The sequence below is a fragment of the Nonomuraea sp. NPDC050663 genome, from assembly GCF_044456985.1.
Taxonomy (GTDB): Bacteria; Actinomycetota; Actinomycetes; order Streptosporangiales; family Streptosporangiaceae; genus Nonomuraea.
This window is the reverse complement of record NZ_JBITGL010000020.1, coordinates 55,810-111,383: the sequence shown is the minus strand read 5'-3', so window position 1 is coordinate 111,383 and position 55,574 is coordinate 55,810. Positions and strand designations below refer to the sequence as shown.

The window sequence follows — 55,574 nt, the reverse complement described above, 5'->3', positions numbered from 1 at the left end:
TCATGAGCGTGCCTCACTTATGGATAGTGGATAGTACTACTTGCCACTATCTATAGCTAAGCTATCCGGGGAGCGCAAGAGGAGAGTGAAAGCTGTGCGGATGGCCGAGCTGAGCGCGGCGACCGGGGTGCCCGTTCCGACGATCAAGTACTACGTCCGTGAAGGCCTCGTGCCCGCGGGCCGCCCCACGGGCCGCAACCAGGCCGACTACGACGACGGGCACGTGCGCAGGCTCAGGCTCGTGCGCTCGCTGACCGACTACGGCGGGCTGTCGATCGCGGTGATGCGCGACCTGATGCAACGGCTCGACAACCCGGAGGAACACGACTTCGACCTGCTCGGCGCCGCCCAGAAGACCATCACCGAGCACCGCGAGCCGTCACCGGGGACCGACAGGGACCGGGCCGAGCAGGAGCTCGCCGAGCTCGTCACCCGGCGCGGCTGGCGCTGGGAGCCCCACCACCCGGCCACCCGCACCGCCATCGGCATCCTGGCCAGCCTCCACGAGGTGGGGCGCGACGACATGGTCGACGTGCTCGACTCGTACGCGGCGGCGGCGGAGCTGATCGCCGAGACCGACATCCGGCTGCTCGGCGACGACCTGACGGACCGGGAGCGGGCGGTGGAGATCGTGGTGATCGGGACCGCGGTGGGCGACACGCTCATCGCCGCGCTGCGCCGCATCGCCCAGGCCACCGTCGCCCGCCGCACCTACCCGGCGGCCGGGGCCGGCGATGACCAGGACCGTGGTGACGCCGGGCCGACCGCGCGGCTCACCCACGGGCGATCTTGATCACTCCGAACTCCCCGTCGAACCCCGGCTCCCGGGTGACCTGCCCCCGCCGCATCCGGACGACCGCCTCCGCCAGGTCGGGCGACTGCGCGGCCAGGGCCTGGCCCGGTAAGTCCCGCAGGATCGTCAGCTCCGCCCCCAGCGCCGCGACGAGCCGGTCGGCCTCGGTGGCCACCTTCTTGCTCTTGGCCCCCACCCCCAGGATCCCGCCGAGCACCTCGGCCAGCGGGACGAGGTTCACGAATCCGGCCGCGCCGCGCGGGCGGCGGCCGGCGGGGCGGTCGGCGAGGTCCTCGACGCGGCTCAGCACGCCGACCGTGAGCTTCTTCCCGCAGGCCGGGCAGCGCCCGCCCAGCCGCCGCGTCTCCTCCGGTTCCAGCCGGACGCCGCACGCTCGGTGCCCGTCGACGTGGTACTTGCCGTGCTCGGGGAAGAACTCGACGGTGCCCTCCAGGCCCTTGCCGGTGCGCATCGCCTCCAGGACGGCGAAGTAGTCGAGGTCGGTGTCGAAGAGGGTGCTCTCGCGGCCGACGATGGGCGGCGAGTGCGCGTCGGAGTAGCTGACCAGCCGGTAGCGGTCGAGCCCCGACACCCGCCAGTTCATGGCCGGGTCGCTCGACAGGCCCGTCTCCAGCGCGAAGATGTGCTCGCTCAGGTCGCCGAAGCACTCCTCGACGCTGTCGAAGCCGGACTTGGAGCCGAGGATGCCGAACCACGGCGTCCAGGCGTGGGCGGGGACCAGGCAGGCGCCGGGCCCGCAGGCGAGGGTGATCTCCAGCAGGTCGCGCGAGCTCAGCCCGACCGTGGGGCGGCCGTCGACGCTCAGGTCGGCGACCTTGGCCAGCTCCCGGTTGAAGCGCTCGACCTGGTCGAATCCGGCCAGGTGCACCAGGTGGTGGATCTTGCGAGAGCGCCCGCCCTGACGGTAGACGGCCGAGACCTCGACCGACAGCAGGTAGCGCACGGGCGCGCCGGCGACCGAGGCGGGCAGCGGCGCCGACGCCTCGCGGTCGATCTCGTCGCGCAGCTTGAACAGGCCGGGCTCGGCCGGTTCGAGCGAGGCCCGCAGCTGCTCCAGCCAGGCCGGGTGGGTGAAATCGCCGGTGCCCATCAGGGTGACGCCCTTGCGGCGCGCCGACCTGGTCAGGTTGACCAGGTCGCTGTGGCGGCTGCAGGCGTAGGCGTACCTGGAGTGCATGTGCAGGTCTGCGTGGAAGCGCACGGGCACCCCCTGACCCGCTCAGAGCATCCGAAACTCCGGGATCACAGGCCGATCGCCGCGTTGCGCAGCCGGGTGACGGCGTCGTCGTCGCCGACGTACTCGACCCTGGCGTGTTTCTGGCGGCCGAAGCAGAACAGGATCAGCTCGCCCGCCGGCCCGCGCACCTCGACCTTCGGGCCCTCCGACGGCCCGGCCAGCGCGACCTGGCCGTCGTGACGCAGCACGACCCCCACGGGGGCCTTGCGCAGCATGAGCTTGGCGCCCATGCTGACCCGCTTCCACATCAGCCGTTCGAGGTCGGCGGGCAGCTCGCGGGGCTCCCACTCGGGCTGGGCGCGGCGCACGTCCTCGTGGTGGACGAACATCTCCAGCGTGTTGACCTGGGCGTCGAGGAAGGACAGCAGGCCGTACAGCCCGCCGGGGCTGCGGGCCATGGAGACGAGCTCGGGGAAGGGGTGCTTGGCCTTGAGCCCGCGCTGCACGGATTCGGTGTAGCCGGCCAGCGGCTTGATCGCGATGCCGCCGGCGGCGTCGAGCCGCCGCTCGCGCAGCACGAGGTGGGCGGCCAGGTCGTAGGCGGTCCAGCCCTCGCACAGGGTCGGTGCGTCGGGGCCGACCCGGTCGAGCAGGTCGCACAGGGCGGTACGTTCGGCGCGGGCATGTGTCACCTTCCCACCCTAGCCGCCCGCCTGATCCACTCCTCGTCCACCTCGATGCCGAGGCCGGGGCCCGTGGGCACGTGCGCGACGGGACCCTCGACGGCCAGGCCGCTCGCGTACGGGCTGGACAGGAACTGGCGGCCGTTGAGATCGACGGGCGTGCCGATCCCGAACGCGGCGAACAGGTGCAGGGAGGCGGCCAGCCCGATGTCGGACTCGGTCAGGCCCGACCCCCAGACGGCCAGCCCGCACGCCTCGGCCAGGTGCAGCTGGCGCAGCGCCAGGGTGAGGCCGCCGACGCGCTGCACCTTGGCCACGACGACGTCGACCGCGTTCATGCTGACGAACGTCGCCAGGTCGGTGGGGTGGCGCAGGCTCTCGTCGACGGCGATCGTGACCGGGCTCGCCTCGCGCAGGCGCCTGAGCCCGGCCAGGTCGTTGGCGGGCACGGGCTGCTCGAACACGGCGACGTCGAGCTCCGCCAGGCGGCGTGCCAGGCGCAGGGCCGCGTCGGCGGTGAAGGCCTGGTTGGCGTCGACCCAGACGACCGCCCCGGGAGCCGCCTGCCGTACGGCACGCACGGTCGTGAACGGGTCCTGGCCCGGCAGCCCGACCTTGACCTTGAAGTGGCGGTATCCGGCGGCCAGGCCCTCCTCCACCGAGCCGGGACCGGTGACGATCCAGGCCAGCTCGATGGTGTCGCGGCGGCGCTGCCCCCACAGCCCGCCCAGCGACACCCCGCGCGAGCGGGCGAGCGCGTCGTGGCAGGCGACGTCGATCGCCGCCCTGGCCAGGGGCATGCCGATGGAGTAGCCGCGGTTGAGCGTGCGGTCGAACAGGCGGACCAGGCCATCGAGGTCCCACAGCGGATGGCCGAGGGCGGCGGGGGCGAAGTAGCCCTCGATCGAGGAGACGATCGACTCGGTGGTCTCGTAGGTCCAGGCCGGGATGGGCGTGGCCTCGCCCCAGCCGCACGAGCCGTCGTCGGCGGTGACCTTGACCAGGACCCGCACCGGGTCGACCCGGCCGCCGGAGATCGAGAAGGGCCGCAGGGCGGGCAGGGGGACGGTGAAGGTCTCGATGCGGGCGATCAGTGCCATCGGTCCTTGTCCACCACGTTCATGAGGGGCAGGCCGGCGGCGAACCGCCGGCAGTTCTCCAGGAGTACGGCGAGGCGGCGCTCGTCGGCGTGCGGCCCTGCCCCTGCCACGTGCGGCGTGATCAGCGCCCTGGACCACAGAGGGTGGCCGTCGGGGAGCGGCTCGGTCTCGAAGACGTCGAGGGCGGCGGCCCTGAGCCTGCCGGAGTCCAGGGCGTCGACAAGCGCGTCGAGCCGGACCGTGGGGCCGCGGCCGACGTTGACGAACAGCGCGCCCGCCCTCATGAGGGCGAAGCGCCGCGCGTCGAACAGGCCCTCGGTGGCGGGGGTGTGGGGCACGGTGACGATCACCAGGTCGGCGTGGGGGAGCAGGTCGTCGAGCTCCTCCGGTGGGCCGAGGCGGGCGAATCCGGCGGGAGGGTCGCCGGTGCGTCGTGCGTCGACGCCCGTCACGCGGGTGCCGAAGGCGGCGAGCAGGCGGCCGATCTCGGTGCCGAGCGCGCCGACGCCGACCACCAGCGCGGTGCGCTCGCCCAGCGGCACCACCGACGAGGGATCCCAGTCGGGCTGCCAGCTCGTCGCCCTGGCGTAGCGGGGGATCTCCCGGCACAACGCCAGGATTAGGGCCATCGTGTGGGTGGCCACGTGATCGGTGTAGGTGTCGCGCATGTTGGTGACGACCACCGGGTGCTCGATGAGCGCCCGGTGGTAGAAGCCCGGCGGCGGTCCCGCCTGGGGCGCCTGCAGCCAGCGCAGCCGCGTGGCCACGGCCAGCTCGTCCTCGCTCAGCCCGCCGTACACCGCCTCGGCCTCGGCCAGCTCGCCGGTGAGCCGCGCCCCGGCCGCCTCCAGCCGCGCGGGCCAGTCGCCGGGATGCGAGGCCAGCAACGCCAGCGAGAACGCCGTGCTCACGCCAGCAGCTCCAGCCGCTTCTCGGTGATCTCGTGCAGCAGCGGCTCGCCCGCCACGTACCTCTCCAGCTCCTCGGCCATCATCCGCCCCTGCCGGCGCCGCTCGGTGCCGAGGCTGCCCGCCAGGTGCGGCGTGAGGACCACGTTCGGCAGCGTGTACAGCGGCGATCCTGGCACCGGGGGCTCCGGGTCGGTGACGTCCAGGACGGCGAACAGGTCGGGGCGCTCCCGCAGCACCTCGATCAGCCCCGCCTCGTCGACCAGCCCGCCGCGCGCGGTGTTGACCAGCGTGGCGTACGGCCTCATCGAGGCGATCAGCTCCCGGGTGATCATGCCGCGCGTCTGCTCCAGCAGCGGGGCGTGCAGGCTGACCACGTCGGAGGTGGCGAACAGCTCCTCGAGGGAGACCGGCCGCACCCCGTCGATCGTGGTGAACGGGTCGTAGGCCTGCACCACCACGTCATGGCAGGCCAGCCGCTCCGCCGTACCCCTGCCGGTCGCCCCGAGCGAGACCAGGCCGACGACCGAGCCGTTGGCGCCCGCCTCGTTCGCGCGGCGCGGCAGGGAGCCCTCGGAGCGGGCGTGCAGCAGGTGCCGCCAGACCTGCTTGAGCGACATCAGGATCTGCGCGAGCGCGAACTCGGTCACCGGGATCGCGTTGGCCGCGGCGGCCGAGACGATGCGCACGCCGCGCGCCCACGACTCCGGCGTCACCACCGGCCGGACCGATCCCGCGCCGTAGAGCACCAGCCGGAGCCGGGGGGCCGCCGCCAGGAAGGCGGCGTCCATGCGCGGTCCGCCCCACGAGGTGACCAGAACCTCGACCTCGGCCAGCAGCTCGGGCGTGAGCTGCTCGGCCTCCATGGGCGGGGCGGCGATGCGCAGGTGTCGTTCGAGCGCCTGCCGTTCGAGAGGTCCGTAGACGTCGTCGAACCGGTGGAGGTGCATGACGTAAAGGCCGTTGAGTGTCATCCCTTGGTCGCTCCCGCGAGGCCGCGTACGAAGTACTTCTGAAAGAACAGGAAGATGATGAGCATCGGTGCGAAAGAGATCGTCATCCCTGCGGCGAATCCGGTCCAGTCCGTGACGTGCTCGCCCTGGAACGACAGCATGCCCACCGCGAGGTTCTGCAGCTCGGGCTGGCCGAGCGTGAAGACCAGCGGGATGTTGAACTCGTTCCAGTTGGCGATGAACTGGAAGATCACTACCACCGCGATGACCGGCTTGGCCAGCGGCAGGATGAGCGAGAAGGTGCGCAGGAAGCCCGCGCCGTCCATCTTGGCGGCCTCGAACAGCTCGTCGGGCACGCTGGAGAAGAAGCCGATGAACAGCAGCACGTAGAGCGCACCTGCGGCGCCCGACATGGCCAGGATCACCCCGGCGCGGGTGTTGAGCAGGCCGAGCTGCTCGATGAGCACGAACTGCGGCACGATGATCGACGCCACGGGCACGAACAGCGTCGCGATGATCATCTTGTGCAGGAAGCCGCGCCCGGGGAACCGGTAGCGGGCGATCACGTAGCCGCACAACGCCGACTTGACCAGCTCGATGAGGGTGGAGCTGACCGTGTAGAGCACGGTGTTGGCGAAGAACTGGGAGAAGCCCGCGTTCACCCAGGCCCGTTCGAAGTTCTCGAAGCTCCACAGGTCGGGCATCAGACTTGCGCCGCCGGTGAACATGCCCTGCTGCGTCTTGAAGGCGGCCGAGATCGTCCACAGGAACGGATAGGCCCACACGGCCCCGACGACGAGCATCACCACGATGACGGCCCAGCGACGCGCGGTCATACGCCGTACTCCTTCCGCAGCTCCTGCGCTCGCTTGACGATCAGGCCCTGGCCGCTGACCAGGATGAAGGCGAGGAAGGAGAAGAGCAGCGCGGCCGCCGAGGCGTAGCCGTACTGGAACGGGATCGAGCCGAAGGCCTCCTGGTAGATGAAGTAGGAGACCACGTAGGTGCTGGTGCCGGGACCGCCGCCGGTGAGCGTGACCACCAGACCGAACACGTGCATGGCGTTGACCAGCGCGAGCAGCAGGATGATGACGGCGACCGGCTTGATGAGCGGCAGCGTGATGCGGGTGAGCTTGGTCCACTCGCTCGCGCCGTCGAGGTCGGCGGCCTCGTAGACCTCCTCGGGCACGTTCTGCAGGGCGGCCATCCAGTAGAGCATGTACTGCCCGAAGATCTGCCAGATCGACACCAGCACCAGCGCCAGCATGGCGCTCCAGCGGTTGGCGAAGACGTCGAACGACTTCTCGATGATCCCCAGGTCGCGCAGGATCGAGTTGAGCGCCCCGTTGGAGGGGTTGAGCAGGTAGGTGAAGACCATGCCCGCCATGGCCACCGGGATGACCAGGGGAGCGAAGAACATCGTGCGGAACACGCGCTTGAGCCGTACCCACCGGCGGGTCATGAAGATCGCGGCGACCAGCGAGAGCGGGAGCTTGATGGCGGTGTTCACCACGGCGAACAGCACCGTGTTGCCCACCGCGAGCCAGAACAGCTCGTCCTGGACGATCGAGGTGTAGTTGCCCGTCCCGACGAAGGTCTCGATCGGCCCCATGCCCGACCAGTCGAAGAACGAGTAGTAGACGGTCGCGACCAGCGGCCACAGCGTGAAGCCGAGGAACAGGACCAGGAACGGGGCCAGGAAGGCCGCGATCCACAGCCGGTCGAGACCCTTCGCCGGGGTCCGCATCAGTATCTGTCCAGTCCGTAGTCGGTGACGTGGTCGAAGTCGGGGAAGGTGTAGCAGTCCATCGAGACCTTCAGCCCGCTCGCGGCCTCGGCCTTCAGCCCCTCCTCCAGGGCCGTCTGCCGGGCGGTGACCAGCTCCTTGGCGGCGGCGTCGAGGGTGCCGCCGTTGTTGAGGGTCTCGGTGATGATCTCGGCGGCCCAGTCGGGGCGCTTGGAGATGGCGCTCTGGTAGGCCTTGGACTTGGCCAGGTCGGGGCACTTCAGCAGCGGGACGGGGATGTTCACCCGGAAGCCGGGCGTCTCGGCGATCTCCATGATCTTCCTGAGCGCCGGGTCGGTGACCATCTTCTTGTTGTCGGCGTAGCTCAGGGTGCCGAAGCCGCCCTTGTAGTACTCCTGCACGAAGAAGCCGTCGGGCTTGGTCATCCAGTCGAGGAAGGTCCAGGCCGCGTCGTGGTTCTTGGTCTGGGAGCTGACGAAGTACTTCTCCAGGTTCGGCTCGCGTCCCGGCGCTCCGGTACGGCCGGCGTCCGGCAGGGGCTGGGCGGCGACGGAGTACTTGTCGCTGGCGAAGCCCTGGCTGGTCCACACGCTCGGCATCCAGGTGCCGTCGAAGTAGATGGCGGCCTGCCCGGCGGCGAACTGCTGGCGGGAGAAGTTCTTGTCGTTGGTTCCCGGGGCTATGTACCCTGCTTTATTCAACTCCTGAATAAAGTTGAACGTCGAAAGGATCCTGGGATCGTCCAGGCTGAACCGCCCGCTCTTGAGGTCGAACCCGCTGCCGTTCATCACGACGCCGGCGAAGGAGTCGAACAGGCGCATCACGTCGGCGCCCTTGTTCGGCGAGGTGATGCACTCGGCCTTGGTCGCCGACCTGATCTTCGCGCAGGCGGCCTTGAGCTCGCTGAACGTTCTGGGCGGGCTGGCGGGGTCGAGGCCGGCCTGCTTGAACACGTCGTTGTGCATGAACATGTAGCCCCCTCCCCAGTACAGGTTGTCGGTGAAGGGGAAGCCGTGGGCCTTGCCGTCGATGAGGTTGACGCCCTCGATGAACGAGCCCTGCGGCCAGCGCTTGATGAACTCGTCGGGGGCGGTGCCGCTGGGGTGCAGCGGCTTGATCCAGCCGTTGTTCAGCAGGATCCGGGAGTTGAGCGGTCCGTTCTCGCTCCAGTAGAAGATGTCGGGCGACTGGCGGCTCTGGAAGGCCAGGGGCAGCGTGGTCTTGTACTCGGCCTGGGCGATCGAGCGCCATTCGACCTTGATGTTCGGATGTTCCTTGGTGAACTGGTCGGTCACCTTCTTGTGGAACTCGACCTGCTCCATGGAGAAGTCCCAGATCTTCAGGGTGATCTGGCCTCCGGTGGAGTTCTGGCTGGATCCGCTCGTGCCGCAGGCGGCTGCGGTCAGGAGCAGGAGGGCGAGGCCGGTGGCGGCGGCTGGCTTCATGGGGTCTCCCTGGAAAGCGCTTGCCGCGAGAGTAGCCACGACGGGGGCCGGAAACAAGCCTGCTGTGAATGCGTTTTCACGTCTACATTACTTTGAGACATGCGGCGTTAACCGCCTATGCAAACGCTTTCAGGAGGAGGACGAACGTGCGGCTGCTGGTCTTCACCAAGCCCTTCGGCGCTGCTCAGCCGGGCCGGCTCGCCGAGATGGTGGCCGCCACGGGAGCCGACGGCGCCGACCTCGTCGTGCGCGACGGGCAGAGCGTCACCCCAGGTACGGCGGCACTGCTACCGGTTGCGGCCCGCGAGCTCGCGGCGGCGGGGGTGCCGCTCGAACTGGTGACGACCGACTTCCTCACCGCCCCGCCGACCGCCCCGCGACCCGCCGCCCGAGGTGCCGCGGGCCTGGTCGGGCCAGCCGGCGTTGGGCCACGCGGCGTCGGGCCGCGATCCGCCGACGGGGCCGCTTCCCCCACCGCTTCGGCGACCGCCCCGCCGTACGTCCCGCCGTATGCCTCGCCGTCCGCCCCGTCCGAGGTCGAGCGGGTCTTCGGGGCCTGCGCCGAGGCCGGTGTCACCCTGGTGCGCGTCGGCTTCTACCCCTACGACCCCGCCCGCGGCTACCGGGCCTGCCTTGACGACGCCCGCCGCGGCCTGGCCTCGCTCGCCGACCTCGCGGCCCGTTTCGGCCTGCGCCCGCTGCTCCAGCTCCACCACCAGACCATCCACCCCTCCGCCGCCCTGGCCTTGCGCCTGGTCGACGGCCTGGACGTCGGCGTCTACGCCGATCCCGGCAACCAGACCAAGGAGGGCGCGGAGGACTGGCGCATGTCCCTCGACCTGCTGGGCGACCGCCTGGCCGCCATGGGCGTGAAGAACTCCGCCTGGAACGGCTCGCGCGTCGACTGGCAGCCGTTCGCCGACGGCGGCATCGTGCCCTGGCCGGAGATCACGAGAGGCTTGCGTGAACGCGCTTTCAGCGGCCCGCTCTCCCTGCACGTGCACTACCCTTCTGATGACCCGGTGGCCGCCGTGTCCAGGGATCTGGCCCACCTGCGCGGCCTGGTCGTGGAGGTCTAGGTGCGCGGTCGTCGGGCGACGATCAACGATGTGGGGCAGGCGGCCGGGGTGTCTCCCGCCACCGTGTCCCGGGTGCTCAACGGCTCGGCCCCGGTGGACCCCGCGCTGGCCGAGCGCGTGCTCGAGGCGGTGCGCGCCCTCGGCTACCGCCCCAACGCCGCCGCGCAGGGCCTGGCCAGGGGCGAGTGGGGCACGCTCGGCGTGCTCGTGCCCGATCTGGGCAACCCGTACTTCCCCGACGTGCTCAAGGCGATCTCGGCCGCGGTGCAGGCCAGCGGGCGCCGGGTCATGGTGATGGAGTCCGACGAGCGGCCCGAGCGCGAGCGCGAGCTGGCCGAAGACCTGATGCGCTGCTGCGACGGCGTGCTGCTGTGCTCGCCGAGAATGGACCGCTCCGACGTGGTCGACCTGGCCGCGCGCAGGCATCCCATGGTCCTGGTCAACCGCATCGTCCAGGGGCTCGACGTGCCCGCGGTGTCGGTCGACTTCTTCGGGGCGATGACCCTGGTCTGCGGCCACCTGACCAAGCTGGGCCACCGCCGCGTGGCCTACCTCAGCGGCCCGCCGACCGCCTGGGCCAACACCGAGCGCATCAGGGCCTTCGAGGCGGCCAGGGCCTTCGGCCTCGACACGGCGATCATCCCGTGCGGCGCCACCAGCCAGCTCGGCTACGACGCGCTCCCGGCGGCGCTCGGCACGGGAGCCACGGCGGTGGTCACGTATAACGATCTGGTTGCTTACGGGGCTTTCACCCGCCTGCAGGAGATGGGCGTGGAGGTGCCCGACGAGGTGTCGCTGATCGGTTTCGACGATCTGGCGCGCGAGCATCTGGCCGGATTCCAGGTGACCACGGTCTCCGTCAGCCGCCGCAGTCTCGGCACCGTGGCCGCTCAACTGCTGGTCGACCTGCTCGCCGGACGCCACGACAGCGAGCCTCGTCACCTGCCCGTCGAGCTCCAGATCCGCGAGACGTGCGCCCAGGCGCGGGTGTGACCCACGGGAATAACCAATAGACCTGCCGTGATAGTCACTTATGGAGAATTATCCCCCGCTTGGAAGGATCCCCCCGAGTGACGAACAAGGTCACCTCCGCCGTCATGCGCGACGGCCTGCGCGTGCTCGGGGTGGCGATCCGGGCGGAGAAACTGGTGTTCACCGCCGCGGTGCTGGCCAGCGGACTGTACGGCGGCATGACGGTCGCCTCGGCCTGGGCGCTGGGCTGGGCCACCGAGAACGTGGTCCTGCCCTCCTTCGAGTCCGGTGACGTGACCACGGCGGCGTTGTGGACCGGCGTGCTCTTCATCGTCGGCACCGCCGTCCTCAAGGCGATCGGCGTCGCCGGACGGCGCATCTGGGCCGGAACGATGCAATACAACATGCAGGCCCGCTCGCGCCGCGACGTGACCAAGCAGTACCTGCGCCTTCCCCTGTCGTGGCACCACCGTCACCCCACCGGCCAGCTGCTGTCGAACGCCAGCTCCGACGCCGAGGCGGCGTGGGCGCCGCTGGCGCCGCTGCCCATGGCGGTCGGCGTCATCGTCATGCTGGTCACCGCCGCCGTCGCCATGGTGATCACCGACCCGGTGCTCGCCCTCGTCGGCTTCCTGATCTTCCCGGCGATCGCCGTGCTGAACCTGGTCTACCAGCGCAGGCTCAGCCCGCTGGCCACCCACGCGCAGCAGTTGCGCGCCGAGGTCAGCGAGATCGCGCACGAGAGCTTCGACGGTGCCCTGGTCGTCAAGACCCTGGGCCGCGAGGAGCTCGAGACCGAGCGGTTCCAGAGCCGGGCCCACCGCCTGCGCGACGCCAACATCGCCGTGGGCCGGGTGCGTGGCCTGTTCGACCCGCTGCTGGAGGCCCTGCCGACGCTCGGTGTGCTGGCCGTCCTGGCGGTCGGCGGGCTGCGCCTGTCGTCGAACGCGATCACCTCGGGCGAGCTGGTCCAGGTCGCCTACCTCTTCACGCTGCTCGCCTTCCCGATCAGGGCGCTGGGCTGGGTGCTGGGCGAGCTGCCCCGCGCCGTGGTCGGCTTCCGCCGGGTGCAGGACGTGCTGGAGGCCAGCGGCTCGATGCAGTACGGCGAGGCGGAGCTCAAGGGCTCGCAGCCGGCCACCCTGGAGGTCGACGGCCTGACCTACACCTACGAGTCGGACCGCGAGGTTCTGCACGGGGTGAGCTTCACCGTCGAGGCCGGCCGTACCGTCGCCCTGGTCGGGCCCACGGGTTCGGGCAAGTCGACCCTGATCCAGACCCTCGTACGGCTCGTCGACCCGCACGAGGGCGTGGTGCGCCTCGACGGCGTCGACCTGGCGGAAATCGCTTACGGCGGCATCGCCGACACGGTCGCGCTGGTCCCGCAGCAGACCTTCCTGTTCGACGACACGGTGCGCGGCAACATCACCCTCGGCCTGCCGATCGACGACCAGGACGTCTGGGCGGCGCTGCGGCTGGCCCAGGCCGACGGCTTCGTGAGCAGGCTCAGGGACGGGCTCAACACGCGCGTCGGGGAGCGCGGCACGACCCTGTCGGGAGGCCAGCGCCAGCGCCTGGCCCTGGCGCGCGCGGTGGTGCGCCGCCCCAGGCTGCTCGTGCTCGACGACGCGACCTCCAGCGTCGACCCCCAGGTGGAGGCGCGCATCCTGACCGGGCTGCGCGACGCCTCGGCGACCGTCGTCGTGGTCGCCTACCGCATGGCCACGATCGCGCTGGCCGACGAGGTCGTCTACCTGGAGCACGGCCGGGTCGTGGACCGCGGGCCCCACGACGAGCTGCTGGCCAGGTGCGGCGGTTACCGCAACCTGGTGACGGCCTACGAGCGGGAAGAGGCCGAGCGCGCGGCCATCGAGGCGGACGAGGAAGAGGAGATCAGCGCGTGAGCACGAGCATCGTCAAGGACAACGAGCGCTCGGCGCTGGCCACCATCCGCCGTGGCCTGTCGCTGACGCCCGAGTTCCGCAAGGGCCTGGCGGTGACGCTGATGCTGGCCGTCGTGGCGACGGTCGGCAAGATCATCGTGCCGATCGCCGTGCAGCAGACCATCGACTCCGGCATCAAGAACGGCACCCCCGACGTCGGCTACATCGTCCGGGCCGTGTCGTGGTGCGCGCTCGCCGTGGTGCTGACCGCGCTGGCCGGCTACCTGATGAACGTGCGGCTCTACCGGGCCACCGAGTCGTCGCTGGCCACGCTGCGCATCCGCGGCTTCCGCCACGTGCACGACCTGTCGGTGCTCACCCAGAACACCGAGCGCCGCGGCGCGCTGGTCTCCCGCGTCACCAACGACGTGGACCAGATCAGCACGTTCATGCAGTGGGGCGGCCTGATGATCATCGTGGCGTTCGGCCAATTGCTGGTCGCCACGGTGCTGATGTTCGTCTACTCCTGGCAGCTCACCCTGCTCGTGTGGGCCTGCTTCATCCCGCTGATGATCACGCTGCCGAAGTTCCAGCGGTGGTTGTCGTCGGCCTACACCATCGTGCGCGAGCGCACCGGCGACATGCTCTCGGCCGTCAGCGAGTCGGTCGTGGGCGCGGCCGTGATCCGCTCGCACAGCTCCGAGCAGCGCACCGCCGAGCGCATCGACGCGGCCGTCGAGGGCAACCGCCGCGCGCAGCTGCGCGCGCAGAAGATCGTCGCGTTCGTCTTCCCGCTCACCGAGATCGTCGCCGCCCTGGCCATCGCCGGGATCGTCCTGCTGGGCGTCCGGCTGGGCCTGTCGGGCGACATCACCCAGGGCCAGCTGATCGGCTTCCTCTTCCTCGTCACGCTGTTCGTCTCGCCGCTGCAGATCGCGACCGAGGTGCTCAACGAGGCGCAGAACGCCGTCGCCGGATGGCGGCGCATCCTCGGCGTGCTCGACACCCCGCCCGACGTGGCCGACCCCGGCGACGAGGGCGTCGCGCTGCCGCGCGGGCCGATCTCGGTCGCTTTCGAGGACGTGCACTTCGCCTACCCGGGCGGCAACCCGGTGCTGCGCGAGGTCACGCTGGAGATCCCGCCGCGCACCCGCATCGCCGTCGTCGGCGAGACGGGGTCGGGCAAGACGACCTTCGCCAAGCTGCTCACCCGCCTGATGGACCCGGTCGCGGGCCGCGTCACCGTCGACGGCGCCGACCTGCGCGAGGTGCGCTTCTCCTCCCTGCGCGAGCGCATCGTCATGGTGCCGCAGGACGGCTTCCTGTTCGACGGCTCGCTGGCGGAGAACATCAGGTACGGCAGGCCGGACGCGACCGACGCCGAGATCACCCTGGCGCTGACCGAGCTGGGGCTGGCCGACTGGCTCGACGGCCTGCCCAGCGGCCTGGCCACCCCGGTCGGGCAGCGCGGCGAGTCGTTGTCGGCGGGCGAGCGCCAGCTGGTCGCGCTGGCCCGCGCCTACCTGGCCGACCCCGACCTGCTCCTGCTCGACGAGGCCACCTCAGCCGTCGACCCGGCCACGGAGGTACGGCTGGCCAGGGCGCTGGAGGGTGTCACCCGCGGCCGGACGGCGATCTCCATCGCCCACCGCCTCTCGACCGCCGAGAACGCCGACGAGGTGCTGGTCTTCGACTCCGGACGCCTGGTGCAGCGCGGCCCGCACGCTTCGCTGGTGGAGGAGGACGGCGTCTACGCCGACCTGCACGCCTCCTGGATCTCGGCCGCCCGCAGCTAGGGCCTGCTCGCCAGGAGCGGCAGCAGCACCTCGTCGACGATGGCGACGATGGTCTCGTCGGGGATCGGGGTGCCGTGGAAGAGGAACTCCTGGCGGAGCATGGCCTGGGCGACGTCGAGCCGCCGGGGGGTGAGCGCCCGGGGGTCGACCTCGCCTCGCCCTGCTGCCCGGCGGCAGATCTCCTGCATGCCGCGGCGGCCGCCGCCGCGTGACAGGTCGCGAAGCTCCTTGGTGCGGCCGCGGTCGCTCAGCACGTCGCTGAGCAGGCCGCGCAGCGCCTCCCCGGCCGGGCCCGCCAGGACCTCGGCGTTGCCGCGCAGCATCGCCAGCAGGTCGCCGCGCAGGCTGCCGGTGTCGGGGGGCGAGGTGGGATCGGGCAGTGAGTGGTAGACGGCCTCGACGACCAGCTCCATCCGGCTGGGCCAGCGCCGGTAGAGCGAGGCCTTGCCGGTCCTGGCCCGCTCGGCCACCCCTTCCATGGTCAGCCTGGCGTAGCCGACCTCGGCCAGCTCCTCCAGGGCGGCCTGGAGGATGGCGGCGTTGAGCTCCTCGCCCCGGCGACGGGGGAGGCTGCGGTGGTCGGCTGCCATGGCGGCGATCCTACGCATCCGCGCCGCGGCGAGTGGCGGCCCGCGTGCCGGACTCCGCGGTTGGTCCCGCGGTTGGTCCCTCGGTTGGTCCCGCGGTGGGCCCCGGGGCGGGCTCTGAAGCGGGCTCTGAAGCGGGCTCTGAAGCGGGCTCTGAAGCGGGCTCTGAAGCGGGCTCCGGGACAGGTGCGGCGGTGACGTGTCCCGTGTCGCCGTCGACGGTCACCAGCTGGCCGTCGTGCAGGACGGTCGTGCCGTCGGCGCTGCCCATGATCGCGGGGATGCCGTACTCCCGCGCCACGATCGCCGCGTGCGAGGCCATCGAGCCCGCGTCCACCACGACGGCGGCCGCCCGCTGGAACAGCGGCGTCCACGACGGATTGGTGTACGGGCACACCAGCACGTCTCCGGGCTCCAGCTTGCCGAACTCCGACGGCTCCCTGATGACCTTGACCGGTCCGGTGGCCAGGCCGTTGCCGCCGGGCGTGCCCGACACGAGCGCGTCGCCGTGCTCGCGCGGCGGGAAGACGGAACGCGGGTCGATCAGCCGCACCCCGGCCAGCTCCTGACGCCTGGCCCGGCGGGCGACCATCGTCTCGCGCAGCCCGTCGCCGCCGCTCTCCAGCTCCTCCAGGCGCAGGTGGAAGACGTCGTCCGGCTCGTCGAGCACACCCTGCTGCGCCAGCCGCCGCCCGATCTCCAGCAGCGACCCGCGCAGCACGGGCAGGGGCAGGGTGAAGAAGAAGTGGCTGTCCTCGCGGAAGGCCACCCCCGCCTGCGCCGCCCTGACGAGCTTGGACGCCGCGGGCGCGTGGCGCTCGGGCCTGGGCGGCGAGGAGGCCAGCATCCGGACCGTGTCGAGGACCGTCTGCGGCTGCTCTCCCATCGTGGGCGGGGTGACCAGGATCGGGGAGGCGGTCTCGCGGTGGCCGTACTCCGCCAGGAACGCCCCGAAGGACGCGGCGAATTCCGGGAAGGCCGCGATGCTGTCGGGGGTGAGCGCGCCGGCGAGTCCGGGCGTCGCCCGCACCTGCTCGGCGAGGCGTTCGAGGGCCTCGTTGGCGTCGGTGGTGCGGGTGCGCGCGCCCGCGATCAGGTCGCCCAGCCGCCGCCTGCGACCGGTCAGGGTCAGGACGGCCAGCAGCCGGAGCAGCGCCAGCCCGGTGCCGGGCAGGTAGTCGATGCGCAGGCGGGTGACCGAGCCGACCAGGTCGAGCGCCTGGCGGGGGACCCGGATCAGCTCCTCCCAGGACATGGCCGCCAGGTCCTCGGCGGCCAGCGCCTCGCACGCCGCCGTGAACGCGGTGAAGCGCGGGTCCTGGCGCCAGCGGGCCGGATCGTGACGGCGGGCCTGGGCCACCAGCCGGAACGGCAGCGCCAGCATCCTGGGCGTGGGCCGCGGCGCGCGGGGGACGAGCCGGTCGACCACGCCGTCGACCTCGGGAAGGATGCCGGCGAAGACGCCCTTGAGCCCGTAGTGTTCGCCGATCTTCGACATCATGCCGACGGGGCCGTGGGGGATCCAGGTCGACATGTCGATGGGGTAGGGCCTGATCGGCAGGTAGTCGAGGAGGATCGAGCCCATCTTCCGCTCGACGGCGTTGAGCTTCAGGGGAGGCGGGGGCAGAGCGGTCATGGGGCGGGCCTGGACCAGGAAGACCGTGCCGTCGTGGTCGACGGCCCACTCAATGTCCTGCGGCCGGCCGTAGTGGGCGGCCACCGCGCGGCCCAGCCGTAGCAGCTCGGCGAGCTGCCCTTCGCCCAGCCGTACGGGCGTGCCGGCGGCGGTGTCGTGGACGACGCCGCCACCGGCGACGGCCCTGATGACCACTTCACGCCGGCCCGGCGTGAAGTCGACGACGCGGCCGCCGGGGTCGAGCACGTAGTGGTCGGGCGTGACCAGCCCGGAGACGACCGCCTCGCCCAGCCCGGCGCTGGAGTCGACGACCATGCGGTCGCGCGCCCCGGTCACCGGGTCGGCGGTGAACATCACCCCCGCGAGCTCCGCCTCGACCATCACCTGCACGACCACCGCGATGCGCACCTCGCCCTCCAGGCCGAGCTTGGCCCGGTAGGCGACGGCGCGGTCGGTCCAGAGCGATCCCCAGCAGCGTCGCACCGCGTCGACCACCGCGTCCTCGCCGGTCACGTTGAGGTAGGTGTCCTGCTGCCCGGCGAAGGCCGCGCCCGGCAAATCCTCCGCGGTGGCGCTCGACCTCACGGCCACGGGTCCCGCGCCCAGGTCACGGTAGGCGCCGGCAATGAGCTCGCGCAGCGGCGCGGGCACCTCGGCCCGCTCGAAGGCGGCGCGGATCGCCCCGGGCCCGGCCGTCAGGTCGACCGTCTGGGCGACCTGAGCGTAGGCGTCAGTCGTGACGACGAAACCGCCGGGCACGGGGAAGCCGTGGGACACCAGCTCGCCGAGGTTGGCGCCCTTTCCTCCCGCCCGGTCCAGGTCGTGCTTGCCGAAGGCGCTCAGGGGCGCGACGGGACTCATACCGTCTCCTTGACGTGGGCGGTCGTGCGCAACGGGCGCACGGGCAGGGCGAACGAGAGCAGGAAGGCGACGACGAGCAGCGGAGCCATGATCGCGAACACGCGCGGCACGGTCGTGGCCAGGTCGCCGCCGGTGACCACGGCTCCGGCGACGGCCACCCCCGCCGAGGCGCCGATCTGGCGCAGGAACGTCACCGAGGCGGTGGCCACGCCCAGGTCGTCGCGGGAGGCGCCGTTCTGCGTGATCAGCACCATGACCTGCATGACCAGGCCGACGCCGAGCCCGATGACCGGCATCGCCAGCACGAGTGCCACGGGTCCCGGGTCCAGGACGGCCAGCGCCGCAAGGCCCGCGGCGGCCAGGGCCGTCCCGGCGATGGGGTAGGGGCGGTAGCGTCCGGTCTTCGTGATCAGCCGCCCCGACAACACCGTGGTGACCAGCACCCCGGCCATCAGGGCGGTCACGATCAGCCCGCCTCCCGTCGCCGAGGCGCCCTCGGCGATCTGCAGGTAGGCGGGCAGGTAGGTCAGGGTGCCGAACAGGGCGAAGCCGATGAGGAAGCTGATGGCCACCGGCACGGCGAAGCCCCGGTCGCGGAACAGCCGCGGCGGCAGCACCGGGTCCTGCGCCCTGAGCGCGGTGACCGTCCAGAGGGCCGCGCCGGCCACGGCGACGGCGAGCCAGACCGGCTCGCGGGTCTGGCCGAGCATGACCACGCCGACGACCGCGACGGCCAGCGCGGCGGCTCCCGCGTAGTCGATGCGGGCGTGGTGCGACGGCCGGGGCAGGCGCAGCGTGAGCGCCAGCAGGACGAAGGCGGCCAGGCCCAGGGGCGGGTGGATGGCGAAGATCCACCGCCAGCTCGCCCGGTCGACGACCAGGCCGCCGATCAGGGGGCCCGCCACGATCGCGACCGCGTAGGCGGCGCCGATGAGGCCCAGGTAACGTCCGCGCTCGCGGGGGCTGACCAGCTCACCGATGATCGCCTGCGATCCGACCATCAGGCCGCCGCCGCCCAGGCCCTGGATCACGCGGAAGGCGATCAGCTGGGGCATGGTGGCGGCCAGGGCGCACAAGACGGCGCCGGTGACGAACAGGGCGATCGCCGCGAGCATGACCGGCTTGCGGCCGAGGGCGTCGCCCAGCTTGCCGTACAGGGGCATGGCCACCGTGGCGGTCACCAGGTAGGCCGTGACGACCGCGGGCATCTGCTCCAGGCCGCCCAGGTCGCGGGCGACGGCGGGGAGCGCGGGGGTCATCAGGGTCTGGTCGAGCGCGGCCAGCAGCATCGCGAGCAGGAGTCCGGGAAGGACCCGCGAGATCGACATGGCCGCCCCTTAGAGAACGCATCGTCTTCTAAGGAAGGTACTCGTTCACTGTTGGAAACGCAACGTTCACTATCTCCTCGCGAAATCGGGAGCGTGCTCCGGTCGCGGGCCGAAGGCGATGAGCCTGGGAAGGATGCCGCGCAGCGCCGGGAAGCGGCGCACCAGGAAGAACACCGCGGCGGGCGGGCCGGAGCGCCTGCCCTCGAAGGCGGCCTCGAAGATCACCCGGTGCAGCACCCTCTGCGCCCGCTGGATCACCGTCATCGGCCACCAGCGCCGCCGCTGGACCCGCGCCAGGTCCGCGACCGTCACCCGGCCGGACCTGAGCGGACCGGCCAGCAACCTGGCCGCCGCGGCCGCGTCCTGGACGGCCAGGTTGATGCCCATCCCTCCCGCGGGCGACATGGCGTGGGCGGCGTCGCCGATGCACAGCAGGCCGTCGCGGTACCAGCGCGGCAGTCGGTTGAGCCGGACGTCCAGCAGGTGCAGGTCGTCCATGTCGCGGATGTGGCCGACCCGGTCGGCCCACTGGGGCGCCAGGCCCGCCACGCGCTCGCGGAACCGTTCCACGCCCTCGGCCCGCAACCGCGCGTCGGAGCCCTTCCTGGTGAAGTAGGCGACCTGGTAGTAGGTCTCGCGGACCAGGCCCAGCAGGACCTCGTCGCCCCTGATGCGCGGGATCAGCCGGGCGATCTCCTCCTGCTCGTGCGCGTGGCGGGGGAGCCTGAACCACCAGGTGTCGAAAGGCACCGGATACTCCTTCGGCACCAGCGACGCGGCCCGGCGCAGCGTGGAGTGCCGGCCGTCGCAGGCCACCGTCAGCGTGGCGCGGATCTCGCCCTCCTCGCCGGCCGCCGTGCGGAAGGTCGCCCCGGCCACCCGGTCGCCCTCCCTGATCAGGCCGGTGACCTCGGTGTCGTGCCGGAGCGTGAAGCCCGGCTCCTTGCCCGCCGCGGTGGCCAGGAAGTCGAGCAGGTCCCACTGTGGCACCATCGCGATGTAGTCGTACGGCGGGCGCAGGGTCGCGAAGTCGCCCAGCACCACCGTGCCGCCGTCGGGCGCGGGGAGCTCGAAGTTGCCCAGGCGGCTCTGCGGCATGGCGCGGAAGCCCTCGCCCAGGCCCAGCTCGTCCATTAACCGGATGGTCGAGGCGTGCACGGTGTCGCCGCGGAAGTCGCGGTTGAAGTCGGCGTGCTTCTCCAGCACGGTCACCTCGACGCCGGCGCGGGCCAGCAGCAGGCCGAGCATCATCCCTGCGGGGCCGCCTCCGGCGATCAGCGTTGTCGTCGTCGTTGTCTCCATGAAACTGAGTAGACGTGGCATCTGGAACGATGTCAAGTATGTAGTAATGTCACTGTCATGGACGATCTCGTGACAGCGGCCCTCGCGGCCGCGCGGGAACGCGGGCAGGACGTGTCGCAGGTGCCGCTGACCGCCGTCGCCGCGGCGGCGGGCATCTCGCGCAGCACCCTGCTGCGCCGGCTGGGCGGCACCCGCACCGCCCTCGACGCGGCCCTGCGGGCGGCCGGGCACGACGCCGGAGCACGACTCCCGGTGCGCGAGCGCGCCGTCGAGGCGGCCGGGCGCCTGCTCGCCGAGCGAGGGCTCGGCGGGTTCACCCTGGAGGCGGTCGCCGCCGAGGCGGGGTGCTCGCTGCCCAGCCTGCACACCGTCTTCCAGGGACGCGACGGCCTGCTGGCCGCCCTGTTCGAGCGCTACAGCCCGCTGCCGGAGGTGGAAGCGCTGGCCGCCGACCCTCCGGCCACGCTGGAGGAGAAGATCAGGGGGCTCTACCGGGCGCTGCTGGCCGCCTTCGGCCGGGAGGTGCCGCTCATGCGCGCCCTCATGGCCGACCTGCTCGCCCGGCCCGACGGGCCCGCCGTCCGCGTCTTCGAGCTGGTGGCGCCGCGCATGCTGGCCGGAGTCGGCGCGCTCCTCGAGCCCGAGATCGCCGCCGGGCGCCTGCGGGCGATGCCGCTGCCGCTGCTCGTGCAGCAGCTGATCGGGCCCCTGCTGATGCACCTGCTGATGAGTCCGGCGCTGGCCAGGCCGGAGAGCGAGGTCAGGCGGGGGAGCGGGGCCAGGCCGGGGAGCGAGGTCAGGCGGGGGAGCGGGGCCAGGCCGGGGAGCGAGGCCAGGCCGCGCTGGACGTCGTCTCCGGACGGGATCGAGGAGACGTGCGAGATCTTCGCCGAGTCGTTCCTGCGGGCCACCAGGCCGTGAAGGTCACCCGCGTGTCCGAATGCGGCGATGAGACGATTTGCGCCTCCCCCAGGGGGAGCGGGCAGGGTGGTCGGCATGTACACCATCGGTGAGCTGGCCGGACGCACCGGGCTGACGGTCAAGGCCATCCGCTTCTACGCCGACCGCGGCATCGTCCCCGAGACCGGGCGCAACACGGCGGGACACCGCGTCTACGACGGCGACGCCGTGGCGCGGCTCGAACTCGTGCGCACGCTGCGGGCGCTGGGCGTCGACCTGGCGACGGTGCGCAAGGTCGTGGAGCGGGAGAGCACGCTCGCCGAGGTCGCCGACGCGCACGCCCGCGCGCTGGAGGTGCAGATCCGCACCCTCCGGTCGCGCCGCGCCGTGCTCACGGCGGTGGCCAGGCGCGGATCGAGCCCCGAGGAGATGGATCTCATGCACAGACTCGCGAGCCTGTCGGCCGCCGAACGCCGGCGGCTGGTCGACGACTTCACCGGCGAGGTGTTCGCCGCGCTGGGGGAGGGCGTCGTTCGGTCGGTGACGCCGGAACTGCCCGACGACCCCTCCGACGAGCAGGTGGTGGCGTGGGTGGAGCTGGCCGAGCTGACGCAGGACGACGGTTTCCGCGAGGCCGTGGCGCGTATGGCCGGGGGGTTCGTGGCCGAGCGGCCGGAAGGGCTGCGGCCCGACGTCGTGGCCGTGGCCGTCATGCGGGCGCGGCCGGAGCTCGACCCGGCCTCGCCCGAGGCCGGGGAGATCGTCGACGACCTCGTGCGATACCACGCTCGTGAACGAGGGGAGCCGGGCGACCCGGAACGGCTGGCGACCCGCCTGGCCGAGGCGAACGACCCGCGCTGGGCGCGCTACCGCGAACTGCTCGCCGTGATCAACGCGTGGGACCCGCCCCAGGTCCACGCCCCGGCGCTCGGCTGGACGCTCGCGGCGCTCCGCGCCTCAACGGGACCGGATCACCCGGCCCACTCGATCTCGCGCGAGCGGTGGAAGCCGATCCCCTGAGCCTCCCAGCGCGCCGCGTGGGGCGACAGCCGCGAGCGGAACCCGTCCCAGTCGCGGCTGTCCGCGCTCGACCAGCCGACCTCCGCCAGGGCGGGCAGCCGGGGGAAGGCCATGTGGTCCAGGTAGACCGACGGCTCCGGGTACTGCTCGTGCGAGGTCGGCAGGCTCGTGCTGTCCTGGTAGGCGCGGTCCGACCACAGCGGCGCCGCGACCCCGAGGATCTGCTCCTCCCGCAGCCCGAGCAGCTCGGTCGGCTCCCACGCGTAGGCCTTCTCCACCGGCACGAACCCGGCCCAGCGCAGGCCGTACGGCGTGTCGGCGGCGTACTTCATGTCCAGGTAGGCCCGGTCGGCGGGCGACAGGACGACCTTCGCCCCCTGCGCGAGGGCCTTGGCGACCAGGTCGGAGTCCTCGCCGTCGGGCGCCCAGTACTGCACCGCGCTGCCCGGCGGCAACGGGCCCTCGCCGATCTGGTGCCAGCCGATCACCCGCTTGCCGTTGGCGGTGACCGCCTCCCCTGCCGTCCGGATATAGGCGGCATAGTCGGCGGCCGTGGTCGAAGGCACCTCGTCGCCGCCGATGTGCAGGTAAGGACCGGGGAACAACGCCGACACCTCGTGGAACACCGTCGACACGAACCTGCCCACCGCCTCGGTGTTCTTCAGGCACAACACGCTCACCTTGACGTCGAAGCCCTGGTACGGCTCGCGGGCGCGCCCCGAGCAGTTCAGCTCCGGCACCGACGCCATCGCCGCGGCGGTGTGACCGGGACCGTCGATCTCGGGCACCACCGTCATGTAGCGCGCCGCGGCGTAGGCGACCACGTCGCGGATCTCCTGAGCGGTGTAGAACCACGGACCGCCGCGCCAGCCCGCCTGGGTGGAGGCGCCCACCCCGGTGAGCGCCGGATACCCCTCGACCGGCACCCGCCAGCCCTGGTCGTCGGTGAGGTGCCAGTGGAAAACGTTGATCTTGTACTGCGCGGCCTGGTCGATGAACCGTTTGACCTGCTCGACCGGGACGAACCTGCGCGCCACGTCGAGCATCACCGCCCGATAGGCGAACCGCGGGCGGTCGGAGACGTCGACCGCGGGCACGCTCACCTGGCCGCCCGGCCGCGCCGGAAGCAACTGCCGCAAGGTCTGCAGCCCGCGGAACAACCCCTCGGCGGTGTGCGCACGCAGGGTGATCCGGCCGTCGGCCTTCAGGAGGTAGCCCTCCCGGCCCAGCTCCGCCGGACCCAGGGCGTCGAGCGTGATCGCCGCCTCACCGGACTCACGCACCGGCAGCGGCAGCCCCGTGACCTCGCGCAACTGCCCGGCGAAGGCCTGGATCTCCTCCGGCTGGCCAGGACCGATCAGGATCACCGACCCGGCGTCGAGCCGTACGGCGGAGCCCTCCGGCCGGGTCACCGACGCGGGCTGCGGGACGAGCGCGAGACCCGGCGCGGCGGACGGGCGCTCCGGCGCCGAGGCGCACGCCGGGAGCGAGACGGCCAGCAGGAGCCCCACCAGGGCCAGACGCGGCGACACGGTGCACATGATCCCCGATCGCCAGGAGCCCGACAACGTCAGGCGTGGGCGGCGCGGTAGTGGAAGCGGCCCTGGCCGACCTCGGCGGCGTTCTTCATGAGCTCGACGTTCGCCCAGCCGATCACGTGGCCGAGCGGGTGCGGGAACCAGGCGACCTCCTCGCCGAGATCCGTCACCGTGTCGAGTGCCGCCGACCACTGGTCGTGCAGCGCCGTCAGCCAGGCGACCGTCGACGGCACGTCGCCCGGCCACATCACGGTCCGGACCTTGTCGTCCCAGGAGAAGGCCTGGCCGCGTGCCGTACCGAACGTGTGGTCGTAGGCGGAGCTCCACCACAGGCCGATGTGCCAGGTGACCCACGCGACCGACGGCGGCGGGCCGTCCTCGGGCTCCGGCATGATCCAGTCGCCCAGCCAGCCGCCTTCGCCGCGCCGTACGGTCCACGACTGCGGCGAGGGCTGCCACAGGGCCTCCTCCTCGGTCAGGCGGTCGAGGTGGTGGGTCAGCAGGGACCAGGAGACGTGGAGCTGCCAGCGCAGGGGTTCGAGAGTCACCGGGCGAAGGTAGGCGGCGGGCCGGGGGAGGCTCAACGGGTTTTCCGACTCATGAGAGAGAGCTCATGGGGCTCATGGGGTTCGTGCGGCGAAGCGCACGATCGTGCCGGCGGGGCCGGTCACGAAGCTGATCTGCGAGCACAGGCGGCGGATCAGCCAGATGCCGCGCCCGCCGCCGGAGAAACTCGTCGGCAACCGGTCGCGGTCGATCCACGCGGCGGGGATGCCAGGGCCCGCGTCGCTCACCTCGCACCACAGGCGGCCGTCCTGGCACCACAGGAGCAGCTCGCCCGAGCCGCCGCCGTGCAGGACGGCGTTGGTGACGATCTCGTTGACGGCCAGGACGAAGTCCTCCAGGGCCCGGCCCGACAGGCCCCACCCGGCCGCCTGCTCGCTCACCGCCTGGCGCACGGCGGTGATCCGGCCTCGCGAGAAGGACGCGGCGTATCGGGGTCCGTCGGAGCCCGGCTCACCCGGGGTGTCGCCGTCGGCCCGGCGATCGCCGGTCACGGGCCCGCCGGCCGCACCGACAGCCTGTCGACGTCGTCGGCCCTGATCAGCGACAGCAGCCGGGCCACCGCGGGCGAGCACAGGATCACCGTCTCGTCGTCGCGCAGCTCGGCGGTGCGGGCGAGCAGCCTGGCGCCCTCCGCGTCGAGGTAGCCGAGCGCGGTGGCGTCGATCGTGAGGGCACGCGCCATCGGCACGAGGGTGTCGAGCACCGAGGCCAGCGCGGCGATGTTGGTGCCGTCGATCTCGCCCGACAACGCCAGCCCGCCGGGCGTGCACGCGAACCGCAGCTCGGCCTCTCCCGGTGTGATCGGGTGCACGGCCGCGGCCTGGTCGACCGCCTCGCCGCTGAACCGGCGGCGGTCGTACTGGCACACCAGCGCCATCCAGCGCTCGGCGAACAGCGCGTTGCCGCGCGCCTCCACCTCCAGCGACCGGCCGGGATCGGCGCGCAGCCGCCAGGAGGCGTCGACGAGCACGCTCACGCCGCGCGCCCCGAGGCGTTCGGCCTGGCGGCCGAACGCCGCCAGGCACGTCAGCGCGATCTCGGGGTCGAACCGTCCCTGGCTGAAATGGCTCTCGTCGGCGGGCAGGATCGTGAGCCGCCCGCTCGCCTCCGCGGCCTCGACGTCGAACCACTCTCCCGCTCCGTCGTCGCCGGGCGGGACGAGATGGCGGCGCACCTGCTGCGGGGAGTCGGACTCGGTGACGAGCAGCACCAGCCGCCCTTCGCGCAACCCGTTGAGTGTGATGGCCCGCGCGGCGGCGATCCGCTCGCCGTCGGTGTCGAACGGCAAGCAGACGTGATCACCCAGCCGCGGGTTGAGCGCGGAACCGGTCGTGGGCGCGCCGAGCACAAGGGCGAGCGTATCGCAGCGGTCCGTCATGGCCAATGCACGGGCGGTGATGGACGTCCGGGTGTACGGTCAGGGCGGAAATATCGGCATCGCCTGGGAGTAGGGCCCATGAGCATGCTGGAGATGACGCAGCGGTGCGAGCGAGGGCACACCGTCGTCGCCCTGGAGGGCGAGGTCGACCTCGACAGCGTGGACCGGCTGAAGGAGCGGCTCGACGGCATCGTCGCGATCGACGGCCCGTGCCTGATCGTCGACCTGACAGGCGTGCGGTTCATCGACACGACCGGCCTGGGCATGTTCGTGCGTCTCCTCGACGGCCTGCGGCGGCGCGGAGGCAGCCTCGCGCTGGTGGCGCCCGGCGGGCAGCCGCTGCGGGCCTTCAGCCGGACCAATCTGGCCAGGCTCTTCCCCATCTACGACTCGGTCCCCGACGCGGTGGCCGGCGCCGGGTAGGACAGGCGGGAGATCGGCGGATCGGGGCGATCCCTGGACTGGCCCCCGGACCTGGTTGAATGGCCGCATGTCCCTCGACCCCGCGATCGCAGAGCGGCTCAAGCGCACCGCCGACGGGCTCGTGCCCGCCATCGTCCAGCAGTACGACACCGGCGAGGTGCTCATGCTCGCCTGGATGGACGACGAGGCGCTGCATCGCACGCTCACCACGGGCCGGGGCACCTACTGGTCGCGCAGCCGCCAGGCGTACTGGGCCAAGGGCGACACCTCGGGTCACGTGCAACACGTCAAGTCGGTGGCGCTCGACTGCGACGGCGACACCCTCCTGGTCAAGGTCGACCAGGTGGGCGCGGCCTGCCACACCGGCGACCGCACCTGCTTCGACGCCGGGCTGATCGAGCAGTCGTGAAGCGCGAGATGTGGCTCTGGCTGGGCGTGACGGCGCTCGGCTCCGCCGCCGCGCTGCTGGCGGCCGGCCGCGCGTGGGGCGCCGCCTCCGACCCGGCGGGCGCTCCCGCCCTGACGCCTCCCGCCCTGGCCGCGCTGGCGGGCGTGGTGGCGGTGCTGGCCGCCAAGGGCCTGGGCCGCAGGATCGTGGGCGGGCTCATCGCGCTGTGCGGGGTGATCATCGTGATCGCCTCCTGGGGGCCGTTCGGCACCGCGTGGCCGTATGTGGCCATCGGCGGCGGCCTGCTGGTCCTGCTCGGCGGGATCGCCACGGTCGTGCGCGGGGTGCGCTGGCAGGCCATGTCGGAGAGGTACGGCAGAGACCGGCCCAGGACCGAGGACGGCGACCGGTCCATGTGGGACGCCCTCGACAGGGGAGAGGATCCAACCTCGTGAGGTATCTCCTTGAGATGGCGGTTTGTCGGTAAACTGCGAGCCTCAAAAGCCAAGAGGAGTGCAGACGATGACCTACGGTCCCCAGGACGGAAGCGGCGGTTACGGCCAGCAGCCGCCGAGCGGTGGCGGCGGCGGTTACGGCCAGCAGCCCGGATACGGCCAGGGCGGCTACGGTCAGCAGCCCCCGAGCGGCAGTGGTGGTTACGGCCAGCCCGACTACGGCCAGCAGCAGCAGCCCGGCTATGGCCAGCAGCCCGGTTACGGCCAGCAGCCCCCGAGCGGCGGCGGCTACGGCTCGGGCCCCCAGCAGGGTTACGGCCAGCCCTACGGCGGCTACCAGCCCCCGTCCGGCGGTTACGGCCAGCCCGGCGGCTACGGCGCGCCCCCGCCCACCAAGACCAACGGCATGGCGATTGCCTCGCTGGTGTGCGGCCTGGTCGGCCTGGTGTTGTGCGGCGTCAGCTCGGTCGTCGGCATCATTCTTGGACACATGGCACTCAACCAGGTCAAGCGCACCGGCGAGGAGGGCAGGGGCATGGCGGTGGCCGGTCTGGTCACCTCCTACATCGTCGTCGGCCTCTGGCTGATCTTCGCGGTGATCTACTTCGTCGTCCTGGGCGCGGCGCTCTCGTCCTACTCCAGCTACAGCTAATCTGGGGCGATGACGGCGCTACAGGCATCGAGGGGCAGGGCGCTCCTGGCGCCGGCCGGTGTGGCCGCGGCCACGCTGGCCGGAGTGGTCTTCGTCGGGATGGTCGACCCCAACGAGCCCGGCCACTACCCCGTCTGCCCGTTCTACTGGGTGACGGGGCTGTACTGCCCCGGCTGCGGCACGCTGCGCGCCGTCCACGGCATGGCCACCTTCGACCTGGGCGCGGCGATGTCCATGAACCCCCTGCTGGTGGTCATGGTGCCGGTGCTGGTGGTGTGGTGGGCCCGCTGGATGACGGCCGCCTGGGGCGGCAGACGCCTGTCGTTGCCGCGTCCGGCCGTGATCTGGGGCTTCATCGGGGTGCTCGTGGTCTACTGGGTGGTGCGCAACCTGCCGTTCGGGGCCTTCCTGGCCCCGTAGCGTCCCGTAGCCGGGACCCGGCGGTCAGCCGAGCCCGGTGAGGCCGATACCATCGCAGCGAGGCGGGGATGTGATTTATCTCGCCCACCCCCACACAGTCGACCGGAGGGACCCCAAGCGCGTGAGTGAGCGGACAGAATCTTCCGCGGCGGGTGGCCTCGGCGTGCTCGAAGGCATCATGGCTGGCGTCCGCGAGGACCTTGCCGAGCGGCAGAAGACCACCTCCCTCGACGAACTCAAGGAGCGCGCAGGGCGGGCTCCCGCGCCACGCGACGTCATGGCGGCGCTCGGCGGCGCCCGCGTGTCGGTGATCGCCGAGGTCAAGCGCTCCAGCCCGTCCAAGGGCGCGCTGGCCGCCATCGCCGACCCCGCCGCGCTCGCCGCCGACTACGAGGCGGGCGGCGCCCACGTCATCAGCGTGCTCACCGAGGAGCGCCGCTTCGGCGGCAGCCTGGCCGACCTGGCCGCGGTGCGCGCCCGGGTCGACATCCCGATCCTGCGCAAGGACTTCATCGTCACCTCCTACCAGCTGTGGGAGGCGCGGGCGCACGGCGCCGACCTGGCCCTGCTCATGGTGGTCCTGCTGGAGCAGGAGGCCCTGGTGTCGCTGATCGAGCGGGCCGAGTCCATCGGGCTGGTGCCGCTGGTCGAGGTGCACACCGAGGAGGAGCTGGAGCGGGCGCTGGCCGCCGGGGCCAAGGTCATCGGCATCAACGCGCGCAACCTCAAGACGCTCGAGGTCGACCGCGACGTCTTCAGCAAGATCGCGCCGAAGATCCCCGACGGCGTGATCAGGATCGCCGAGTCCGGCGTGCGCGGCCCGCACGACCTGCTCGCCTACGCCCGCGCCGGTGCCGACGCCGTCCTGGTCGGCGAGAGCCTGGTGACCGGCAAAGACCCACGCAAGGCCGTGGAGGCGCTGGTGACGGCCGGCGCCCACCCCGCCACGCGTCCCGACCACGGATCAGAGGGATAGAGACAGCAGTGGCACACGACGGCACCATCCTCACCGCAGCGGATCTGGCGGGCAACGGCACCTACGGCAACGACCCCGACCTGCGGGGCAAGTTCGGCATCTTCGGTGGCCGTTACGTTCCCGAGGCGCTCATCCCGGCCCTCGACGAGGTCGCCCAGACCTACGAGAAGGCCAAGAACGACGCGAGCTTCATCCGCGAGTTCGACCACCTGCTGCGCACCTACGCGGGCCGTCCGACCACGCTGACCGACGTGCCGCGCTTCAGCGAGGAGGCCGGGGGCGCCCGCGTCATCCTCAAGCGCGAAGACCTCACCCACACCGGCGCGCACAAGATCAACAACGTGCTGGGCCAGGCGCTGCTGACCAAGCGGCTGGGCAAGAAGCGGGTCATCGCCGAGACCGGCGCGGGCCAGCACGGCGTCGCCACCGCCACCGCCGCCGCCCTCATGGGCCTGGAGTGCGTCATCTACATGGGCGCCGTCGACTGCGAGCGCCAGGCGCTCAACGTCGCCCGCATGAAGCTGCTCGGCGCCACCGTCGTGCCCGTCCACAACGGCAGCAAGACGCTGAAGGACGCCATCAACGAGGCCTTCCGCGACTGGGTGACCAACGTCGACTCCACCCACTACCTGTTCGGCACCGTCGCCGGGCCCCACCCCTTCCCCGAGATCGTGCGCGACTTCGCCCGCATCATCGGCGTCGAGGCCCGCCGCCAGATGCTGGAGCTGACCGGCCAGCTGCCCACCGCGGTCTGCGCGGCAGTCGGCGGCGGCAGCAACGCCATCGGCATCTTCCACGCCTTCATCGGCGACCGCGACGTGCAGATCCACGGCTACGAAGCCGCCGGGCGCGGCCTGGAGTCGGGCGAGCACGCCCTGACCCTGACCGCCGGCAGCGTCGGCGTCCTGCACGGCTCGCGCACCTACGTGCTGCAGGACGACGAGGGCCAGACCATCGAGTCGCACTCGATCTCGGCCGGCCTCGACTACCCCGGCGTCGGACCCGAGCACGCCTGGCTGAAGGACTCCGGCCGCGCCACCTACCACGGCGTCACCGACGACGAGGCGATGGCCGCCTTCTCGCTCCTGGCGCGCACCGAGGGCATCATCCCCGCCATCGAGTCGTCCCACGCCCTGGCGGGCGCGCTCAAGCTCGGCCAGGAGCTCGGCCCGGAGGCGACGATCCTGGTGAACCTCTCCGGTCGCGGTGACAAGGACATGGGCACCGCCATGAAGTACTTTGGACTGTGATCATGACGACTCTCCAGGACGTTTTCGCCAAGGCGAAGGCCGAGAACCGCGCGGCACTGATCGGCTACCTCCCGGCCGGCTTCCCGACCAAGGAGGGCGCGGTCAAGGCCGCCGCCGCCATGGTCGAGGCGGGCTGCGACGTCATCGAGATCGGCCTGCCGTACTCTGACCCGCTGATGGACGGCCCGACCATCCAGGACGCCGTGCACGTGGCGCTGAGCCAGGGCACCCGCATCGCCGACGTGATGCGCACCGTCGAGGGCGTCGCCGCCACCGGCGCGGCCACGCTGGTCATGACTTACTGGAACCCGATCGACCGCTACGGCGCCGACCGGTTCGCCCGTGACCTGGCCTCCGCCGGCGGCACCGGCACGATCACGCCCGACCTGACCCCCGAGGAGGCCGAGCCGTGGCGGGTCGCCTCGGCCGAGGCCGGCATCGACACGGTCTTCCTGGTCGCGCCCAGCTCCACGCCCGACCGCATCAAGGCGGTCGTCGACTGCTGCACCGGCTTCGTCTACGCCGCCTCGCTGATGGGCATCACCGGCGCGCGTGACTCGGTCAACGCCGCCGCCGAGGGCCTGGTCGCGCGCACCCGCGCCCACACCGACCTGCCGGTCTGCGTGGGCCTGGGCATCGGCACCGGCCGCCAGGCCGCCGAGGTGGCCTCCTACGCCGACGGCGTCATCGTCGGCTCCGCCTTCATCCGCCTGCTCCTCGACGCGCCCGACGAGGCGTCCGGCCTGGCCGCCGTGCGCAAGCTGGCCGAAGAGCTGGCCGAGGGCGTGCGGCAGCGCTGAAACGTGAGTTTCAACTGACCGCCGGGTCCGTCAGGACCCGGCGGTCAGTTGTTTCAGGATGTCGAGATAGTCCCGGTAGGCCTTCGCGCCGGCATCGGTGAGCGACAGCCAGGTGCGGGGCTTCTTGCCCTCGAAGGCTTTCTCGATGCGCACGTAACCCGCCTGCTCGAGGGTCAGCAGGTGCTTCGACAGCAGTGAGTCGCTGACCTCGATCGTGTCGCGCAGGAACCGGAAGTCGGCCAGGTCGGTGGCGGCCAGCGCGGCCATGATCGACAGCCGGACGGGGGCGTGGATGACCTCGTCGAGCTGGTGACGCGGATGGCTCACCGCGCTGCTCGCAGAATGCGCCAGCCGCCGTAGACCGCCGGGAGTCCAGTGAGTACGGCCAGCGCGACCAGCAGCCAGGACGTCAGCGGGTCTTCGCGGAACACGAAGGTGGCGAAGGCGAACGTCGCCACGGTCCCGGCCGGCCAGTAGACCATGGTCGCCACACCAACGCCGAGGAAGACCCACCCGGCGGTTCTGACCGGGCGCCGGGTCTTGCGGCCCACATCGCCGGCGTGCTGCAGGGCGTCCTGAGGGCTTAACTCGTTCTCCATAACTTGAACGGTAGCAAGCACTCAACTACTGTTCAAGTTTAACCTCCAGCGGCCCCACCTGGTCGAGCTCCAGCACCACGATCTCGTTGGCCCCCTCACGCAGCAGGGGAGCGGGCACGTACAGGCGACGCTGCGGCCCGCGCTCCCAGTATCGTCCCAGGCAGAAACCGTTCACCCAGACGTACCCCTTGCCCCATCCGGGCAGCTCCACGAAGGTGTCGCCCGGCTCGGCGACCTCGAACTCGCCCCGGAAGAAGCGGCGCGGTTCGGCCACGACCTCGCCGAACCCGCCGGGCACGGTCAGCGGGTAGGCCGTCACCTCCCAGTCGTGCAGGAACTGCTGGTGGTGGCGCACCCCGCGCAGGATGCCCTTGCGCTCGCCCAGGTGCGGACCGAAGTTGGTGCGCCCCATGGACTCCACCAGCAACTCGATCTCGGCCGGTCCCGGGATCTCCAGCGTGTCGTCGGCGTCGCGGGAGAACACCGCGCGCAGCTCGCCGTCGACGAACACGTGCGCCCGGTCGTGCAGGCCGTCGACGACCAGCTTGTACGGCTCGCGCGGCCCGGGGACGCGGGTGCGGTAGGAGACCAGGCCGTGCTCCAGCCCGAGCTCCTCGAAGGTGGGCGGGAACGGGCTGGCCGAGCGGATGCCGGTGCCCGCGTCGGAGAGCCGTACGGACCCGGTCAGGGCGACGGCCGACGGCGGGAGAGCGGCGGGCGCCTGCGGCACCTCGGGCACGTCGGGGTTGTAGCGGCGCAGGATGTCGCGGAAGAGCCAGAACTTCTCGGTCGGCGCGCCGTTCTCGGCGATGGGCGCGTCGTAGTCGTAGGAGCTGACCGTGGCGTGGTAGGCCTCGTGCCGGTTGGCGCCCGACCAGGAGCCGAAGCTGGTGCCGCCGTGGGCCATGTAGATGTTGACCGAGGCTCCCATCGCCAGCATGCGCTCCAGCGAGTCGGCCGCGTCGGCCGGTTCGCGCGTGATGTGCTCGCCGGCCCAGTGGTCGAACCAGCCGCACCAGAACTCCATGCAGAACAGGGGTTCGCCGGGCCGGTGCCGCTTGAGCGTCTCGAAGGCGCGCTCGGGCTCGGAGCCGAAGTTGACGGTCGCCAGCAGTCCGGGCACGGTCCCGCCGGTCAGCCACCAGTCGCCCGGACCGTCGGAGGTGAACAGCGGCACCTCGATGCCGTGCGCGATCAGCTCGTCGGCCAGGTGGCGCAGGTAGGCCTGGTCGGTGCCGTACGAGCCGTACTCGTTCTCCACCTGGACCATGATCACGTTGCCGCCGCGGGTGATCTGCCGCTCGGCCACCGAGGGGATCAGCTCGGCGAAGAAGCGGTCCACGTAGCGCAGGTAGCCGGGATCGGAGGTGCGCAGCCGCACGTCCGTCAGCCACCAGGGCAGGCCGCCGTTCTCCCACTCGGCGCAGATGTAGGGCCCAGGACGCACGATGGCCAGCAGACCCTCGTCGGCCGCCGCGTCGAGGAAGGCCCCCAGCAGTTCCAGGTCGCGGAACTCGCCGGGCCGGGGCTCGTGCAGGTTCCACGGCACGTAGGTCTCGACGGTGTTGAGCCCCATCGCGTGCAGCATGCGCAGCCGGTGGGCCCACTGGGAGGGGTGGACGCGGAAATAGTGCAGCGCGCCTGACAGGACGCGGAAGTCCTGGCCGTCGAGCTTGAACGACTCGCCATCGATAACGAAATTTCGGGACATGGATAGAATTTCGCAGGTCAGCGAGGCCGTGGTCGATGGACAAATCTGGATGGGGTGTTGGACTGATGTATCACCATTGGTCGCGCTACCTCACTCCCGACCCGCTCCACCTCGACCTGGGACTGGCCTGCCTCGGCGTCGGCCACCAGGAGGGCCGCCTGCCCGTCGTCGGTCCGCGCATCCTGCCGCACCACGTCGCCGTCCTGGTCACCGCGGGCTCCGGCTGGTTCGGTCAGGTCCCGGTGCAAGCCCCGGCCGTGTTGTGGCTGACACCGGGCGTCGCCCACCACTACGGCCCGCACGAGGAGTGGACCGAGTGGTTCGTCGACTTCGCGGGCCCCGCCGCCGCGGCCTACGCCGAACTGGGCTTCATCGGCACCGGCGTGCAACCCCTGGAGACGGCCGACCCGGTGGCGCACGAGATCGGCCGCGTCGCGCGGGTCTGCCGGGAAGAGGGACCCTACGCCCAGGTCGAGGCCTCCTCTCTGGTGCACGGCGTGCTCATGGCCATCAGGCGCAGCCGTACGGCGGAGCATGCCGACCCCCTGCTGCAGGCGCTGGCCAGGGACGCCTGCCTGCCCATCCCGGTGACCGAGCACGCCAGGCGCCTGGGCGTGCCCCTGTCGGAGCTGCGCCACATCGTCAAGCGGCTGACCGGCTCCAGCCCGAAGGACTACCTGCTGGCCATCAGGCTCAACCGCGCCAAGGACCTGCTGGCCGCCTCCGACCTGCCCGTCGCGGCGGTCGCGCGGCGGGCGGGATACGACGATCCCGCCTACTTCACCCGGATCTTTACCCGCCGGGTCGGCATGCCGCCCAGTGAGTTCCGCGCCCAGCAATACCGTGGTCACACCGCTTAGCCGAGGCTTATTCACGGCATGGTCGGATGGTTCCGGGTACTGTGCGGATCCCCAAGCCCGCTCACATAGGAGTCGATCGTGTTCGCGTCGCAACCGTCACGCAGAGGTGCAGTGGCGCTACCCTGGGTCACGACCGTTGCCCGGCTGATCCTGGGCGGCGTGCTCATCGCCGCCGGGGTGCCGAAGTTCCTCGACCCGATCCAGTCCGTGACCGCGGTCAAGGCCTACCAGCTCCTGCCGGAGTCGGTCGCGACCACGGTGGGGCACCTGCTGCCGATCGCTGAGATCATTCTGGGGATCCTGCTGGTGGTGGGCCTGCTCACCCGGATCAGTGCGGTGCTCGGCGGGCTGCTGATGCTGGCGTTCGTCTTCGGCATCGCCTGGGCCTGGGCCAACGGTCTGAAGATCGACTGTGGATGTTTCGGCGGTGGCGGGCAACTGGCGGCGGGCCAGGAGCCGACCTACCTGCTCGACATCGTGCGCGACTTCGGATTGGTGGTCTGCGCGGCCTGGATCGTGCTGTTCGCGCCGGGGCGCCTGGCGCTGGACACCAAGCTGGGTCTCGGCAAGAGCGAGAGGGAGAACGACTGATGGGCAAGGCTGACCGCGAGAAGTCGGCGCGCGACCGGATCAAGCAGCAGCAGGCCGAGGAGCGCGCCCGCGAGAAGCGCAAGAAGATCGTCACGTACGTGACGGCCGGCGTGGTGGCGCTCGCGGCCGTCGGGGCGGGCTACTGGTTCAACGCCAGCCGCACCCAGACCGAGGAGGCCGCCGCGGCGGCGCTGGCGCCGATCACCGTGGCCGCCGACGGCACCATCGTGATGGCCAAGGAGGGCGTCGAGAAGCCCGTGCTCGACGTCTTCGAAGACTTCCAGTGCCCGGCGTGCCGCGAGTTCGAGTCGGTCTCCGGCCAGACCTTCAAGAACCTCGCCTACGAGGGCAAGGCCAAGGTCGTCTACCACCCGCTGACGATCTTCAGCATGGAGCCGACGAAGGGCAACTCCGAGCGCGCGGGCGCCGCCGCCATGTGCATCCCCGGCGGCAGCCAGTGGATGGCCTTCCACGACAAGCTCTTCGAGGAGCAGCCGCCGGAGACCGTCGAGGGCTTCAAGGTCGACGACATGGTCAGCTGGGGCGAGGAGGTCGGCGTCACGACGCCGGGCTTCGCCGACTGCGTGCGCAACCAGAGCAAGCTCTCCGCGCACGTCGCCTTCTCCGACGCCCAGCTGGAGGCCGCCAAGATCCAGGGCACGCCCACCATCAAGCTCAACGGCACCCAGCTCGAGGGCAACCAGCTGACCCCTGACGGGCTTCGCCAGGCGGTTCAGGATGCGGCCAAGTAGCCCAGGGTCCGCTACCCTCACGTGACATGCCCCTAGCATCGATTCCCAGCCCCTCCCAGGCGGTCTGGTTCCTCGGCCCGATCCCCCTCAGGGCCTATGCGCTGTGCATCGTGCTCGGCGTCATCGTCGCCGTCTGGCTGGGCGAGCGCCGCTGGCGCGCCCGCGGCGGCGCGCCGGGCACGATCGTGGACATCGCCGTGCCCGCCGTCGTGTGGGGCCTGATCGGTGGCCGCCTCTACCACGTGATCACCGACTGGCAGATCTACTTCGGTAGCAAGGCGGTCAAGGAGCCCTACGAGGCCCTGTTCATCTGGGAAGGCGGCCTGGGCATCTGGGGCGCGATCGCGCTCGGCGGCTTCGGCGTGTGGCTGGCCTGCCGCAGGCGCGGCCTGTCGCTCAGCGCGGTGGCCGACACCCTCGCCCCCGGCATCGCCTTCGCCCAGGCGATCGGACGCTGGGGCAACTGGTTCAACCAGGAGCTGTTCGGGGGGCCGACCGACCTGCCATGGGGCCTGGAGATCGAGCCGGGACGTCCCGGCACCGTCGAGGGCTACACCGGGCTCTACCACCCGACCTTCCTGTACGAATCGTTGTGGAACGTCGGGCTGGGCTTCCTGCTGCTGTGGGCGGGCAAACGGTTCGCGCTGCGCCACGGGCGCCTGTTCGCGCTCTACGTGGCGGGCTACACGCTGGGCCGCTTCTGGATCGAGGGGCTGCGCACCGACCCGGTCGGCGGCGTCAACCAGGCGGTCGAGTTCTTCGGGCTGCGCATCAACCAGTACACGGCGCTGGTGCTGTTCGTGGGGGCGCTGGTCTACTTCTTCATGACGCGCGACAAGACCACGCCGGAGATCGTCAACACCGACGGCGGCAAGGGCGAGGGCGTCCCCGTCGTCGTGGGGGCGCCACCGGCGGAGGAGTCGGCGGAGGGCACGGCGGAAACCGCGCGCGCCGAGACGGCGACGTCGGAGACAGAACCACCCCAGCCGGCAGCCTCCGAGCCCACGGCCTCTGAGCCCTCGGCCTCCGAGCCGACGGTGTCGGAGCCCGTGGCGCCGAAGGTCGGTGACGCGGCGAGCGAGAGCGCCTCCGCCGAGACCGGTGACTCCACTTCCAAGGACAAGGAGGAGAAGCCGGGGGAGAATCCGGCTTCATGACGGACCTCGACCGTCGGACCGGGGCAGGCGCGCCGTGAGAACCTCCGCCCCTCCGCGCAAACGCCGCCGCCCGCCCAAGTCCGACTGGCAGTTCCCCGGCCTCACCGGCATGGGGCTCAAGCCCCAGCAGCAGCGCCTCCTGGTGATCATCGGCTGCGTGGCGGCCGTCCTGCTGGCCGCCACCGGCATGGTCGCCCTGCTCACCAACCTGGGCAGCGGGGCGACCGCCCCGCCGCTCCCGGCCGGTGACGATCCGCCGCCTGGCCAGGCCAGGCCCGCCGAGTTCCAGGGCTGGGTCTCGCCCAAGCTGTTCGCGCCCATCGCCGACCGCGGCCAGGACGCCAAGCCGCTGACGGCCAAGGAGCTGTTCGGCGTCAAGACCCTGGCGGTCACCAAGAAAGTGTCGCTCAAGCTGGCCGCCCAGGACCTGACGCCGTCGTGCGCCACGGTCACGTGGGGGCGCGAGCTGATCGACCAGGTGTCGGCCGCGGGCTGCTCCCAGGCGGCGCGCGGGCTCTACGTCAGCTCCGACCAGCGCTACATCGCGCAGTACACCGTGCTCAACCTGCGCGACGTACAGGCCGCCGACGAGCTGGTGCGGTCGCTCAAGACGCTCTACCTCGGCGGTTGGGTCCAGCCTCTGCCGTACGACAAGGTGCCCTTCCCCTCCCACGGCCACACCGAGGGGGCGGCCTACGCGCTGGGACACTACGTCGGCCTGGTGTGGCTGGCGCGCACCGACGGCGCCGAGCGCGGCGCCAAGGACGACTTCTCGGCGCTGGGGCTGGCATTGCGCGCGGTGGAGAAGCCGCTCTACCGCCGGATCGTCGCGATCACCGGACCGGGGACCTCCTGATGCGCACCAAGATCATCGCCACCCTGGTGGTGGCCGTCGCCGCCGCGGGGGCGGGCGCGTTCTGGCTGGCCGGGCGCGACTCGGCCGTCAGGCCCGCGTGGTTCAGGGGCGAGGCAAGCTCGGCGCTGTACTCACCGATCGACACGCGGCAGGCCGACGGCTCGCCGCTGACGGTGGCCGAGCTGTTCCCCGTGGCGACCGTGGGCGGCCTGGCCCGCGGTGCGACCACGGAGTTCGCCGACTGCGCCGAGGTGCTCGACGGGGTCGAGGCCGCCGGCTGCACGCAGGCGTTGCGCGCCGTCTACGCGGGCGGGCCGGTCGCCGGGCAGTTCGTGGTCTTCAACCTCGCCGACTCGGCCGCCGCCGACGCTCTGGTGGCCGCGCTGGGCAAGCAGGGTTTCGTACGGCAGGCGATCGCCTTCGAGGCCGCCCGGAGTCGTGCCCAAGCACGCGCCCTGGGCCATTACGTGACGGTGAGCTGGGTGGGGCCGGTCTCGGGCGCGGCCGACGTCTCGGAGGCGCACGTGGCGCTCGACGGGGTGAGCAAGGCTTTGCTGCCCCGCGTCGTGGCCGCGGGCTAGAGACTGGTTGCCCACCTCGATCTAGCGGGTGGGGGGCGGGAAGTCCTCGTGAAGCTCATGTCCATCCAGTGCCGCCAGTGTGAGCCGTCGTCGGTGCGCTCCCACTCGGCCGCCATGGAGTCGCCGTCTTCGGCGATGACCAGCGTCGCCCGCTCCGAGTCGCCGGCGAACGTCCAGACACCCTCGTCGTCGACGCTCGCTCGCATGGTGACGAAGGCGCCGTGGTTGTCGAAGGAGCGCATGGGGTAGGTGCGGCTCGCTGGATCGTAGGGCCCGATCATCTCGATGACCTCGACATGCTCCTCGTTCATGCGCACGTCCACACGATGGATGAGGAAGTGTTCGCCCGCGAGCCACTCGTAGGTGTCCGACCCGGCGATGCGGATCGCCGGGCCGGTCGCGGTGGCCGCTGTGCGCCCCTGGGATCGCCACTGGCCGACAAGGGCGTTCAGGCGCCGGTTCTCCGGTCGCGGGGCAGGGGTGGTGCCGTCTCCTGGCATGGCGGGTCCTCGTCGTCGAAAGTGTGTAAGATGTTGCTTAAACACTTACATACTGTCCCGGTAGTACGCAAACGAAGGCGGTGGCCCATGGACGACGCGCTGCGCGCGGTGGCGGACCCGACCCGCCGCGCGATCCTCGTCCTGGTGCGGGATCGCGAGGTGTCGGCAGGCGAGATCGCCGAGCGCTTTCCCGGGATCAGCCGTCCGGCGGTGTCCCAGCATCTGCGGACACTGGCGGCAGCCCGCCTCGTCGACGTCCGCCGCGCCGGCAATCGCCGCTTCTATCGGCTGCGTCCGGAGGGGCTGGCCGAGGCGGTGACGTTCCTGGAGACGATGTGGTCCGCCTCGCTCGGCCGCCTCCAGCGCGAAGCCGAGCGAGAAGAGCGTGCGCACACCGGCGACCAGGACGTGAAGGGGTCGTTGTGAGCAGGACGATCGAGCAGACGTTGCACATCCGCGCGCGTCCCGAGACGGTCTGGCGATTCTTCACCGACCCGGCACGCCTGGCGCGATGGTGGGGCACGGCCGAGCTGGACGCACAACCCGGCGGCATCCTGCGGGTGGCGATGCACGAGGGCCCGCGCCCGGTGATGCGCGGACGGTTCGTGGAGCTGGTGCCGTACGAACGTCTCGTCTTCACCTTCGGCTGGGAGGCCACCCCGGGAGCGCCCGACATGGCGCCGGAAACGTCCCAGGTCGAGGTCACCCTGACCCCGGACGGTGACGGCACCCGGCTCACCCTGCGCCACAGCGGGCTGCCTGCCGTACTGGAAGAGGAGACCGGCGGCGGCTGGGCGCACCTGCTCCATCGTCTGGGCGAAACGGCACGACACCGGGACCGCCGCTAGCCGGCCGGCCGGCCCCGGGTGCTCACGTGACCGCGCCGACGCGGCGGAGGGTGTCCTCGATCGCCGCCGGCAGCGCCTCCAGCAGGTGCATCGGCGCCTCCACCGGTGCGAGGCCGTCGGCCCATGGCGCCGCGTCGGCGATGATCGCGCGTGCCTCGTTCTTGGTGAGCTTGACCCCCCGCTGCTTGGCGTGCCAGATGAGCGGCTCGCGCCAGGTGTTGCCCAGCTTGCCGTGTCCCTTGCCGAGCAGGCGCTGCGTGAGCTCCTCGACCGGGTCCTGCGGCGGGTCGAAGGGCAGGTCGAGGCGGATGCCCTGGACCACGGGCCCGCGCGTGGAGATCGTGTACAGCGGCGCGAGCACCCGCTCGATCCGGTCGAGGTCGCCGGGCAGCGCCTTCATCCAGACCCTGATCCGGCCGGGCTGCCCCGCCAGCAGCACCCTGACCAGCGCCGCCTCCATGCCCGACGGCAGCGCGACGGCCACGTTGGCCTGCGGTCCGGCGAAGGGCTTGGCCAGCCAGGTCGCCAGTTGCGCGCGCGGCAGGTCGACGTCCTTGGACCACTCGCCGACGAGCAGGTTCCAGTCGAAGTCGCCGAAGTCGTGCCCTGGCGTGCGCACGAACGGGGTGGCGGACTCGATGGACTGGGGGCCGTGGGTGTAGATGGCGGTGGCGTAGCGGTCGACGCGGGCCGCGACGGCGGGCCGGGTCTTGGTGGTGGGCCGCAGGATGTAGAGGTCGGCGGCCGAACCGATCGCCTCCGCCCCGAAATAGCGGTTGAAGTCGGGGTACATGGCCTCGTAGGCGAGGTTCAGCTCCGACAGGCTGTTCTGCACCTTCAGCGCCAGCATCGGGGTGCGCTCGGAGGCGCCGTAGGCCAGCAGCACGCGCCCGTCGTCCTTGAGCCCCTCGACCGCGCGGGCCACGAACAGCCCGATGCCCTCGGGGGTGTACGGCGGGTCGGTGATCGCCAGGTCGTGCTCCTGGACCGAGGCGGGAAGCCCCAGCCGCAGGTCGGCCCAGCGGGTGCGCACGCCCAGGCCCTGCGCGTCGATGTAGGCCAGGATGCGGTCGTCGACGTCGACCACGGTGACCTCGGCCTCGGGGTGCACGAGCTTGATCGCCAGCGAGGTCAGGTCGTGGTCGCCCAGGCACAGCACCTTGGCGCCGTGCAGCCAGAACCGCGCGCCGAGCAGCAGCGCCCGGCGCAGCACCGTCTCGGGCGTGGCCGAGACGTGGTCGAGCTCCGCGCGGGCGCCCGGCGCTCCGGCGATGAGCCGTTCCAGCCGGTCGAGCACGTCGCGGTAGTGGGGCAGCAGGTGCTCGACCGGGTCGGCGGGCGGCGGCGCCATCGCGAACAGCGCCTGGTGCTCTCCCGCGTGTTCGAGCGGCACCCGGAACCGCTCGCCGTCGTGCTCCAGCTCCAGCGCGGCGAGCAGCGCCTCGATCGAGCGCCTGGAGGTCGCGCTGCGCCGCACCAGGTCGGCCCGGGTCCACCACTGGCCGTCGCACACCAGCATGAGCGCGTGGCGCAGCCGCCTGCTGTCGGCGCCCGCGGTGTCCAGGAGGGTGTCCAGGTGGGCGTCCGGGCCGGTTCCAAGCATGCGATCACCCTAGAGGACGTGGTGCTGGCATCCCGCGCGCATCTCCGTGCTGGCACCCTCGTGGGCCTCTCGCGTGATCTCTACCGTCGTAGGCAGATGGACGACCACCAGGGAGGGAACCCGAGATGCGCGCACTGCTCGCCGCCGCCGTCACCGCGGCCGCACTGATCACCGTCACCCCCGCCGCCCAGGCCCAGGCCTCGGCGTGCAATCCCGGCCTGATCCCGGAACCCAACAGCCTCATCCGCCGCCTGTGGGAGTACAAGGGCGGAGAGAACAGCGCCTACGGCTGCCCCGTCACCAAGGAGTACGGCTACGCCGACAAGCGCGGCTCGTGGCAGGTCTTCGAGTACGGCAAGATCGTCTGGTCGCCGAACCTCTCCGAGCGCATGCTCCTGCGCGTCTACCGCCAGGACTTCGGCATCTCCTTCGCCTGGGACAGCCTCAAGACCGAGCGCTACAACGTCATGTGGAAGACCCAGAACGGCTCCTGGCAGCAGTGGGGCGACATCAGGAACCTCTACATGCGGATCAACAAGAGCTTCTTCCTGCCCGACGGCGACGAGTCGAGGACCGCCCGCGTGCACTTCAAGGTGCAGGGCTGCAACAGCGGGGGCTTCCTGGCGAGCTCGAAGTGCACCGCGTGGAGCTACCCGATCGCTCTCGACTGGCCCGCCTCATAGGTCGCGCAGCTGGGCGGTGGACAGGTCGTCCTTGCGGATGTAGCGCACCGCCCCGCAGCTCAGGGCGTCGGGAGGAAGATCGTCCACGGCGTAGCTCGACACCAGCACCACCTTGGTCGCGGGGGCGGCCGCCAGGATGAGCCTGGTGGCCTCGATGCCGCTGATGTCGGGCAGGTGGATGTCCATGAGCACCACCGCGGGCCGTACGGCCAGGGCCTGGGCGACGGCGTCGTGCCCGGTCTCCGCCTCGCCCAGCACCCGCCAGCCGGGCAGCGCCCCGACGAGGGCACGCGCCACGGACCTGAAGGGCCGCTGGTCGTCCACGATCAACACGGTTGCCACCCCACCAGAGTGGGACGTGGGACCCGCCGCGGCCAAGGGTGCTGGCACGAGGGCTCAGGAGCCGCCGTGGGCCGACAGGTACAGCAGGACCGCCATGACCCGCCGGTTCAGGTCGGGCTCGTTGCCCAGGCCGAGCTTGGGGAACAGGGCGTTGATGTGCTTCTCGACGGCCCGCTCGGTGAGGAAGAGCGAGGCGGCGACCGCGGCGTTGCTCTTGCCCTGGGCGATGTGGGCGAGCACGTCGCGTTCGCGCGGTGTCAGCGCGGCCAGCGGCGAGCTGCGGGCCAGCACGTTGTCGGCGACGAGCGCCTCCACCACGAGCGGGTCGATGACCGAGCCTCCACGCGCCACCGCGCGGACCGCCTCGGCGAGCGCCCCCGGGTCGCCCACCCGCTCCTTGAGCAGGTAGGCCCGGCCGGAGCTGCCGCCCGACAGCAGCGGGGTGGCGTAGGCGGGCTCGGCGAACTGCGACAGCACCACCACCCCGACGCCCGGATGGGTGCGCTGGAGCGTGGTCGCCGCCTGGATGCCCTCGTCGGTGCTGGTGGGCGGCATGCGGATGTCGGTCAGCACCACGTCGGGCGTGTGGTCGCCGACAGCGGCCAGCAATCCGGGCAGGTCGCCGCAGGTGGCCACCACCTCCAGGTCCTCCTGCAGGTCAAGCACCCGCCGGACGCCCTCGCGCACGAGGAAGGAGTCTTCGGCGATCACGATCCGGATGGCCACCCGGCCAGCCTAGTGAGTGGGATCTCGCCGCGCACCACCGTGCCGGCGCCGGGGGCGGCCTCGACCTGGAGCGCGCCGCCGATCGCCCCGAGCCGGTCGGCCATGTTCACGAAGCCGTGCCCTGACTCGCTCCCCGGCTCGAAGCCGCGCCCGTCGTCGCTCACGGTGAAGCGCAGCACCGCCGGGTCGGCCCAGACCCGCACCCGCACCGAGGCGCCCTCCCCGGCGTGCTTGCCCGCGTTCTGCACCGCCTCCAGGCAGCAGAAGTAGACCGCCGCCTCCACCTGCTCCGGGTAGCGCTCGGCGGTGCAGACCTCCACGCTGTACGGCAGCGCCACGCGCCTGGCCACCGACCGCAGCGCCTGGCCGAGCCCGTGGTTGCGCAGCAGCGGCGGATAGATGCCGTGCGCCAGCTCGCGGACGGCGGCGTTGGCCTGGCGCACGTCGTCGCGCAGTTCCTCCAGCAGCGCGGGGAGCGTGGCGGGCTGCTGCCGCAGCAGCTCGGCGGCCAGCCCCAGCTTGACGCTCAGCGCCGCCAGGTGCTGCTGGGCGCCGTCGTGCAGGTCGCGCTCGATGGCGCGGCGCGAGGCGTCGGCGGCGGTCACGATGCGCAGCCGGGAGGCCTGCAGTTCCTCGTTGCGCCGCCGCAGCTCGGCCAGGGAGGCCTGGAGCGCGGTGTCGAGACGCATGTTGTGCAGCGCCAGCGCGACCTGCCTGGCCAGCTCGACGAGGACACGGTCGTCGTCGTCGGTGAAGTCGCCCTCGCCCGGCGCCCGCCGTACGACCAGCAGGCCCAGCAGCTCGCCCAGGTGCGCGGCCGGGGCGGCGCGCACCGGCGCGGGCCCGTCGAGCAGGGCGGGCAGCCACACCGACAGCCAGGTGTTGCCGCCGGTCCTGGTCCTGCCGACCACGACGCGCTCCTTGGCGTCGAGGACGAGCTCGGCCGCCTGCCGTTCCGGCACGCTCGCGGCCAGGGAGAGCCGGCCGTCCGAGCCGACCCACACCTCGGCGCCCGCGGGGCCGAGCGTGGCCCTGAGCGACTCGACGAGCTGCAGCAGCAGCTCGTCGAAGGGGACCGCGCGGCTCATCCTGGCGCCGAAGGAGGCCAGCAGCTCGGCCGGGTCGGGGCCGTGGCGCTGCAGCATGGAGCGGCCGAGCGCCACCAGGCGGAAGCGCATCGGCAGCGCCAGCGCGACGGCGGTGATCGAGGACAGGATGCTGGCCAGCAGCACGTCGCGCTCGGCGCCGACCGGGGAGCGGCCCAGGCCGACCACCACGGTCAGGTACACCGTCACGACCATCACCGTCAGCCCGGCCACGACCAGCGACTCCACCAGGGCGCGCTCGGCCCGCCGGGCGGTGGCGGGCGCGCGGCCCAGGACCAGCCCGGCCAGGGGCAGCACCAGCGTCGCCGGCACCCACGGCATCGGGGAGGCGGGGAAGCCGAGCAGCAGGTGCAATGCCAGGAGCACGGCCTGCGCCGCGCCCGCGACGACCGTCGTGGCCGCCAGCCACTGCAGCCTCCTGCGGCGGGCGGCGGCCAGCCTCGCCATGCGCAGCACCAGCCCGGCCACGACCGCCAGGATCCAGGTGAGCGCGAGCGAGGCGAGGATCACGGGCTCACTCCGCCCGGAGCACGTGGCCGATGCGCATGCGCGCGGCCCGCCGTCCCGGCCAGACCGCCAGCGCGTTGGCCACCAGCACCGCGACCGGCGTCACCAGCAGCAGCGCCCAGAACGCGATCGGCGGCTGGTAGAACAGCGGCGTCTGGTCGGCCACCGCCCGCCACAACGTGCGTCCCAGCGCCACCCCGAGAGGCACGCCGAAGCTCAGCCCGATCACCGCCAGCAGCGTGGCCTGGACGAGCACCACGGTCCTGGCCTGGCGCCTGGTCATGCCCAGCGCCCGCATCACCGCGACCTCCACCCCGCGCCGCCGTACGGCTGTCGCCAGCGCGTGGCCGACCGCGCCCACGGCCAGGATCGCCAGGAAGGCGGCGAGCAGGACCGGCAGGACCCGCAGGTTGCTGATCTCCGTGGCGGCCTCGGGCTGCTGCACGAAATCGACCGACATGGTGTTCTCGCCCGGCAGCGACCGCAGTCCTGCGGCCAGCCGTTCGTGCACGGCGGCCGGGTCGGCGCCGGGGCGCAGCGCCAGCATCGCGCCGAAGTACTTGAAGCCGTCGCCGAACATGGCGCGGAAGCCGTCGCCGGTGAGCCAGCCGCCCTCGTGGTACTCGTTGTGCGCGGCGGGCATGACGAAGCCGACGCCGGTGACCCGCAGCTCGTGTCCGGAGAGGGTGACCACGTCGCCCACCTCGGCGCCCAGCGCGCGGGCCGACGACACCGCCAGCGCCACCTCGCCCGCGCCGGCAGGCATGCGGCCCTCGGTCAGCACCGCGTCGACGGGCGTGCCGTTCGGCTCGAAGGAGAACAGCGCGACGGAGGTGTCGTCGGCGTTGCCCACGTCGCTGTAGGACACGGTCACCCCGGCGACGCCGGGGTCGGCGGCGGCCAGGCGCACGGCCTCGTCGGTCGGGCCGAAGACCCTGCCGCCCTCGCCCATGAAGAGCATGAGCTGGTAGGTCATGCCGAAGCGGGCGGGATGGGACACCGCGTCGTTCACCCCGGCGGAGAAGGTGAAGGCCGCGAGCACGCCGAGCACCCCCGCGACCGCGCTGAACAGCGCCGGGCGGACGGGCACGCTGGTACGGCCCCGGCCCGGCTCCAGCGCGAATCGGGCGCCGACCACCACCGGCACCGGCAGCCCCGCGCGGGCGGCGGCAGTGGCCACGGCCGAACGGCGCGGGGCGCCCGGCGTCGTGAGCGCCAGCCGTCCCGCCAGCAGCGCCCCGGCCAGCACCAGCAGCGGCACGGCCACCAGCCCCGCGATCAGCACCGGCCAGTCGGCGTCGAGGCCGGGATCCGGCTCGACCAGCGAGGCCGCGCCGATCGGGGTCCACCACGAGGCGGCCACGGCCAGCGCCACCCCCAGCGCCGCGCCCGCCACCGAGACCAGCACCGGCGCGGCGACCGCGGCGGCCAGCGACTGGCGGCCGGTCAGCCCGCTCGCGCGCAGCGCCTGCAGCTCGCCGACCGAGGCGGTGGTGTAGCGGGCGACCGACTGGCCCACCAGGACCATCGCGGCGATCAGGGCGGCCAGGGCGAAGGCCAGCAGCGAGTCGCGCTCGAAGCCCTGCATGCGCCGCAGGTGGCGGGTCTTGTCGTGCAGGTTCATCAGCTCGATGTTGGTGCGGCCGGTCGCCTCGGCCAGGCTCTTGCTGAACGCGGGGATGGCCTGCTCGCCGCCGCGCAGCCGGACCAGGGCGTTGACGAAGCCGAAGTCGCGCTTGGCGCCCAGGAAGTTGTCGGTGTACTTCTGGACGAGCGCGGGGGAGGGGAACAGGTTGCCCGGCGTGGTGATGCTGTCGGAGAAGAACGGGGAGCGCACGACGCCGACGATGCGCGCGGGCACCAGCGGTCCGCCGCCCGCGCCGCTCCACGTGCTGAGGTCCTCCGCCTGCTGCGGGGTCATCAGGCGCAGTGTCAGCGTGTCGCCCAGGCGCTTGCCGTGCGTGGTCAGGAAGAGCGGGGTGACGGCGACCTCGTCGGCGCGCGCCGGGTCGGGCACGCGGCCGTCGAGGACGACCGGGCGCTCGATCGTGCGCATCGCCTCGGTGTCGGCGGGCGGCAGGTAGCCGAAGAACTCCGGCAGGCCCTCGACGAAGAACGGCGCGATCACGATCCCGGCCAGCGCCTCGACCTCGGGCAGGGCGCGGATCGGCGCCCAGTCGAAGCCGGGCTGGTTGGGCAGGGCGATCACGTCGGCAGGCAGGGTGCGGGCCATCAGCCGCTCGATGGCGCTGTCGCCGCGCCGGGCGGCGGCGACCCCGGCCAGCACGGTGCCGGAGGCCAGCGCGATCAGCAGGCCGAGCGCCGTCAGGCTGCGCAGGCGCCTGCGTAACTCCAGCCGCAGCCAGTGCGAGGTGAGAGCGCTCATGCCACCCGCCCGTCGCGCATCAGGATCGCCCGGCTCGCGCCCGCGGCGACCTCGGGGGAGTGCGTGACCATGATGATCGTCTGGCCGTCGTCGTGCAGGCGGCGGAACAGCTCCAGCACCTCCAGCCCGCCCTCGCTGTCGAGCGCGCCGGTGGGCTCGTCGGCCAGCAGCAGCGTCGGCGCGTTGACCAGCGCGCGGGCGATCGCCAGGCGCTGGCGCTGCCCGCCGGAGAGCACCGAGGGCAACTGCTGCGCACGCTCGCCGAGGCCGAGCAGGTCGAGCAGGTCGCGGGCCCGCGACTCGGCGGCCCTGCGCCGCATCCCGGCCAGCAGCCCCGGCATGACCAGGTTGTCGAGCGCCGGGACGCCGTCGAGCAGGTTGAAGAACTGGAAGACGAACCCGACGTGGTGGCGGCGGAAGCGGGCCAGCCAGTCGTCGTCGCGCCCGTCGACGCGCTCGCCCGCGACCTCGACCGTGCCCTCGTCGACGACGTCGAGCCCGGCGATCACGTTGAGCAGCGTCGACTTGCCGCAGCCGGAGGGTCCCATGACGGCGACGAACTCGCCTTCGGCCACCTCCAGGTCCACCCCGCGCAGAGCCCGCACCGGCGCCAGCTCGGCGGCGAACGTGCGCCGCGCGCCCTTGACCCGCACCGCCATCGTCGTCTCACCCACGAGGGCATTCAACCGGGCGTGCGAGCCGGGTGGAAGGGTGCTAGCACCCCCGGAGGTCCCGGGTCGTGGGATAGCGCATTCCACATGGCAAGACCCGGCTAATGTTCGCGATCCGGACCTGGTGGGCACTATTCCGGCGAGGTGCGGTAACCTTCTACGCACGAACGCAGCAGGGCCAACGTCGTCCCCGCCTGCAAGCAAGTGACGCAGACGAAGACGACGGGAGGGTTTCTATGCCTGCTGCCCGCTCCGGCTCCTTTGGGGGATTCCCCGAGCCTCAGGGCCTCTACCACCCCGCCAACGAGCACGACGCCTGCGGTGTCGCGATGGTCGCCGACGTGGCCGGACGCCGTGGACACGGGATCGTGGTGAAGGCGCTGACGGCCCTGGTCAATCTCGATCACCGGGGGGCCAAGGGTAGTGAACCGGACACCGGTGACGGTGCCGGCATCCTCACGCAGGTACCCGACGCGTTCCTCCGCTCCGTGGCGGAGTTCGAGCTGCCCGCGGCCGGCGCCTACGCCGTGGGCATGGCCTTCCTCCCCTCCGACGAGGAGGCCCGCGGGATCGCCACCCGCATGATCGAGGAGATCGCCGCCGAGGAGGGCCTGACGGTCCTGGGCTGGCGCGACGTCCCGGTCGACAACCTGCTGCCCGGGCCGAGCGCCCGCGCGGTCATGCCGTTCTTCGGGCAGCTGTTCGTCAGCTCGCCCGACGGCGTGAGCGGCCTGGAGCTCGACCGGCTGGCCTTCTGCCTGCGCAAGCGCGCCGAGCACGAGGCCGACGTCTACTTCCCCTCGCTGTCGAGCCGCACGCTCGTCTACAAGGGCATGCTCACCCCCGACCAGGTCGAGCCGTTCTTCCCCGACCTGTCGGACGAGAGGTACGACTCGGCGATCGCGCTGGTGCACTCGCGCTTCTCGACGAACACTTTCCCGAGCTGGCCGCTGGCGCACCCGTACCGCTACATCGCGCACAACGGCGAGATCAACACGGTCAAGGGCAACCGCAACTGGATGCGGGCCCGCGAGGCGATGCTGTCGTCGGAGCTGATCCCCGGCGACCTGGAGCGGCTGTTCCCGATCTGCGACCCGGACGCCTCCGACACCGCCTCCTTCGACGAGGTGCTGGAGCTGCTCCACCTGGGTGGCCGCTCGCTGCCGCACGCCGTGCTGATGATGATCCCCGAGGCGTGGGAGAACCACACCGAGATGGACCAGGCCCGCCGGGCCTTCTACGAGTTCCACGCCTCGATGATGGAGGCCTGGGACGGTCCCGCCTCGATCACCTTCACCGACGGCACCCTGGCCGGCGCCGTGCTCGACCGCAACGGCCTGCGCCCCGGGCGCTTCTGGGTCACCGAGGACGGCCTCGTCGTGCTGGCCTCCGAGGCGGGCGTGCTCGACATCCCCGAGGACCAGGTCGTGCGCAAGGGCCGCCTGCAGCCGGGCCGCATGTTCCTCATCGACACCGAGCGCGGCAAGATCATCGAGGACGACGAGATCAAGGCCGAGCTCGCCGCCGCCCTGCCGTACGAAGACTGGCTCCACGCCGGGCTGGTGCGCTTCGAGGAGCTGCCCGCGCGCGCCCACGAGGTGCCCACCCACGAGGCGCTCATCAAGCGCCAGCAGACCTTCGGCTACACCGAGGAGGAGCTGCGCATCATCCTGTCGCCGATGGCCTCCTCCGGCATCGAGCCGATCGGGTCGATGGGCACCGACACCCCGGTGGCGGTGCTGAGCGAGAAGCCGCGCCTGCTGTTCGACTACTTCTCGCAGCTGTTCGCGCAGGTCACCAACCCGCCGCTCGACGCCATCCGCGAGGAGCTGGTGACGTCGCTGGCCAGCGTGCTCGGCCCGGAGGGCAACCTCCTGGACCCGGGACCGGCCTCCTGCCGCCAGCTGGTCCTGCCCTACCCGGTGATCGACAACGACGAGCTCGCGAAGATCATCCATATCAACGACAAGCACGACCTGCCGGGCTTCCACCCGTACGTCATCTCCGGCCTCTACGAGGTCGCCGGCGGCGGCCAGGCGCTTCGCGGGCGCCTGGAGGAGATCAAGGCCGAGGCCTCGCAGGCCATCGAGAACGGCGCCCGCATCGTGGTGCTGTCGGACCGCGGCTCCACCGCCGAGCTGGCGCCGATCCCGTCGCTGCTGCTCACCGGCGCCGTGCACCACCACCTCATCCGCGAGAAGACCCGCACCCGCGTGGGCCTGGTCATCGAGACCGGCGAGGCGCGCGAGTGCCACCACATGGCGCTGCTCATCGGCTACGGCGCGGGCGCGATCAACCCGTACCTGGCCATCGAGACGGTCGAGGACCTGGTCGACACCGGCATCCTCCAGATCGACAAGACCAAGGCCGTGCGCAACCTGATCAAGGCGTACGGCAAGGGCGTCATCAAGGTCATGTCGAAGATGGGCGTCTCGACGGTCGCCTCCTACACCGGCGCGCAGATCTTCGAGGCCCTCGGCCTCGGCGCCGAGGTCATCGACGAGTGCTTCACCGGCACCACCTCCCGCCTGGGCGGCGTGGGCTTCGACATCCTCGCCGAGGAGGCCGCCAAGCGTCACCGGCAGGCCTACCCGCGCGTGGAGAACGCCCACCGCAAGCTCCAGGTCGGCGGTGAGTACCAGTGGCGGCGCGAGGGTGAGCCCCACCTGTTCAACCCCGAGACCGTCTTCAAGCTGCAGCACGCCACCCGCACCCGGCGCTACGAGATCTTCAAGGAGTACACCGGCCTCGTCGACTCCCAGGCCGAGAAGCTGATGACGCTGCGCGGACTGTTCAGGTTCAGCAGCGACAGGAGCCCGGTGCCGCTGGAGGAGGTCGAGCCGGTCAGCGAGATCGTCAAGCGCTTCTCCACCGGCGCGATGTCGTACGGCTCCATCTCGATGGAGGCCCACGAGACGCTCGCCATGGCCATGAACCAGCTGGGCGGCAAGTCCAACACCGGCGAGGGCGGCGAGGACCCCGAGCGCCTCTACGACCCGTCGCGGCGCAGCGCCATCAAGCAGGTGGCCTCCGGACGCTTCGGCGTCACCTCGGAGTACCTGGTCAACGCCGACGACCTGCAGATCAAGATGGCCCAGGGCGCCAAGCCCGGCGAGGGCGGCCAGCTGCCCGGCCACAAGGTCTACCCGTGGATCGCCAAGACCCGCCACTCCACCCCGGGCGTCGGCCTCATCTCGCCGCCTCCCCACCACGACATCTACTCGATCGAGGACCTGGCCCAGCTCATCCACGACCTGAAGAACTCCAACCCCGCCTCGCGTGTCCACGTGAAGCTGGTCGCGGAGGTCGGCGTCGGGACTGTCGCGGCGGGCGTGTCCAAGGCGCACGCCGACGTGGTGCTCATCTCCGGCCACGACGGCGGCACCGGAGCCTCCCCGCTCACGAGCCTGAAGCACGCGGGCGCCCCCTGGGAGCTCGGCCTGGCCGAGACCCAGCAGACCCTGCTGCTCAACGGCCTGCGCGACCGCATCGTCGTCCAGGTCGACGGCCAGCTCAAGACCGGCCGCGACGTGGTCATCGCCGCGCTGCTGGGCGCCGAGGAGTACGGCTTCGCCACCGCTCCGCTCGTCGTCTCCGGCTGCGTCATGATGCGCGTGTGCCACCTCGACACCTGCCCCGTCGGCGTGGCCACGCAGAACCCCGAGCTGCGCAAGCGCTTCAGCGGCAAGCCGGAGTTCGTGGTCAACTTCTTCGAGTTCATCGCCGAGGAGATCCGCGAATACCTGGCCGAGCTCGGCTTCCGCTCCCTCGACGAGGCGATCGGTCACGTCGAGGCGCTCGACATGACCGCCGCCGAGGACCACTGGAAGGCCAACGGTCTGGACCTGTCGCCGATCCTGCACCGGCCGGAGCTGCCCGCGGGCACCCCGCTGCGCCAGGTCGTCACCCAGGACCACGGCCTGGAGCACGCCCTCGACAACACCCTCATCCAGCTGGCCGAGGGCGCGCTGGCCAACGGCACGCCGGTCTCGCTCGAGCTGCCCATCCGCAACGTCAACCGCACAGTCGGCACCATGCTCGGCTACCAGGTGACCAAGCGGTACGGCGGAGCCGGGCTGCCCGAGAACACCATCGACATCGCCTTCACCGGCTCGGCGGGCAACTCCTTCGGAGCGTTCATCCCGCGCGGCATCACCCTGAGGCTGACCGGTGACTCCAACGACTACCTCGGCAAGGGCCTGTCGGGCGGGCGGCTCACGCTCAAGCCCGCCGCCTCGCTCGACGGCCACATCATCGCCGGCAACGTCGCCCTCTACGGGGCGACCTCCGGCGAGGTGTTCATCCGCGGCGTGGTCGGCGAGCGGTTCTGCGTCCGCAACTCCGGCGCCACCGCCGTCGTCGAGGGAGTAGGCGACCACGGCTGCGAATACATGACCGGCGGCCGCGTGATCGTCCTCGGACCGACCGGCCGCAACTTCGCGGCGGGCATGTCGGGCGGCATCGCCTACCTGCTCGACGCCCACCACGAGCGGGTCAACCGCGAGATGGTGGCGGTCGAGCCGCTCGCCGAGGCCGACGGCGAGTTCCTGCGCGAGCAGGTCGACAAGCACTTCGCGGAGACCGGCTCGCCGGTGGCCAAGGAGCTGCTGGCCGACTGGCAGGGCGCGCTCACCCGCTTCACCAAGATCATGCCGACCGACTACAAGCGGGTCCTGCGCGCGGCCGAGGCCGCCCGCATCGAGGGCCGCGACGTCGACGAGGCGGTCATGGCGGCGGCGGTGCAGTCATGACCAAGTTCGTCAACACCCCCGGCGCCGGGCCCCGCCGTACGGTCGCCCGGCCCCTCGTGGCCCGCACGCTCACCCCGCGCGCCCTCACCCCGAGGTCGCTCACCCCGCGAGTCCAGATCCAGACGAAGGAGGCGTAACCGATGGCCGACCCGAAGGGTTTCCTCACGCACGACCGCGAGCTGCCGGCACGCCGCCCCGTCGACGTCCGCATCCAGGACTGGCGAGAGGTCTACGAGGACTTCCCGGCGCCCAAGCTGACCAAGCAGGCCGCCCGCTGCATGGACTGCGGCATCCCGTTCTGCCACAACGGCTGCCCGCTCGGGAACCTCATCCCCGAGTGGAACGACCTGGTCTACCGCCACGACTGGCAGGAGGCCATCGAGCGGCTGCACGCCACCAACAACTTCCCGGAGTTCACCGGCCGCCTGTGCCCGGCTCCGTGTGAGGCCGCGTGCGTGCTCGGCATCAACTCCGACCCCGTGGCGATCAAGCGGGTCGAGGTCGAGATCATCGACCGCGCCTTCTCCGAGGGCTGGGTCAAGCCGCAGGCGCCCGCGGTGCGCACCGGTCGCCGGGTGGCGGTCGTCGGCTCGGGCCCGGCCGGCCTGGCCGCCGCCCAGCAGCTGTCGCGCGCCGGTCACGACGTGACCGTCTACGAGCGGGCCGACGCCGTCGGCGGGCTGCTGCGCTACGGCATCCCCGAGTTCAAGATGGAGAAACGCCACATCGACCGCCGCATCGAGCAGATGCGGGCCGAGGGCACGACGTTCGTCACCGACTGCAACGTCGGCGTCGACGTCACCGCGGCCGAGCTGCGCGAGCGGTTCGACGCGGTCGTCCTGGCCGGTGGCGCCACCCAGTGGCGCGACCTGCCCATCGCCGGGCGCTCGCTCAACGGCGTCTACCAGGCGATGGAGTTCCTCCCGCCGGCCAACGTGTCGATGGCCGACTCGCCGATCAACGCCCGCGGCAAGCACGTGGTCGTGATCGGCGGCGGCGACACCGGCGCCGACTGCATCGGTACGGCGATCCGCCAGGGTGCCGCCTCGGTCACCCAGCTCGAGATCATGCCCAAGCCGCCGGGCACCCGCGCCGGTTCGCAGCCGTGGCCGACGTTCCCGACGCTGTTCAAGATGGAGAGCGCCCACGAGGAGCTCGAGGACGGCGGGGGAGCGCGGGTCTACGCGGTCTCCACGGTCGAGTTCGTCGACGACGGCGAGGGCAACGTGCGCGCGCTGCGTGTCGTCGACGTCGAGGGGCCGCAGACCGGCTTCAAGCCGATCCCCGGCACCGAGCGCGAGATCCCCGCCGACCTGGTCACCCTGTCGATGGGCTTCGTCGGCCCGGAGAAGGGCGCCCTGCTGACGGACCTGGGCGTCGACTACGACCCCCGGGGCAACGTGGCGCGTGACAAGACGTACATGACCAACGTCTCCGGCGTGTTCTCGGCCGGTGACATGGGCCGCGGGCAGTCGCTGATCGTCTGGGCCATCGCCGAGGGGCGCGCCGCCGCGTCGTGCGTCGATCGCTTCCTCACCGGCGAGACCGCTCTGCCGTACCCGATCCTGCCGACCGCGCGACCGCTGGTCTAGCAAGACGTGGAAGGTCCCGCCCGGCGGCCCGGGCGGGACCTTCTGCCTTTCATGCTGTCTTTCATGGTGGTAACGCCGGGGTTATGTCCGTCCCGGTGAAATCGGGCGATGCTCTCGCTGCTGTCGCGCCATCGCCCCTTCGCCGTGATCATCGTCCTGGCCCTGCTGGTCAGAGCCGCGGTCGTCCTCGGCTATCCGCCGGCCCGGCTGTACTGGGGCGACTCGTTCTCCTACCTCGACATCGCCCTCGACCTGCGTCCCGAGCCGACGCTGCGGCCGGTCGGCTATCCGCTGCTCCTGCGCGCCCTGTCGCCGCTGCACAGCGTGGCGGCCGTGGCGGTGGTGCAGCACCTGATCGGCGTCGCCACCGGCGTCCTCGTCTACGCCGTGGCCCGGCGCCGCTCCGCGCCCGTCTGGGCGGCGAACGCCGCGACCGTGCCGGGCCTGTTCGGCGAGGGGTTCCTGCGCCTGGAGCACGCGATCCTGGCCGACACGCTCTTCGTCTTCCTGGTCGTGGCGGCGTTGTCCGTGCTGTTGTGGCGGACCGACCTGGGCCATCGCGCGGCGCTGGCGGCCGGGGTGCTGCTGGCCTACGCCACCCTGGTGCGCACCATCGGCGTGCTGCTGATCGGCGTGGTGGTCCTCGTCCTGCTCCTGCGGCGCCGGGGCGCGCGCCCGCTGCTGACGCTCGTCGCCGCCGCCGTCCTGCCGCTCGGCTGCTACGCCGCCTGGTACGGCACGCACCACGGCAGGTTCGCCGTCAGCGGCGCCGACGGCGTCATGTTGTGGGCGCGCACGATGACCTTCGCCGACTGCGCGAAGATCAGGCCGCCGGCCGACCTGGCCGCGCTGTGCCCGAACGGCACCGTGACCGACGCGGCCTCCGAATATGTCTGGCACCCGGAGGCGGCCGTCAACCTGCTGCCGGGCGGCGCCTTCGCCAACAACGACCGCGCCCGCGCCTTCGCGCTGCGCGCCATCGCCGCGCAGCCGCTCGACTACCTGTGGCACGTGGCCAGGGACACCTCCATCGCCTTCCACTGGACGCCGGAGCCGCACCCCGACAGGACCACGCCCGCCTTCGGCTTCGCCCACGGCCGGTGGGACCTGCCCGGCGTGCCGCTGGTCGAGCGGCTCAGGCGCGACTACGCGCCCGACATCGACGCGATGCGGTCGGTCTCGCCGTACGCCGACCTGCTGATCGCCTACCAGCAGGCCGCCCACCTGCGCGGGCCGGTGCTGCTGGCCATCCTCGTGGCGGGCGCGCTGCGGTTGCGCCGCACGCTGCTGCCGTGGGCGGCGGCGATGACCCTGCTGGTGGGGCCGGTCGCGGTGCTCGACTTCGACCACCGTTACGTGCTGCCCGCGATCCCCGTGGCGTGCCTGGCCGCCGCGCTCGCCGCGGGCCGGCGGCCAACCGGGCTAGCATTTACCGAAATGTCAGGATTTAGTGCTTCGCGCAAACCATCTCAAGACGTGGCACGTCTTAAGGCAGTAAAGGGGGCATAGATGGGCAAGATCGGCGCAGCGGCCATGGCGGTGGCGATGGCGGCCTCGATGCTCGCCTGCGCCCCCGCCTCGCCTCGATCGGCGCACACCGACAGCTACCTGGTCTTCTACGCCGACCAGGCAGGCGCCAGGTCCGCCGTGGAGCGCGCGGGCGCACGCTTCGTCAGCGACGAGCCGAAACTCGGCTACCTCGTCGCGGAAGGCG

General features: G+C 71.7%; 56 protein-coding genes (2 of these 56 only partly in view). 29 read left to right on the top strand and 27 right to left on the bottom strand.

Features of this window, described 5'->3' with window-relative positions; translation table 11 throughout:
* A protein-coding gene (locus ACIBH1_RS41380; protein ID WP_397319541.1) for a hypothetical protein crosses the window boundary here: on the bottom strand, positions 1-4 show its 5' portion. It extends 884 nt beyond the left edge of the window; only the first 4 of its 888 coding nucleotides appear in the window; the start codon lies at positions 2-4; its stop codon lies beyond the left edge, outside the window.
* 96 nt (positions 5-100) lie between these two features.
* On the opposite strand from ACIBH1_RS41380, the gene ACIBH1_RS41375 reads away from it, so the two are divergent.
* A complete protein-coding gene (locus tag ACIBH1_RS41375) occupies positions 101-793 on the top strand; it encodes a MerR family transcriptional regulator (protein WP_397319540.1) in 693 nt (230 codons plus the stop codon).
* Here the strand turns inward: ACIBH1_RS41375 and ACIBH1_RS41370 are convergent.
* From ACIBH1_RS41370 to ACIBH1_RS41335, 8 genes are read right to left on the bottom strand one after another with little or no spacing between them, the layout of a single operon-like run.
* The gene (locus ACIBH1_RS41370) at positions 774-2,015 is read right to left on the bottom strand and encodes an endonuclease Q family protein (protein WP_397319539.1); all 1,242 of its coding nucleotides are present in this window, start codon (positions 2,013-2,015) and stop codon (positions 774-776) included. The two genes, ACIBH1_RS41375 and ACIBH1_RS41370, sit on opposite strands and share 20 nt — an antisense overlap.
* Positions 2,016-2,056: 41 nt before the next feature.
* Complete coding sequence (locus ACIBH1_RS41365; protein WP_397319538.1) at positions 2,057-2,683, bottom strand: TIGR03085 family metal-binding protein; 627 nt, start codon at positions 2,681-2,683, stop codon at positions 2,057-2,059.
* Positions 2,680-3,774 carry a mandelate racemase/muconate lactonizing enzyme family protein gene (locus ACIBH1_RS41360; RefSeq protein WP_397319537.1) on the bottom strand — a complete coding sequence of 365 codons (1,095 nt, stop codon included), beginning with the start codon at positions 3,772-3,774 and terminating at the stop codon, positions 2,680-2,682. The genes ACIBH1_RS41365 and ACIBH1_RS41360 overlap by 4 nt, the downstream gene beginning before the upstream one ends.
* On the bottom strand, positions 3,765-4,685 hold the full coding sequence (locus tag ACIBH1_RS41355) for a D-2-hydroxyacid dehydrogenase (protein ID WP_397319536.1): 921 nt from the start codon (positions 4,683-4,685) through the stop codon (positions 3,765-3,767). Before ACIBH1_RS41355 ends, ACIBH1_RS41360 begins: the two co-directional genes overlap by 10 nt.
* A complete protein-coding gene (locus ACIBH1_RS41350; protein ID WP_397319535.1) occupies positions 4,682-5,656 on the bottom strand; it encodes a hydroxyacid dehydrogenase in 975 nt (324 codons plus the stop codon). Before ACIBH1_RS41350 ends, ACIBH1_RS41355 begins: the two co-directional genes overlap by 4 nt.
* Entirely contained in the window at positions 5,653-6,471 is an 819-nt protein-coding gene (locus tag ACIBH1_RS41345) for a carbohydrate ABC transporter permease (RefSeq protein WP_397319534.1), read from the bottom strand. Before ACIBH1_RS41345 ends, ACIBH1_RS41350 begins: the two co-directional genes overlap by 4 nt.
* Positions 6,468-7,382 carry a carbohydrate ABC transporter permease gene (locus ACIBH1_RS41340; protein WP_397319533.1) on the bottom strand — a complete coding sequence of 305 codons (915 nt, stop codon included), beginning with the start codon at positions 7,380-7,382 and terminating at the stop codon, positions 6,468-6,470. Before ACIBH1_RS41340 ends, ACIBH1_RS41345 begins: the two co-directional genes overlap by 4 nt.
* Positions 7,382-8,827, bottom strand: coding sequence for an ABC transporter substrate-binding protein (locus ACIBH1_RS41335; protein WP_397319532.1), 1,446 nt, complete (start codon positions 8,825-8,827; stop codon positions 7,382-7,384). The genes ACIBH1_RS41340 and ACIBH1_RS41335 overlap by 1 nt, the downstream gene beginning before the upstream one ends.
* 146 nt (positions 8,828-8,973) lie before the next feature.
* On the opposite strand from ACIBH1_RS41335, the gene ACIBH1_RS41330 reads away from it, so the two are divergent.
* The 4 genes from ACIBH1_RS41330 to ACIBH1_RS41315 all read left to right on the top strand — a co-directional run bounded on the left by ACIBH1_RS41330 (position 8,974) and on the right by ACIBH1_RS41315 (position 14,557).
* Complete coding sequence (locus tag ACIBH1_RS41330; RefSeq protein WP_397319531.1) at positions 8,974-9,906, top strand: sugar phosphate isomerase/epimerase family protein; 933 nt, start codon at positions 8,974-8,976, stop codon at positions 9,904-9,906.
* Positions 9,907-10,899 (top strand): LacI family DNA-binding transcriptional regulator, encoded by a 993-nt coding sequence (locus ACIBH1_RS41325; protein WP_397319530.1) that lies wholly within the window; start codon positions 9,907-9,909, stop codon positions 10,897-10,899.
* 104 nt (positions 10,900-11,003) lie between these two features.
* Complete coding sequence (locus ACIBH1_RS41320; RefSeq protein WP_397319594.1) at positions 11,004-12,782, top strand: ABC transporter ATP-binding protein; 1,779 nt, start codon at positions 11,004-11,006, stop codon at positions 12,780-12,782.
* Entirely contained in the window at positions 12,779-14,557 is a 1,779-nt protein-coding gene (locus ACIBH1_RS41315; RefSeq protein ID WP_397319529.1) for an ABC transporter ATP-binding protein, read from the top strand. Before ACIBH1_RS41320 ends, ACIBH1_RS41315 begins: the two co-directional genes overlap by 4 nt.
* Here the strand turns inward: ACIBH1_RS41315 and ACIBH1_RS41310 are convergent.
* The 4 genes from ACIBH1_RS41310 to ACIBH1_RS41295 all read right to left on the bottom strand — a co-directional run bounded on the left by ACIBH1_RS41310 (position 14,554) and on the right by ACIBH1_RS41295 (position 20,271).
* Entirely contained in the window at positions 14,554-15,147 is a 594-nt protein-coding gene (locus ACIBH1_RS41310; protein ID WP_397319528.1) for a TetR/AcrR family transcriptional regulator, read from the bottom strand. The two genes, ACIBH1_RS41315 and ACIBH1_RS41310, sit on opposite strands and share 4 nt — an antisense overlap.
* A 10-nt stretch (positions 15,148-15,157) precedes the next feature.
* A complete protein-coding gene (locus tag ACIBH1_RS41305; protein ID WP_397319527.1) occupies positions 15,158-17,641 on the bottom strand; it encodes a PEP/pyruvate-binding domain-containing protein in 2,484 nt (827 codons plus the stop codon).
* Positions 17,638-18,969 carry an MFS transporter gene (locus ACIBH1_RS41300; protein ID WP_397319526.1) on the bottom strand — a complete coding sequence of 444 codons (1,332 nt, stop codon included), beginning with the start codon at positions 18,967-18,969 and terminating at the stop codon, positions 17,638-17,640. Before ACIBH1_RS41300 ends, ACIBH1_RS41305 begins: the two co-directional genes overlap by 4 nt.
* Positions 18,970-19,038: 69 nt before the next feature.
* Positions 19,039-20,271 carry an FAD-dependent oxidoreductase gene (locus ACIBH1_RS41295; RefSeq protein ID WP_397319525.1) on the bottom strand — a complete coding sequence of 411 codons (1,233 nt, stop codon included), beginning with the start codon at positions 20,269-20,271 and terminating at the stop codon, positions 19,039-19,041.
* Between the two features lie 57 nt (positions 20,272-20,328).
* Between ACIBH1_RS41295 and ACIBH1_RS41290 the strand changes: the two genes are divergently transcribed.
* Positions 20,329-21,192: a TetR family transcriptional regulator gene (locus ACIBH1_RS41290; RefSeq protein ID WP_397319524.1), complete on the top strand. Its 864-nt coding sequence runs from the start codon at positions 20,329-20,331 to the stop codon at positions 21,190-21,192.
* 75 nt (positions 21,193-21,267) lie between these two features.
* A complete protein-coding gene (locus tag ACIBH1_RS41285) occupies positions 21,268-22,191 on the top strand; it encodes a MerR family transcriptional regulator (protein ID WP_397319523.1) in 924 nt (307 codons plus the stop codon).
* Here ACIBH1_RS41285 and ACIBH1_RS41280 read toward each other — a convergent pair.
* The 4 genes from ACIBH1_RS41280 to ACIBH1_RS41265 all read right to left on the bottom strand — a co-directional run bounded on the left by ACIBH1_RS41280 (position 22,143) and on the right by ACIBH1_RS41265 (position 25,644).
* A complete protein-coding gene (locus tag ACIBH1_RS41280) occupies positions 22,143-23,723 on the bottom strand; it encodes a beta-N-acetylhexosaminidase (RefSeq protein WP_397319522.1) in 1,581 nt (526 codons plus the stop codon). The genes ACIBH1_RS41285 and ACIBH1_RS41280 overlap by 49 nt on opposite strands.
* Before the next feature lie 38 nt (positions 23,724-23,761).
* Positions 23,762-24,277 carry a DinB family protein gene (locus ACIBH1_RS41275; protein WP_397319521.1) on the bottom strand — a complete coding sequence of 172 codons (516 nt, stop codon included), beginning with the start codon at positions 24,275-24,277 and terminating at the stop codon, positions 23,762-23,764.
* A gap of 72 nt (positions 24,278-24,349) precedes the next feature.
* Entirely contained in the window at positions 24,350-24,787 is a 438-nt protein-coding gene (locus ACIBH1_RS41270) for an ATP-binding protein (RefSeq protein WP_397319520.1), read from the bottom strand.
* Positions 24,784-25,644: an MEDS domain-containing protein gene (locus ACIBH1_RS41265; protein ID WP_397319519.1), complete on the bottom strand. Its 861-nt coding sequence runs from the start codon at positions 25,642-25,644 to the stop codon at positions 24,784-24,786. Before ACIBH1_RS41265 ends, ACIBH1_RS41270 begins: the two co-directional genes overlap by 4 nt.
* Positions 25,645-25,752: 108 nt before the next feature.
* On the opposite strand from ACIBH1_RS41265, the gene ACIBH1_RS41260 reads away from it, so the two are divergent.
* The 8 genes from ACIBH1_RS41260 (at position 25,753) to trpA (ending at position 31,038) form a co-directional block, all read left to right on the top strand.
* On the top strand, positions 25,753-26,097 hold the full coding sequence (locus ACIBH1_RS41260; protein ID WP_397319518.1) for an STAS domain-containing protein: 345 nt from the start codon (positions 25,753-25,755) through the stop codon (positions 26,095-26,097).
* A gap of 67 nt (positions 26,098-26,164) precedes the next feature.
* Positions 26,165-26,506: a phosphoribosyl-AMP cyclohydrolase gene (gene hisI, locus ACIBH1_RS41255; protein ID WP_397319517.1), complete on the top strand. Its 342-nt coding sequence runs from the start codon at positions 26,165-26,167 to the stop codon at positions 26,504-26,506.
* Entirely contained in the window at positions 26,503-26,940 is a 438-nt protein-coding gene (locus tag ACIBH1_RS41250; protein ID WP_397319516.1) for a Trp biosynthesis-associated membrane protein, read from the top strand. Before hisI ends, ACIBH1_RS41250 begins: the two co-directional genes overlap by 4 nt.
* Before the next feature lie 67 nt (positions 26,941-27,007).
* Positions 27,008-27,592, top strand: coding sequence for a DUF4190 domain-containing protein (locus ACIBH1_RS41245; RefSeq protein WP_397319515.1), 585 nt, complete (start codon positions 27,008-27,010; stop codon positions 27,590-27,592).
* Between the two features lie 9 nt (positions 27,593-27,601).
* A complete protein-coding gene (locus ACIBH1_RS41240; protein WP_397319514.1) occupies positions 27,602-28,012 on the top strand; it encodes a DUF2752 domain-containing protein in 411 nt (136 codons plus the stop codon).
* A 121-nt stretch (positions 28,013-28,133) separates the two neighbouring features.
* Positions 28,134-28,988 (top strand): indole-3-glycerol phosphate synthase TrpC, encoded by an 855-nt coding sequence (gene trpC, locus ACIBH1_RS41235; protein ID WP_312894244.1) that lies wholly within the window; start codon positions 28,134-28,136, stop codon positions 28,986-28,988.
* 44 nt (positions 28,989-29,032) lie between these two features.
* Entirely contained in the window at positions 29,033-30,238 is a 1,206-nt protein-coding gene (trpB, locus tag ACIBH1_RS41230; protein ID WP_181608968.1) for a tryptophan synthase subunit beta, read from the top strand.
* Between the two features lie 2 nt (positions 30,239-30,240).
* Entirely contained in the window at positions 30,241-31,038 is a 798-nt protein-coding gene (trpA, locus tag ACIBH1_RS41225) for a tryptophan synthase subunit alpha (protein WP_397319513.1), read from the top strand.
* Between the two features lie 30 nt (positions 31,039-31,068).
* Here trpA and ACIBH1_RS41220 read toward each other — a convergent pair whose 3' ends face one another.
* Genes ACIBH1_RS41220 through ACIBH1_RS41210 form a run of 3 tightly spaced genes read right to left on the bottom strand, consistent with a single transcriptional unit; the run spans position 31,069 to position 33,348 of the window.
* A complete protein-coding gene (locus tag ACIBH1_RS41220; RefSeq protein WP_397319512.1) occupies positions 31,069-31,365 on the bottom strand; it encodes a winged helix-turn-helix domain-containing protein in 297 nt (98 codons plus the stop codon).
* Positions 31,362-31,637, bottom strand: coding sequence for a hypothetical protein (locus ACIBH1_RS41215; RefSeq protein ID WP_397319511.1), 276 nt, complete (start codon positions 31,635-31,637; stop codon positions 31,362-31,364). Before ACIBH1_RS41215 ends, ACIBH1_RS41220 begins: the two co-directional genes overlap by 4 nt.
* Positions 31,638-31,662: 25 nt before the next feature.
* The gene (locus tag ACIBH1_RS41210; RefSeq protein ID WP_397319510.1) at positions 31,663-33,348 is read right to left on the bottom strand and encodes a beta-galactosidase family protein; all 1,686 of its coding nucleotides are present in this window, start codon (positions 33,346-33,348) and stop codon (positions 31,663-31,665) included.
* Between the two features lie 65 nt (positions 33,349-33,413).
* Between ACIBH1_RS41210 and ACIBH1_RS41205 the strand changes: the two genes are divergently transcribed.
* The 6 genes from ACIBH1_RS41205 to ACIBH1_RS41180 all read left to right on the top strand — a co-directional run bounded on the left by ACIBH1_RS41205 (position 33,414) and on the right by ACIBH1_RS41180 (position 38,145).
* Positions 33,414-34,208: an AraC family transcriptional regulator gene (locus ACIBH1_RS41205; RefSeq protein ID WP_397319509.1), complete on the top strand. Its 795-nt coding sequence runs from the start codon at positions 33,414-33,416 to the stop codon at positions 34,206-34,208.
* Positions 34,209-34,319: 111 nt separating this feature from the next.
* Complete coding sequence (locus ACIBH1_RS41200) at positions 34,320-34,799, top strand: MauE/DoxX family redox-associated membrane protein (protein ID WP_397319508.1); 480 nt, start codon at positions 34,320-34,322, stop codon at positions 34,797-34,799.
* On the top strand, positions 34,799-35,551 hold the full coding sequence (locus ACIBH1_RS41195) for a DsbA family protein (RefSeq protein ID WP_397319507.1): 753 nt from the start codon (positions 34,799-34,801) through the stop codon (positions 35,549-35,551). The genes ACIBH1_RS41200 and ACIBH1_RS41195 overlap by 1 nt, the downstream gene beginning before the upstream one ends.
* A 26-nt stretch (positions 35,552-35,577) precedes the next feature.
* The gene (lgt, locus tag ACIBH1_RS41190; protein WP_397319506.1) at positions 35,578-36,708 is read left to right on the top strand and encodes a prolipoprotein diacylglyceryl transferase; all 1,131 of its coding nucleotides are present in this window, start codon (positions 35,578-35,580) and stop codon (positions 36,706-36,708) included.
* A gap of 34 nt (positions 36,709-36,742) precedes the next feature.
* Entirely contained in the window at positions 36,743-37,564 is an 822-nt protein-coding gene (locus ACIBH1_RS41185) for a hypothetical protein (protein ID WP_397319505.1), read from the top strand.
* The gene (locus ACIBH1_RS41180) at positions 37,564-38,145 is read left to right on the top strand and encodes a hypothetical protein (RefSeq protein WP_397319504.1); all 582 of its coding nucleotides are present in this window, start codon (positions 37,564-37,566) and stop codon (positions 38,143-38,145) included. Before ACIBH1_RS41185 ends, ACIBH1_RS41180 begins: the two co-directional genes overlap by 1 nt.
* Here ACIBH1_RS41180 and ACIBH1_RS41175 read toward each other — a convergent pair.
* Positions 38,142-38,645 (bottom strand): DUF1579 family protein, encoded by a 504-nt coding sequence (locus ACIBH1_RS41175; protein WP_397319503.1) that lies wholly within the window; start codon positions 38,643-38,645, stop codon positions 38,142-38,144. The two genes, ACIBH1_RS41180 and ACIBH1_RS41175, sit on opposite strands and share 4 nt — an antisense overlap.
* 87 nt (positions 38,646-38,732) lie before the next feature.
* On the opposite strand from ACIBH1_RS41175, the gene ACIBH1_RS41170 reads away from it, so the two are divergent.
* Positions 38,733-39,071: an ArsR/SmtB family transcription factor gene (locus ACIBH1_RS41170; RefSeq protein WP_397319502.1), complete on the top strand. Its 339-nt coding sequence runs from the start codon at positions 38,733-38,735 to the stop codon at positions 39,069-39,071.
* Entirely contained in the window at positions 39,068-39,493 is a 426-nt protein-coding gene (locus tag ACIBH1_RS41165; protein ID WP_397319501.1) for an SRPBCC domain-containing protein, read from the top strand. The genes ACIBH1_RS41170 and ACIBH1_RS41165 overlap by 4 nt, the downstream gene beginning before the upstream one ends.
* Positions 39,494-39,515: 22 nt before the next feature.
* Here ACIBH1_RS41165 and ACIBH1_RS41160 read toward each other — a convergent pair whose 3' ends face one another.
* Positions 39,516-41,096, bottom strand: coding sequence for a bis-aminopropyl spermidine synthase family protein (locus tag ACIBH1_RS41160; protein ID WP_397319500.1), 1,581 nt, complete (start codon positions 41,094-41,096; stop codon positions 39,516-39,518).
* 125 nt (positions 41,097-41,221) lie between these two features.
* Here ACIBH1_RS41160 and ACIBH1_RS41155 point away from each other — a divergent pair, with 125 nt between their 5' ends.
* The gene (locus ACIBH1_RS41155; protein ID WP_397319499.1) at positions 41,222-41,779 is read left to right on the top strand and encodes an LGFP repeat-containing protein; all 558 of its coding nucleotides are present in this window, start codon (positions 41,222-41,224) and stop codon (positions 41,777-41,779) included.
* On the opposite strand, the gene ACIBH1_RS41150 is transcribed toward ACIBH1_RS41155, so the two are convergent.
* Genes ACIBH1_RS41150 through ACIBH1_RS41130 form a run of 5 tightly spaced genes read right to left on the bottom strand, consistent with a single transcriptional unit; the run spans position 41,774 to position 47,520 of the window.
* Positions 41,774-42,121 (bottom strand): response regulator transcription factor, encoded by a 348-nt coding sequence (locus ACIBH1_RS41150; RefSeq protein WP_397319498.1) that lies wholly within the window; start codon positions 42,119-42,121, stop codon positions 41,774-41,776. The genes ACIBH1_RS41155 and ACIBH1_RS41150 overlap by 6 nt on opposite strands.
* 54 nt (positions 42,122-42,175) lie before the next feature.
* On the bottom strand, positions 42,176-42,847 hold the full coding sequence (locus ACIBH1_RS41145; protein ID WP_397319497.1) for a response regulator: 672 nt from the start codon (positions 42,845-42,847) through the stop codon (positions 42,176-42,178).
* On the bottom strand, positions 42,829-44,463 hold the full coding sequence (locus tag ACIBH1_RS41140) for a histidine kinase (RefSeq protein WP_397319496.1): 1,635 nt from the start codon (positions 44,461-44,463) through the stop codon (positions 42,829-42,831). Before ACIBH1_RS41140 ends, ACIBH1_RS41145 begins: the two co-directional genes overlap by 19 nt.
* A gap of 4 nt (positions 44,464-44,467) precedes the next feature.
* The gene (locus ACIBH1_RS41135; RefSeq protein WP_397319495.1) at positions 44,468-46,846 is read right to left on the bottom strand and encodes an ABC transporter permease; all 2,379 of its coding nucleotides are present in this window, start codon (positions 46,844-46,846) and stop codon (positions 44,468-44,470) included.
* Positions 46,843-47,520, bottom strand: a complete 678-nt coding sequence (locus tag ACIBH1_RS41130; RefSeq protein ID WP_397319494.1) for an ABC transporter ATP-binding protein — start codon at positions 47,518-47,520, stop codon at positions 46,843-46,845. The genes ACIBH1_RS41135 and ACIBH1_RS41130 overlap by 4 nt, the downstream gene beginning before the upstream one ends.
* Before the next feature lie 233 nt (positions 47,521-47,753).
* Between ACIBH1_RS41130 and gltB the strand changes: the two genes are divergently transcribed.
* The 5 genes from gltB to ACIBH1_RS41105 form a co-directional block, all read left to right on the top strand.
* Complete coding sequence (gene gltB, locus ACIBH1_RS41125; RefSeq protein ID WP_397319493.1) at positions 47,754-52,268, top strand: glutamate synthase large subunit; 4,515 nt, start codon at positions 47,754-47,756, stop codon at positions 52,266-52,268.
* Positions 52,265-52,405, top strand: a complete 141-nt coding sequence (locus tag ACIBH1_RS41120) for a hypothetical protein (protein WP_397319492.1) — start codon at positions 52,265-52,267, stop codon at positions 52,403-52,405. The genes gltB and ACIBH1_RS41120 overlap by 4 nt, the downstream gene beginning before the upstream one ends.
* Positions 52,406-52,408: 3 nt before the next feature.
* Positions 52,409-53,860 carry a glutamate synthase subunit beta gene (locus ACIBH1_RS41115; RefSeq protein ID WP_397319491.1) on the top strand — a complete coding sequence of 484 codons (1,452 nt, stop codon included), beginning with the start codon at positions 52,409-52,411 and terminating at the stop codon, positions 53,858-53,860.
* 108 nt (positions 53,861-53,968) lie between these two features.
* Positions 53,969-55,369 carry a hypothetical protein gene (locus tag ACIBH1_RS41110; protein WP_397319490.1) on the top strand — a complete coding sequence of 467 codons (1,401 nt, stop codon included), beginning with the start codon at positions 53,969-53,971 and terminating at the stop codon, positions 55,367-55,369.
* A protein-coding gene (locus tag ACIBH1_RS41105; RefSeq protein ID WP_397319489.1) for a S8 family peptidase crosses the window boundary here: on the top strand, positions 55,370-55,574 show its start. 1,394 nt of this gene lie beyond the right edge of the window; the window shows 205 of its 1,599 coding nt (coding positions 1-205); the start codon lies at positions 55,370-55,372; its stop codon lies off the right edge, out of view.

Excerpts from the sequence above, each read along its gene's own strand:
- ACIBH1_RS41170 (WP_397319502.1), top strand. The coding sequence starts at position 38,733 with ATGGACGACGCGCTGCGCGCGGTGGCGGACCCGACCCGCCGCGCGATC.
- ACIBH1_RS41110 (WP_397319490.1), top strand. The coding sequence starts at position 53,969 with ATGCTCTCGCTGCTGTCGCGCCATCGCCCCTTCGCCGTGATCATCGTC.
- ACIBH1_RS41335 (WP_397319532.1), bottom strand. The coding sequence starts at position 8,827 with ATGAAGCCAGCCGCCGCCACCGGCCTCGCCCTCCTGCTCCTGACCGCA.
- ACIBH1_RS41210 (WP_397319510.1), bottom strand. The coding sequence starts at position 33,348 with ATGTCCCGAAATTTCGTTATCGATGGCGAGTCGTTCAAGCTCGACGGC.
- ACIBH1_RS41180 (WP_397319504.1), top strand. The coding sequence starts at position 37,564 with ATGCGCACCAAGATCATCGCCACCCTGGTGGTGGCCGTCGCCGCCGCG.
- ACIBH1_RS41360 (WP_397319537.1), bottom strand. The coding sequence starts at position 3,774 with ATGGCACTGATCGCCCGCATCGAGACCTTCACCGTCCCCCTGCCCGCC.
- ACIBH1_RS41115 (WP_397319491.1), top strand. The coding sequence starts at position 52,409 with ATGGCCGACCCGAAGGGTTTCCTCACGCACGACCGCGAGCTGCCGGCA.
- ACIBH1_RS41290 (WP_397319524.1), top strand. The coding sequence starts at position 20,329 with ATGGACGATCTCGTGACAGCGGCCCTCGCGGCCGCGCGGGAACGCGGG.
- ACIBH1_RS41345 (WP_397319534.1), bottom strand. The coding sequence starts at position 6,471 with ATGACCGCGCGTCGCTGGGCCGTCATCGTGGTGATGCTCGTCGTCGGG.
- ACIBH1_RS41375 (WP_397319540.1), top strand. The coding sequence starts at position 101 with ATGGCCGAGCTGAGCGCGGCGACCGGGGTGCCCGTTCCGACGATCAAG.
- lgt (WP_397319506.1), top strand. The coding sequence starts at position 35,578 with ATGCCCCTAGCATCGATTCCCAGCCCCTCCCAGGCGGTCTGGTTCCTC.
- ACIBH1_RS41260 (WP_397319518.1), top strand. The coding sequence starts at position 25,753 with ATGAGCATGCTGGAGATGACGCAGCGGTGCGAGCGAGGGCACACCGTC.
- ACIBH1_RS41240 (WP_397319514.1), top strand. The coding sequence starts at position 27,602 with ATGACGGCGCTACAGGCATCGAGGGGCAGGGCGCTCCTGGCGCCGGCC.
- ACIBH1_RS41120 (WP_397319492.1), top strand. The coding sequence starts at position 52,265 with ATGACCAAGTTCGTCAACACCCCCGGCGCCGGGCCCCGCCGTACGGTC.
- ACIBH1_RS41135 (WP_397319495.1), bottom strand. The coding sequence starts at position 46,846 with ATGAGCGCTCTCACCTCGCACTGGCTGCGGCTGGAGTTACGCAGGCGC.
- ACIBH1_RS41285 (WP_397319523.1), top strand. The coding sequence starts at position 21,268 with ATGTACACCATCGGTGAGCTGGCCGGACGCACCGGGCTGACGGTCAAG.
- ACIBH1_RS41215 (WP_397319511.1), bottom strand. The coding sequence starts at position 31,637 with ATGGAGAACGAGTTAAGCCCTCAGGACGCCCTGCAGCACGCCGGCGAT.
- ACIBH1_RS41295 (WP_397319525.1), bottom strand. The coding sequence starts at position 20,271 with ATGGAGACAACGACGACGACAACGCTGATCGCCGGAGGCGGCCCCGCA.
- ACIBH1_RS41205 (WP_397319509.1), top strand. The coding sequence starts at position 33,414 with ATGTATCACCATTGGTCGCGCTACCTCACTCCCGACCCGCTCCACCTC.
- hisI (WP_397319517.1), top strand. The coding sequence starts at position 26,165 with ATGTCCCTCGACCCCGCGATCGCAGAGCGGCTCAAGCGCACCGCCGAC.
- ACIBH1_RS41305 (WP_397319527.1), bottom strand. The coding sequence starts at position 17,641 with ATGAGTCCCGTCGCGCCCCTGAGCGCCTTCGGCAAGCACGACCTGGAC.
- ACIBH1_RS41320 (WP_397319594.1), top strand. The coding sequence starts at position 11,004 with ATGCGCGACGGCCTGCGCGTGCTCGGGGTGGCGATCCGGGCGGAGAAA.
- ACIBH1_RS41175 (WP_397319503.1), bottom strand. The coding sequence starts at position 38,645 with ATGCCAGGAGACGGCACCACCCCTGCCCCGCGACCGGAGAACCGGCGC.
- ACIBH1_RS41310 (WP_397319528.1), bottom strand. The coding sequence starts at position 15,147 with ATGGCAGCCGACCACCGCAGCCTCCCCCGTCGCCGGGGCGAGGAGCTC.
- ACIBH1_RS41245 (WP_397319515.1), top strand. The coding sequence starts at position 27,008 with ATGACCTACGGTCCCCAGGACGGAAGCGGCGGTTACGGCCAGCAGCCG.
- gltB (WP_397319493.1), top strand. The coding sequence starts at position 47,754 with ATGCCTGCTGCCCGCTCCGGCTCCTTTGGGGGATTCCCCGAGCCTCAG.
- ACIBH1_RS41350 (WP_397319535.1), bottom strand. The coding sequence starts at position 5,656 with ATGACACTCAACGGCCTTTACGTCATGCACCTCCACCGGTTCGACGAC.
- ACIBH1_RS41155 (WP_397319499.1), top strand. The coding sequence starts at position 41,222 with ATGCGCGCACTGCTCGCCGCCGCCGTCACCGCGGCCGCACTGATCACC.
- ACIBH1_RS41300 (WP_397319526.1), bottom strand. The coding sequence starts at position 18,969 with ATGTCGATCTCGCGGGTCCTTCCCGGACTCCTGCTCGCGATGCTGCTG.
- ACIBH1_RS41340 (WP_397319533.1), bottom strand. The coding sequence starts at position 7,382 with ATGCGGACCCCGGCGAAGGGTCTCGACCGGCTGTGGATCGCGGCCTTC.
- ACIBH1_RS41160 (WP_397319500.1), bottom strand. The coding sequence starts at position 41,096 with ATGCTTGGAACCGGCCCGGACGCCCACCTGGACACCCTCCTGGACACC.
- trpA (WP_397319513.1), top strand. The coding sequence starts at position 30,241 with ATGACGACTCTCCAGGACGTTTTCGCCAAGGCGAAGGCCGAGAACCGC.
- ACIBH1_RS41195 (WP_397319507.1), top strand. The coding sequence starts at position 34,799 with ATGGGCAAGGCTGACCGCGAGAAGTCGGCGCGCGACCGGATCAAGCAG.